This is a genomic window from Burkholderia stagnalis, from assembly GCF_039848545.1.
GTDB lineage: Bacteria > Pseudomonadota > Gammaproteobacteria > Burkholderiales > Burkholderiaceae > Burkholderia > Burkholderia stagnalis.
This window is the reverse complement of sequence record NZ_CP156687.1, coordinates 801,075-858,443: the sequence shown is the minus strand read 5'-3', so window position 1 is coordinate 858,443 and position 57,369 is coordinate 801,075. Positions and strand designations below refer to the sequence as shown.

Sequence of the window (57,369 nt, the reverse complement as noted above, 5' to 3'; positions counted from 1 at the left end):
CCCGCGTGCGCGCCGGGCGCGGCCAGCGCAGCGGCCGACGCCAGCGCAAGCACGCCGCCGATGCGGCCGATCCAGGATTTGCGACGAAACCACGATCTCATGAATGCTCTCCAGCCGGTCAGGCAACAGGGAAATCAGCAAACGGTCTCACGCCGCCGGCACGCCGGCGCCCGCGCGATAGCGCGCGCCCGGATGCGGATCGGCAAGCCGCGCGCCGCGGCCATGCAGCTTCTCGCGCAGCGTGCCGTCCGCATAGTCGGTCTTGTACACGCCGCGCCGCTGCAGCTCGGGCACGACGAGCTCGACGAAATCGGCAAAGGTCTCGTGCGTCAGCGCGTACGCGAGGTTGAAGCCGTCGACGTCCGTCTCGTCCACCCACGATTGCAGCTCGTCGGCGATCTCCTGCGGACTGCCCACCGACAGCGGCCCGAGCCCGCCAATGCCGCCCCACTTCGCGATCTCGCGCACCGTCCACACGCGGGTCGGATCGGCGCTCGACAGCGCCTCCACCGCCGATTGCACCGCGTTGCTCTCGACATGGCGCAGCGGTTCGTCGAGGTCGTAGCGGGACAGGTCGATCCCCGTCCAGCCCGACATCAGCGTCAGCGCGCCCTCGTCGCTCGCGTAGCGGCGGTAGTCCGCGTGCTTCGCGTGCGCGTCCGCCGACGTTTTCCCGGTGATCACGGTATGCAGGTTGAAGATCAGCACGTCGTGCGGATCGCGGCCGAACGCCTTCACGCGCGCCCGGATGTGTCGGCGACGAAATTCTTCAGGATCGTGCGCGACGGCGCGGCGATGAAGATGCACTCCGCGTGCTGCGCGGCGAAATCCTTGCCGCGCTTCGATGCGCCGGCCTGGTACAGCACCGGCGTGCGCTGCGGGGACGGCTCGCACAGGTGGATGCCCGGCACGTCGAAGTACGTGCCGCGATGGCCGATCGGATGCACCTTCGACGGCTCGGTGAACACGCGCCGCGCGGCGTCGCGCACGACGGCGTCGTCTTCCCACGACGCCTCCCACAGCTTGTAGCAGACCTCGAGGTATTCGTCCGCGAGCGCATAGCGCTCGTCGTGGTTCGCCTGCGCCGGCAGGCCGACGTTGCGCGCGGCGCTGTCGAGGTACGACGTGACGATGTTCCAGCCGACGCGGCCGTTCGTCAGGTGATCGAGTGTCGACATGCGCCGCGCGAACGGATACGGATGCTCGTACGACAGCGAGCACGTGACGCCGAAGCCGAGATGCTCGGTCACGTTCGCCATCGCCGACACGAGCAGGATCGGGTCGTTGACGGGCACCTGCGCGGCCTGCCGGATCGCCGCTTCCGCGTTGCCGCGGTACACGTCGTAGGTGCCCAGCACGTCCGCGATGAACAGGCCGTCGAACTTGCCGCGTTCGAGCAGCTTCGCGAGGTCCGTCCAGTAGTCGAGATGCTTGTAGCGCCATGACGTGTCGCGCGGATGCGCCCACAAGCCCGGCGACTGGTGCCCGACGCAGTTCATGTCGAATGCGTTGAGGCGAATCTGTCTTGCCATGATCGGCTCCGTTGATCGATTCAGAGCGCGCCGTGGCGCGGCGGCAGCACGTCGTTCAGGGAGTAGTTGCCGATCGCGATGTATTTCCAGCGCACCGGATCGTGCAGCGTGTGCGTGCGCGCATTGCGCCAGTGGCGATCGAGGTTGTGCTCGGCGAGCACCGCCTGCGTGCCGGCGAGTTCGAGCAGGCGCGTCGACGCCTGCAGCGCGATCTCCGTCGTCGCGGCCCGCGCCTGCGCGACCGCGATCGAGGCGGCGGCGACGGTCGCTTCGTTCGACGCGTCGGCCGCGGCGTCCACGCGACGGCCGGCGCGCTCGACCAGTGCGCTCGCCGCTTCGAGCTGCAGCGCGAGCTTGCCGAACAGTTCGAGCGTGAGCGGATCGTCGCCCGCGCGCTCGACGCCGCTGTCGACCCACGGCCGCGAACGCTCGCGCACGAAGCGCCGCGCATCGGCGAACGCCGCCCGCGCGATGCCGAGATCGACCGCCGCGTGGATGAGCTGGCCGAGCGGGCCGACGGTGGTCGGCCGCGCATCGAATGCCGCGCTGTACGGCACGACCGCCGACGCCTCGACGTACACGTTGTCGAGCGTCGTCGTGCCGCTGCCGGTGGTCCGCTGCCCGAAGCCCGACCAGTCGTCGACCACCGTCAGGCCCGGCGTGCGCGCGTCCGCGAACGCGACGTGCAGCGTATCGTCGGCCGCTTTCGCGACCACCGGAATCCATTGCGCGAACAGCGCGCCGGTCGAATAGAACTTGGTGCCGTTGATGCGGAAGCCGTCGCCGTCCGGCGTCAGCGTGGTGCGATAGTCGCGCACGGTTTTCGTGCCGCGCTCCGACAGCGCATTGCCGAACCGGTCGCCCGCCAGCGCGCGCCCGAAATAGAACGCCTGCTGCTCGCGCGTGCCGTTTACGCGCAGCACGTCGAGCATGTAGAAGTGGTTCTGCGGGATCTGCCCGAGCGCCGGATCGGCCTCGGACACGATCGCGGTGACTTCCGCGAGCGTCGCGAACGACACCTGCGCGCCGCCATGTTCGCGCGGCACCGTGATGCCCCACAGGCCGCTCGCCGAATACGCGTCGATTTCGGCGTAAGGCAGGCGGCGTTCGCGATCGCGCAGCGATGCTTCCTGCGCGAACGTGCCCGCGATGTCGCGCGCGACGCTCAGCGCCTGTTCGTCGCTGTCGATGCGCGCGGCATGCGGCGTGCCGCGCGCGAGGGTTGATGCGAGAGCGCTCATGAATTCAGTTCCATGGATGACGCGCCGGCTTCACGCCGTTCAGGTAGTAGTTGCCGACGAGGTGGTATTTCCAGCGCACCGGATCGTGCAGCGTATGCGTGCGCGCATTGCGCCAGTGACGGTCGAGGTTGTGCTCGCCGAGCGTCGCCTGCGTGCCGGCAAGTTCGAACAGCTTCTCGCTCGCGAGCAGCGCGATCTCGGTGGTCAGCACTTTCGCCTCGCCGACCGCGACGGATGCGCGCGCGACGTCGTCCTCGGTGATCGCGCCCTGCCGGGCAACCTCGTCGAGCACGCGCGCGGCGCGCTCGAGCAGCGCTTCGGCGGCATGCAACTGGATATGCAGATGACCGATCTCGCGCACCGTCAGCGGATCGTCGCGCGCGCGCTCGACGCCGCTGTCGATCCACGGCCGCGAACGCGTGCGCACGAACGTCAGCGTATCGTCGAGCGCGGCCTTCGCGATGCCGGCGTCGATCGCGGCCTGGATGATCTGCGAGATCGGGCCGTTGAGCGTCGGCTCGTCGGACACGCGATGCGCGGGGAACACATGCGAAGCCGGCACGCGCACGCTGTCCAGCACGACCGTGCCGCTCGCGGTCGTGCGCTGGCCGAAGCCCGACCAGTCGTCGATCACGGTCAGCCCCGGCGTGCCCTTCGGAATGTAGGCGAGCCAGCCCTTGCGCGCATCGTCGAGGCCGAGCACCGGCACGAAGTGCGCGAACAGCGCGCCGGTCGAGTAGAACTTGGTGCCGTCGACCACGTAGTGATCGCCGTCGCGCCGCACGCGCGTCTTCAGGTCGAGCACGTTTTTCGTGCCCTTCTCCGAGAAGCCGTTGCCGAAGCGCTTGCCGTTCAGGATCTCGGCGAAGAAGTAACGCTTCTGGTCCTCGGTTCCCGTCAGCGCGATCACGTCGACGAGGCCGAAGTGATTCTGCGGCAATTGCCCGAGCGACGGATCGGCCGCCGCGATGATCCTGACCACCTCGACCAGCGTGACGAACGACACGCCCGCGCCGCCGTAGGCCTTCGGCACCGTGATCGCCCACAGGCCCGACTGCGAGAACCATTCGATCTCGTCGTGCGGCAAGCGCCGTTCGCGGTCGCGTTCGGCCGCGCCCTGCGCGAGGCGGCCCGCCAGTTCATGCGCGACCGCGATCGCCTGCGCGTCGTCGGCGATCACGCGAACCGCCTGCCGGTTCGCGTCCGGCGCGTGCGTCGGGTGCGCCACGTCAATCTCTGCCATATGCGTCTCCGCCTGAATGACTGATCGCTCAATCTATCAGCGGGATTCGCACGTGCAAACCGAGCGATTCGGCAATGGATATTCCATCGCGCGGCAAGCGCGGCAAGCGCGGCAGGCGCGGCAGGCGGCAAGCATCGCGCTTGCGGGTGCCGTCGTTTCAGCCCCGCGCATCCGCGCGCCGCCCGACGCCGAACGTGAACGCCAGCGCGAGCACCAGCAGCGCGCCCTTGATGAAATCCTGCATGTAGTACGGCGCATTCAGCATCGTCAGGCCGTTGAGCAGCACGCCGACGAACACCGCGCCCACCACGGTGCCGAACACGTTGGGCCGTTTCGCGCCCCACACCGCATAGCCCACCAGCGCGGCGGCCACCGCGTCGAGCAGCAGCGAGTGCCCGGCGCTGACGTCGCCGCGGCCGACCCGCGCGGCGATCAGCACGCCACCCAGCGACGCGATCGCGCCCGACGCGACGTATGCCGCGATCCGGTAGCGCAGCGTCGGCGCACCCGCGAGCCGCGCGGCCGTCTCGTTGCCGCCGATCGCCTGGATCACGCGGCCCCAGCGCGTCGTCTCCATCACGATGCACGCGAGTACCGTCAGCACCGCGAGCATCAGCACCGGCAGCGGCACGACGTCGAACACGCGCATGCGGCCGAGCGCCAGGAACGCGGCGGGGAACACGCCGGTCGCGTCCGTGCCGTCGGGCAGCACCGTGCCGGTCGCGAGCGAGCGCCCGCCGGTCGGGATCAGTTGCAGGCCCGCCAGCAGGAACAGCGTGCCGAGCGTCGCGAGCTGGTCGGGCACGCGCAGCCGCGTGATCAGCACGCCGTTGAACAGGCCGGCCGCGATGCCGAGCCCGATGCACGCGGCCACGGCCGCCAACGTGCTGCCGTGCCAGACCACCAGCACGTAGCTGGCCGCCATCTGCGCCGACGCGGCCACGCTGCCGACCGACAGGTCGAAGCCGCCGGCCGCCAGCGTGATCGTCACGCCGATCCCGAGCAACGCGACGATCGATACCGACTGCAGGATGCTGAACAGGTTGTCGACGTTCAGGAACGCCGGTTCCCGGGCCGCGAACACGGCGACGAGGAGTGCGAGGACGAGCAGGATGCCGGTGCGTTCGAGCGTCTCGCGCACACGGTGCCATGCGGCGTGCGTGCGCGGGCCGGAGGCCGCGTCGCGGCCGAATGACGAGGTAGCGGGTTTCATCGAGGATGGACTGATGCCGGATCGGTGGTGAATGCGTGATCGAGCGTCGCGCGATCGAAGCGCACGACGCGATCCGCGATCTCGAACGCCTCTTCGAGATCGCTGACGAACACCAGCGTCGCGCGTGTGGGGGCCTGCCGCCGCAGCGTATCGACGATGTCGGCGCGCGCACCGGCGTCGACGCCCTGGAACGGCTCGTCGAGCAGCAGCAGCCGTGCGGGTTCCGCATGCCAGCGCGCGAGCACCACCTTCTGCTGGTTGCCGCCGGAGAGATGCGAGACGCGCGCGTCCGGGCCGGTGCAACGAATGCCGAACTGCGCGATCGCCGCGCGGGCCGCCGCGCGCTCCCGCGCCCGGTGCACCGCGCCGCGCGCGAACCAGCGCGGCAGGAACGGAAAGCTGAGCGTGCCCGCGATCGACGCGAACGGGACGTGGTCCGGAAACAGCGACGTGCGCCAGCGATCCTCGCCGGCCAGGAACACGCCCGCGCGAATCGCGTCGGCCGGCGAGCGCGGACGCCATGGCCGCCCGTCGAGCGTCATCGCGCCGCCGGCCGCATGGGCCGCGCCGAAGATCGCGCGCGCGACGCGCGATTTTCCGCCGCCCACCGGGCCCGCGAGCGCGACGATCTCGCCGCGCCGCACGTCGAGATCGAACGGCGTGCTGGCTGCGGTCAGCCGAAAATCCCGCATGCTGAAGCACGCGTCGAGCGGCGCGGCGTCCGCGGCGCGATGCGTGCGGTCCTTGCGCAGCGGCCGCCCGATCATCGTATCGACCGCGGCGTCGAAATCGATCGGCGCCGGCAGATCGGCGACGATCCGCCCGTCGCGGACGATCGCGACGCGATCGGCGATGCGGCGCAGGTCGCCGAGCCGGTGCGACACCAGCAGGATCGCGACGCCGTCCGCGCGCAGCGCATCGAGCAGCGCAAAGAGCCGCTCCGCTTCCGGCGCGGACAGGCTCGCGGTCGGTTCATCGAGAATCAGCAGCGCGGGATGCGTGGCCAGCGCACGCGCCAGCGTGACGCGCTGCTGCCCCGCGAGCGACAGCGACGCGAGCGGTGCGGACAGATCGACGTCGAGCCCGACGCGCGCGGCAAGCGGTGCCGCCGCGTCACGCCGTGCCGCGAGCGGCGCGCGCCACGGCGACGCCGGATCGCACAGCCGGTCGAGCAGCAGGTTGTCGGCGATCGACAGCGCCGGCACGACCGCATCCGTGATCGCCTGATGCACGGTGGCGACGCCGAGCTGCCTGGCCGCACGCGGCGACGCGGGCCGATACGGCGCGCCGCGCAGCGTCAGCGTCCCGCCATCGGGCGGATATACGCCGCTCAGGATCTTCACGAGCGTCGATTTGCCCGCGCCGTTCGCCCCCATCAGCGCGACGGCTTCGCCGGCGCGGATCGACAGGTCGACGGCCGACAGCGCAACGGTGGCATCGAAACGCTTCGATACGCGGGAGACGGTCAGGATCGGCGATGACATCGGGCGGAAGATCGCACACGCGGCGCGGAACGGGATGGATCATCGTAACGACCGCGATCGCGCGCGCCAACGAAGCATTCCTCATATCTTTACGCCGGCGAAGCGATACGCGCACGGCGTCTCGGCAGCGCGCGCCGCCCTAAAGTTGCCGCGCGCGCTGCCGTCAATACGACCGCAGAATGTGTGCCCCTCATCGCGAACCCGGACCCCATGGACATTACAAGCTGGAAGGAACACGCGCATCGAACCCTGTCGACGAACGGGAATGTGCAGGACACGATCGCATTGCTGGCGCGCGAGCCCGACGAGACGGACTGGGAAGCCAACATGCTGCTCGGCATCCTCCACGGGCAAGCGCGCGATCTCGACAATTCGGTCAGGTTCCTGAGCCGGTCCGCTGCCGGCAACCCGAACAATCCGGACACGATTTTCTTCCTGGGCTGCTTCCAGGCGTTGCAGACACCCGGCTTCCACAAGAGCTGGGCCGTGCGGCGCGATCACGCCCGGCAAGCGCTCAGCCTGGTCCAGGACACGCCGGATGCGGCGCCCTGGCCGCAACTCAAGCTCTGCCTCGAGATGCTGGCGCAGGCGGCCACCTACGTCGGCCCGGCCGAGGACGCGGAATTCGCGTATCGCTGGCTGATCCGGATCGACCCCGGCAATGCGGGGCATTACGCGAACCTTTCGCAACTGCGCGCGGACGACAACCTCGAAGAAGCCGCCGCGCTGCTCGACACGGCGCAGTCGATCGATCCGCGCGTCGCGAACGGAAACGATCTCGCGCTGTCGCGCGAGGTGCGTGCGGCCGGCGCACGACGCGCGCCGATCGCGCGCGCGAAATACCCGACCACGAAGGAGATGCGCGGCGACCTCAAGGCCGCGATTCGCTCCACCCTGCTCAAGGACCTGCCGCAGCAGCGCTTCATCAGCCGGGACACCCGGTTCTTCACGCTCGGCTCGTGCTTTGCGCGCGAAATCGCCACGCGCATGATCGAGCGCGGCTATCAGGCCGACTTCTTCGAGGTGGTCGAGCACATCAATTCGAGCTTCGCGAACCGGAGCATGGTCGACTGGGCGATGGGCCGCTGCGAAGGCCAGGCCCGCGAGCGGCTCGACGAGCTGTTCGCATCCCTGAACATCACGCCGGACGGGCTGCAGGCGCGCTGGGCCGCCTCGAACGTGTTCATCTACACGCTGGGCGTGGCGCCGGCCTTCTTCGACCGGCAGTCGGGCGCATTCGTGATGCCGTCGAATTCGGCGTTCGCCTCGCGCGCATTTGCGGAGATGTACGACTTCCGCACCACCACGGTCCAGGAAAACCTCGACAACCTCGAGTACATCACGTCGCACATGCGCGCGCTGAACCCGAACGTGAAGATCGTGATCACCGTGAGCCCCGTGCCGCTGAAAACCACGTTCGAGTTCAAGTCGGCGATGCAGGCGGACTGCATCTCGAAGTCGACGCTGCGCGTCGTCGCGCACGAGTTCGTCACGAAACACCCGGACGTCGTCTACTGGCCGAGCTTCGAAGTCGTGCGCTGGCTCGGCGGGCACGTCGGGCCTTACTACGGCACCGACGACGATTCCGCGCTCCATATCGGCGACGACGTGGTCAAGGCCATCACCGATCTGTTCATCGAGCATTATTCGTAACCGGGCCGGCGGCGTCGAACGCGGGCGTCGCGTCGGCGCCCCGCCCGCCGTGACGGACGCCTAGCCTTTCGGCGGCTGCTGGCAGATCACGCCGTACCAGCCGAGCCCCTTGTACGTCTCGTAGCCGGGCGTCGCCGCGAACGACACGGTCGCGCCGTCGCGCATCCGGTAGAAGCCCACGGCCCTGCCGTCGGTCTGCAGGCGGAACGGCTCGTCGAGCACGCCCTTGCCGTCCGAACTCGCGATCACGCGCGACGATGCGTCGACGATCATGCAGCGCGTGCGCGCCCGTTCGTCGTCGCTCAGCCGCACGCCGTTGACGACCGCCGCCGCCTGCGGCTCCCAGTCGAAGAAGATGACCAGCGCGCCGAGCGGGCGGCCGTGCTCCTGGCCGCCGTCGCGAATGGCCGTCGAATAGGTCGCGACCTGCGCCTGCTTCAGCCACGGCAGCCGCTCGATGTCCGACGCCGCGTAGTCCGCGCCGGACGAAGTCTTCATCGCGGCCTTGAACCAGCGCGCGTCGCCGACATGGCGCCCCTGCACGGGGTAGGTCGCCTCGCGCCCGCTCGCGACCACGACGCCGTCGGCATTCACGACCCACAGGTCCTTGTAGACCGTATAGCTGTCGAGGATCACCGACAGCCGTTCCGATGCATGCGCGCGCGTTGCCGCGCTCTCGTGCGTCACGCAGTCGACGACCGACGAATCGGTCGCCCACCAGCGCACGTCGCACGAGCGCTCGTAGAGGTTGCGATCGACGATGTCGATCATGTTCAGCGCGAGATCGGCGCAGCGCTGCCCTTCGTGCGAGCGCATCCGTTCGATCATGCTGTCGCCGAGCTCGGTCAGGCGCGTCAGCGCGCCCGCGAGCTCCTTGTTGAGGCCGTCGGTGATGTCGCCGATGCGCTTCGACACGTGCTTCACCTGGTTCGCGACGACGGCGAAGCCCTTGCCTGCATCGCCCGCGCGGGCTGCCTCGATCAGCGCGTTCAATGCGAGAAAGGTGGTCTCGCGGTTGATGTCGTTGATATCGCCGATCTTGCCGGTCGCGAGCTTCTTCACTTGATGGGTCAGGTCGACGATTGCTTGCGGATTGGCCATGCGTGGGTCTCTCTCGTTGTGGTGTGTCGATGTGTGGTCGACCGAGACGACGCAAGTATCGGGCCTGCTTTGCCGCGCGGCGATGCACGCATTTCGGCATCGCGCACCGCGCGGGCTCGCCGATGCACGCTTGTCGCACCGGCGATGCACCACGATGGGCGCGCCGCGCATACGGCGCATAAGGCGCGGCCGGCTCAGGCCGGCGGCAAGCCAAGCCGCCACGACAGGTTGCGGCGCGCGCCCGCTTCGCAGCGCGCATGGAACAGATCGGTGTGATAGATGCGCGGGCGCGCCAGCAGGTCGCCGAGGATCGCGCGGACATGGCGGTCGTATGCGCGATCGTCGAGATCCGGGCGCTCGGCGCGCAGCCGCGCGCCGTCGTCGCGAAACCGGCTGCGCGCGGCGCCCAGCACCGCGAGATCGATGTCGACCGCGAAACGCGCGGCCGGCTCGACCGGCGCGCCGCGGTGCTTGGTCGCGAGGATCATCTCGCCGATGCGCTCGCCTGCCGCGATGCATCCCGCCGCCCAGTGCCGGAACCAGTCGGCGCTGCGCTCCTCGTTGTCGCGCGCGCCGGGCCGGTAGATCACGTCGTGGCACCACAGCGCGAGCTCGACCGCGTCGGCGTCGGGCACCGCGCCGCGCGCCCAGTCGAAGTCGCGCAGGCAGCGGCGGATATGGCGCAGCGTATGGTAGTGACGCGTCGCTTCGCCATAATGCCGCGCGAGGTCCGCATAGACGGTTTCGGCGTGCTGGCCGCCGCTGCGTGACCACAGTGCGATGAAGCGCGTTTGCGTGTGGCTCATCTCCGCCCCTTTCCGTCATCCCGACGCGCGTGCCAATGCGGCGAAGCGGCATCGGGCATCGCCCTGACGGCGGCCCTCAGAAAAATTCCTTGCGGATGTCGATGCTCGAGCGCTGGCCGATGTTCCCGAAATTCTCCGCGAGCCACACGTCGGCCTCGCGCCGCCCGTTGTCGCGCAGCCCGCACAGGAACGCCCAGTCCGCGTTGTACTTGCTGGATACGCTGAGCGCGCACATCGCCTCGTCCGATCGAATCGAGTGGATCAGCATTTCCTTCATCTCCAGCCGGTCGACCTTGCCTTGCTGGATCAGCTCGGTGACGAACGCGATCGCGCGCATCTCGCGCATCAGCGACGAATTGAAGCTGATCTCGTTGATGCGGTTCAGGATGTCCGCGGCCGTCGTCGGCACGCCCGGACGCACGAGCGGGTTGATGTGCACGATCACGACGTCCTGCGTCTTGCAGTGGTAGATCAGCGGATAGATCGCCGGATTGCCCATGTAGCCGCCGTCCCAGTAGTGCTGGCCGTCGATCGTGATCGCCTGGAACAGGGTCGGCACGCAGGCCGACGCCAGCACCGCGTCGGCGCACACGTCGTCGCCCGAGAAAATACGGATCTTGCCGGTTTCGACATTGGTCGCGCACAGGTAGAGGCGGATCGGGCAATGCTTGCGCAGCGCGTCGAAATCGACGTGCCGTTCGAGCACGTCGCGCAGCGGATTCAGGTTGTGCGGATTGAACTGGTACGGCGAGAACAGGCGCAGCACCATGTCCGCGAATGCGTACAGCGGCGAGTGATCGAGCCCGAAGCTGTGCGTGCCCTTCAGCCAGGGCGTCCAGCGCAGCGGATTGTATTGCTCGGCCGACTCCGAGACCGCGTGCCAGAAGCCGTGCAGCGCCTCGCGGGCGGCGGCGTGGCCGCCTTGGCGCAGCCCGTGCGCGAGCACCGCGGCATTCATCGCGCCGGCGCTGGTGGCGCTCACGCCTTCGATCGCGAGCCTGCCGTCTTCGAGCAGACGGTCCAGCACGCCCCAGGTGAACGCGCCGTGCATGCCGCCGCCCTGCAACGCCAGCGCGATCGGCTTCGGTTCGTCGCTGCCCCGCCGCTTTGCGCTCTTCGTGGTCATCTTCCGCCTCTCCTCGTGATGCCGATGCGATGCGGGCGGCTCACCCGCCGGTCGACACCAGCGTGTCGAGCAGCGCCGCGGCTTCCCGCAGGTCCGCCGTATCGAACCCCTCCGCAAACCCGGCGTACACGTCGGACAGCATCCGCCGCGCGTCGGCCGTGCGGCCCTGGTGCTGCCGCAGGCGCGCGAGGGCCAGCACCGCGCGCAACTCGAACGCGCGGGCGCCCTGCCGGCGCGCCACGTCGATCGCCTGATGCAGGCAACCCTCGGCCTCCTCGGCGCGCGCCGGGTCGCCGCCGTCGCGATCCGACGCGCCGAGCAGCAGCACCGCCTTGAGCCGATGCAGCTCCGCGTCGTAGCAGTGCTCGCCGCAACGCGCCGCCAACGCCATCGCCTCGTCGATCGCGTCCATGGCCGCCGCCGTCTCGCCGATACGCCCGTGGCTGTCCGCGAGCAGCGCGAGGAAGTACGAGCAGGCCATCGCGGCGCCGGTCGCGCGGTAGCCGTCCACGCCCGCGCGCAACTGCGCGATGCCTTCCGGCACGCTGCCTTGCTCGCTCATTGCCCAGCCCCGCAGCATCGCGCCCCACGCGTACCAGAACGGCAGGCCCTGTTCGGTCGCGAGCGTCATCAGCGCTTCGGCGTGCCCGCGGGTGACGTCGGCTTCGCGCCGGAGCTGATGGAACTGCGCGCCATACGCGAGCGTCAGCGCCAGCGTCGGGACGTGCGCGATCTGCCGCGCACGCGCCAGCGCCGCGTCGCAGCGCTGGTTGCCCTGATCCGCGTAGCCCTGGTGCCACAGGCTCCATGCGAGAAAGCTCAGCGCGCGGATGCCCGGATCGATCGCGGCGGCGAACGCGGGCTCGTGGCGCGGCTCCGCTTCGAGCAGCGCGAGCGCGCGTTCCTGGTGAGCCCGGGCGGTATCGAGATCGCCCTGGAAGAACAGGCTGGCCGACAGCGCGAGATGCGCCTCCACGAGCAGCGCCGGCTTGTTCGCGTCGCGCGCCATGCTCAGCAGCCGCTCGCCGATCTCGCCGGCGGTCGCGTATTCCGCGCGCAGGTGGTAGTAGGTCCGCAGCCCCATCAGCACCGAGAAGCGCTGCGTGGTTTCGCCGATCCGGTCGCACAGCGCGAGCGCGCGCGTGTAGTTCGCCTCGACTTCCGGCGCGCCATAGCCGCGCACGGCCATCAGCGCCGGCCCCAGCGCGAGCCGCAGCGTCAGCTCCTGATGCGCGCGCTCGGGCGAATCGGGCAGGCGCTCGAGCAGCTCCAGCGCCGCGCCGAGATGGCGCATCGCGTCCGGTTGCGCGGAGTGCTGCAGCGCCTGCTGCCCGGTGCGGTACAGATACTCGATCGCCTTCTGCACGTTGCCGCTCAGCCGGTAGTGGTGCGCGAGTTCGCTGCTGTAGTCCGCGACGCGGGCCGGGAACAGCGCCTCGATCGCCCGCGCGGTGCGCTCGTGCAGCGCGCTGCGCCGCTCCGTGAGCAGCGAGTAGCCGGCCACTTCCTGCGTCAGCGCGTGCTTGAACGAATACTCGACCTCCGGGAAGGCCGGCCGCTCGTAGATGAATTCCGCGGCCTCGAGGCGCGCCAGCAGGCGGCGCAGGTCGTCGTCCGTCCGCGCGACCTGCCCGTCGCAGATGTGCCGCACGAGGCTGTACGGAAACTCCTTGCCGATCACCGCGAGCGTCTGTAGCAGTTCCTTCTCGTCGATCGCGAGCCGGTCGATGCGCGCGGCCAGCACGCCCTGCACGGTGGTCGGGATATGCAGCGCGGCCGGCGTCTGCTCGATCCGGTAGCGGCCCGGTTCGCCGAGCAGCGCATGCTCCTCGACGAGCGTCTGCACGACCTCCTCCATGAAGAACGGATTGCCTTCGGTCTTCTCGAGGATGCGCTGCTTGAGCGGGCCGAGCGACGCATCGTCGCCGAGCAGCGCGGTGAGCAGGCCTTGCGCCTCGGCCGGCCCGAGCGGTTCGAGCCGCAGCTGCACGCAATGCGGTGCGCTGCCCCACACCGGCGCATATTCGGGCCGGTAGTTCACGAGCAGCAGAATCCGGGTGGCCGGCACGCGTTCGATCAGGCACGCGAGGAACGCTTCCGTCTCGCGATCGAGCCATTGCAGGTCTTCGAACAGCAGTTCGACCGGCTGGTCGCGGCTCTCGCGCGCGAGCAGCTGGATGATCGCGTCGAAGGTCCGCTCGCGGCGGATTCCGGGATCCATCTCCGCCAGCACCGAATCGCGTTCGCCGATGCCGAGCAGGTACAGCAGGTAAGGCACGAGCGCCTCGAAGCCGCGTTCGAGCGTCAGCGCCTTGCCCATGACCTTCTCGCGGCAACGCCGTTCGTTGTCCTGCGCAGTGATCTGGAAGTAGTTCTTCAGCAGCTCGATCAGCGGCAGGTAGGCGAACGCCTTGCCGTGCGACACGGAGAAGGTTTCGAGCACCAGGCAGCCGTGCCGCGTGCGCGCCTTGAATTCATGGAACAGCCGTGATTTCCCGACCCCGGCCTCGCCGACCACCGCGACGAGCTGCCCGCTGCCCGCGCCGGCCCGTTCCAGCGCGCCGTGCAGGTGCTCCAGTTCCGCGTCGCGGCCGACGAAGCGGGCGAGGCCGCGATGCGCGGCGAGCTGCAGCCGCGTGCGCAACGCGCCGAGGCCCAGCACTTCGTACACCGACAGCGGGTCCGGAATGCCCTTGACCTGCGTCGCGCCGAGCGCCTTGAACTCGAAATAGCCTTCGGCGAGCTTGTGCGTCGAATCGCTGACGAGAATCGACGACGGCGCCGCGATGCCTTCCATACGAGACGCAATGTGGATCGTGTGGCCGACCGGATCGTAGTCGGTATGCAGGTCGTCGGTGCGGATCGAGCGCACGACCACTTCGCCTGTGTGCACGCCGACGCGAATCTGCAGCGGAATGCCTTTCTCCAGACGGATGCGATCGCCGTGCCGCCGCATCGCCTGCTGCATCCGCAATGCCGCGAACAGCGCACGCTGCGCATGGTCTTCATGGGCGATCGGCGCGCCGAACAGCGCGAGGATGCCGTCGCCGAGCGACTTCGCGACGTAGCCTTCGTAGTAGTGGACCGCCTCCATCATCAGCGCGACGACGGGGTCGATCAGACGATGTGCTTCCTCCGGATCGAGGTCGTGGATCAACGCGGTGGAACCCGCCATGTCCGCGAACAACGCGGTGACGGTCTTGCGTTCGCCGGCGGTTTCGCCGCGCGCTTCCATGGCCGCCTGTTCGGCGAGGATGCGTTCGGCCAGATGCTGCGGCGTGTAGTGGATCGGTGCGGGAGAAAGCTCGGTGGCCGGCTTCGGACGCGGCGGCGGTGTGCCGGAGGGCGCATCGGCGAGCGGCGCGCCGCATTCGCTGCAGAACTTCGCGGAAGGGCCCGACGCGTGGCCGCAGCGCGGACAGATGCGCGACATCGGGGATCCGCACGTCTCGCAGAAGCGGGCCGCGGCGGGATTGTCGAATCCGCAATGTGCGCAACGCATACGATCCCTTTCCTAGCCCGGAACCTGCACCTAATCATTCTAGTTCCGCACCCGGTCGCGGCAAGCGGCGAACGGGATATGGCATTCCCTCAGTCGCGGCTGGCGGATGTGCGCATTCGACGTGGATCGGAGGACGATGCGCGGCGCGCGCGGCGGATCAACCGCGCGGCTTCGGCGGCTGGAGCAGATGCAGGATCCGGCGGTCGTACGGCGCGCGTACGATCTCCGCGATGCGAATCTCGGCGGCAGCCGGATGAAGGGGGTTCAGCAGGAAGTTGTGCGCATACGGCACGACCGCGCTCGGCACGCGCAGCAACGCGCTCGGCTTCGTCTGCAGCCATTCGGTGCCCGCGCCGCGGGTCCACTCGGGGTTCGTGCGCCAATCGTCCGGCGCGTCGTCCTCGGCAATCTCGGCCACGGCGACCGAATCGGGCACGTCCACGCGCAGCAGCTGATACCCGTCCGGCAACTGCGCGACGGAACCGATCTCCAGATGGACGAGCGTCTCGAGCAGCGCGAGCGCCGGATGTTCGGCGAGATACACGACCGGTTGCCCGGCAAAGTGCCAGCGCCCGCCGGCGCGCAAGCCGCCGATGCCTTGCAGGTCGGCGTAATTGCTGATCCGCCACAGCATCGTCAAGCGAAGTACCCCTCGTCGATCTGCGTGAGCGCTTCCTCGACGAGCCGCGCGCCGTGCTCGGTGCTCGCCATGTCGAGCGAGGTGCGGCCGCCGAAGCGCTGGAGCCCGCTGCGCAGCCATGCCATTGCCTTGTCCGGATCGCCGAAGGTGGCGGTGGCCTGCGCGACGATCCGCGCAAGGCGGATCGCCTTGTCGGATTCTTCGGGAGACAGGCGCTCGTGCGCCTGGCGGCGATGGCTCAAGGTCCGGCGCGGAATGATGAACGCAAGCTCGTCGGACTTGAGGCCGCGCTCGGACAGCCGGTCGATGACCGCGACGTCGACGCGCGCGCTCGCGAGCTCGGCCAGGTCGGCGCCCGATCGGATGCGGGTGGCCAGCAGTTGTTCGAGAATCGAGAACTCGGCCTGGCGCGGATGCGCGACGCCGGACGGATGGAAAGCGATGGTTGCCATGATCTCTCCTCGGCAATTTGCCCAATCATTATAGGCGTTTTGCCGGGTCGATGGCGACATGCGGCAACGTCATGGCTTTGTCACGTAACAACTTTGAATCCGCGCTTCGGCATCGCACATTCGATGCAACGGAAACGCTGCAGCCGATCGTTCCACGAGCTTCGGCAATCATCAGACCAAACCGGGTATTCGCGTCGGATTGTTTACCGTGCTGAGATAATTTGTCACTGGAATCGGTATTTTCGGCCGGTGACGCGACCGCTACGATGCAATCAACCGCTCAGCACGACAGTGAAGCGCGAAATCAATCAAACCGGAGGTCATCATGAAATCGTTCATCTACGCCGTGGTCGCAGCCACCGCCCTGTCCGCCTCGTATGCCGCATTCGCACAGTCGACGCCGGCGCCGACGCGCGAGCAGGTGCGCGCGGAGCTGGTGCAGCTCGAGCAGGCCGGGTACAAGCCGGAGGTGTCCGATGCCCATTACCCGCAAGCGCTGCAAGCCGCCCAGGCGCGCGTGACCCATGCCGACGAAGCCGGCTACGGCGCGCAGGCAGCCGCCGGCGTCCGCTCCGGCCGTGTGACGCCGGTCAAGGAGAACGGCCGCGACTCGATCTATTTCGGTCAGTAACACGAACTGCGCTCGCTTCGCGCGGGTGCTGCCGAACACCACGCCCCTGACGATCGGGGGCGTGGTGTTTTCGCATCGGGCCTCGGCAGATGAATGCGAGGCACCGTCTCCCGGCGGCAAACGCCGCCAAGAATGATCAGTAATCCTTCCATTTTGATCGATCGACGCGCGCCATGTGCTACACGTCGGCGCCGCACCCGATTCGGACAGGCGGCACATCCGCCAGCGCCGAGACGCGAGGTCAACGCATTCGGCGATTTGCTCCGTACTTTGAAACCGCGCCCGCGGATGTCCGGTCACGTCGGCTCCGGCAGGCAGCGGCGCACGGAACGATCGGATTCGCGCGAAATCCGCACCGTGCCAGCAGACGCGGCGTGTTTGCGCATAGAATTCCCGCGTGTACGGGGCCGGCCAAAGCGGGCGCGGGATGGTTCGTGAAGACCGCCGGCCTGTTTCGATGCCGCACCCATGCTCATTTCAACAAGACAAGGAGTGGTTTCATGTCTCAAGCAACCGGATCCATGATCTCGTTTCGCCGCCCGGACGGCCAGGAACTGCAGGGCTACCTGGCGACGCCGGAGCAGACCGACGGCGCGCCCGCGGTCGTCGTCATCCAGGAATGGTGGGGCCTGAATGACCAGATCCGCGGCGTCGCGGACCGCCTGGCCCGCTGCGGCTACTTCGCGCTCGTTCCCGATTTGTATCGCGGCAAGTCGACGGTCGAGGCGGAAGAGGCGCACCACCTGATGAGCGCGCTCGATTTCGGCGACGCGGCATCGCAGGACATTCCCGGCGCAGTGCAGTACCTGAAGTCGCACGCGGAGCGTGTCGCGGTCACCGGCTTCTGCATGGGCGGTGCGCTGACCCTGCTGTCGCTGCAGAACGCCGACGTGACGGCCGGCATCGCCTGGTATGGCCTGCCGCCGCTCGACTACCTCGACGCGGCGAAGCTCAAGGCGCCCATCATGGGGCACTGGGCGACGCAGGATGCGTTCTTCGCGGCCGACCAGGTGGACGCACTCGAAGAGAAGCTGCGCGCCGCGAACGCCGACTACACGTTCCACCGCTATCTCGCGCACCACGCGTTCGCCAACGAGACGGCAGTCGGCACCGGCCGCCTGCCGGGCACGCAGTACGATCCGGTGTGGTCGCAGATCGCGTGGGACCGCACGCTGACGTTCCTCGGCCGCACGATGTGGGCGAACGCGCAGAAGTAAGCGGCTTGCAGCCCGGATGAGCGTCGCCGGGCGCGCAACGCGGCGGGCGACGCGCCGGGAATGAACGCCGCCGGCACATGCCGGCCGATGCGCGTATCGATCGCCTCGGCGTGAACGGCTATGCCAGCGCGCCGATGGGCGGCATCAGGCGTTCGGGCATCGGCCGCGAAAGCGCCTGACCGTCGATCGAGGCGTTCGCCGAACTGAAGACGGTCAATTTCAAATTCGACGCATGATCGTGCGCGGTGGCGCCGCCACCGCACGCATCACGCCTGGTGGGACGCGCACAGCGCCGCCTCGTCGGCGGCGAGCATCTCGGGCACGCATTCGCGCAGGAAATCGACGAAGGTGCGGATCTTCGCGTCGAGATACTGGCGCGACGGATACAGCGTATAGACCGTCAGCTTCTGCAGCCGGTACTCGGGCAGCACGCGCACCAGCGCGCCGCTGCTCAGCGCGGGCAACGCCGTCGACATCGGCAGCGAGCCGATGCCGAGGCCCGCACGCAGCGCGGCGCCGAGCGCATCGGCGATGTTCACCTGGAAATCGGGCAGCGGCAGTTCGAAGGTCTCGCGGCCGTCGGGCCCGTCGAGATGCCAGCGGTCGCGCGGAAACACCGGCGTGACGATCTGCAGGCACGAATGTCCCTCGAGATCCTTGACCGTCTGCGGCGTGCCGCGCGCCTGCAGATACGCGGGCGACGCGCACAGCACGCTGTGCACGGCGCCGAGCCGCTGCGACACGAGCCCGGAATCGGGCAGTTCCGTCGTGCTCAACTGCAGCGATACGTCGTAGCCTTCGTCGATGATGTCCGGCACGTGCTGCGACAGCGTCAGCTCGACCGCCACCGACGGATACCGCTGCCGATAGCGCACGACTGCCGGCACCACGTACGCCTGGCCGAAGCTCGTCGTCGCATGCACGTGCAGCCGGCCCGACGGCTTCGCCTGCGCGTCCGCCGCTTCCGCTTCGGCCTCGTCGATGTACGCGAGCACCCGCTGGCATCGGTCCAGATAACGCTGCCCCGCATCGGTCAGCGCGATGCGGCGGGTGCTGCGATTGAGCAGGCGCGTGCGCAGATGCGTTTCGAGCTGCGCGACCGAACGCGATGCGTAGGCGGTCGTGATGTCCAGGCGCTGGGCGGCGCTCGTGAAGCTGCCTTCCTCCGCCACGCGGACAAAAATGCGCATCATCTGTAGCGTGTCCATCGACAAGTCCCCGGGAATGAGATCGCCTCGCACCATGCAGGCCCGGCGCGCCGCGACGCGCGCGACCGGGTCCGTGCCGGTATCGGCGCAGCGCGCGACGCAAGATGCCGGCACCGTGTTCCGGAGGCCGGAATGATTGGTGCGGAACACTACAGCAGCGCCACGGGCGTGTCCAGTTGGGTATGCCCCCGAACTGTCTACGCCGCCGCTCGGCCGGACTCCTCACGGTTCGGCCGTCGCGGTCGAACGCCGCCGTATACCTGCTACGCGCGCACGGACGAATCGAACGGGTTGCGCAGCACGATGGTGTCGTCGCGCTCCGGCCCGGTCGTCAGCAGCGAAACCGGCACGCCCGCGATCGCCTCGACGCGTTCGACGAAACGGCGCGCCGCGTGCGGCAGGTCGCCGAGCCGACGCGTGCCGCCAACCGTTCCGGCCCAGCCGTCGAACTGCTCGTAGACGGGCTTCGCACGGGCCTGCGCGGCAAGGCTCGCCGGCAGATGATCGATGCGCTCGCCGTCGAGTTCGTATCCGACGCACAGCCGGATCGTGTCGAAGCCGTCGAGCACGTCGAGCTTGGTCAGCGCGAGCGAATCGATGCCGGACACTTTGGCCGCCTGGCGCAGCTGGGCCGCGTCGAGCCATCCGCAGCGCCGCGGCCGGCCGGTGTTGACGCCGAACTCGCGCCCGCGTTCGCGCAACCGCGCGCCGACGCCGTCGGCGAGTTCCGTGAGGAACGGCCCGCCGCCGACGCGGGTCGCATAGGCCTTGGTCACGCCCAGCACATGGCCGAGCTTCGACGCGCCGAGACCGGTGCCGGCGGCAGCCGCCGACGCCACCGTGCCCGACGAGGTCACGAACGGATACGTGCCCCAGTCGATATCCAGCATCACGGCTTGCGAGCCTTCGAACAGGATTTTCCGGCCTTGGTCGTATGCATCGTTGAGGTCCGCCCACACGGGCCGCACGAACGGCAGCACCTTGGGCGCGAGGTCGACGAGCATCGGCAGCATCGCGTCCCGCGTCCACGGGTCGAGGCCGAGCCCGCGGAACCACGCGTTGTGATGGTCGAGCAGCACGTCGAGCTTGCTCGCGAGCGCGTCGGGATCGGCCAGGTCGCCGACCCGCAGCCCGCGGCGGCCGACCTTGTCCTCGTAGGCGGGGCCGATGCCGCGCAGCGTGGTGCCGATCGGTTCGCGGCGCAGCGTCTCCTGCGCGGCGTCGATCGCCCGATGAATCGGCAGGACCAGCGTCGCGTTTTCGGCGATCGCCAGGTTATCGGGCGTGACCGCGACGCCGAGTTCCGCGACGCGCGCGATCTCGGCGAGCAGCGCCTCCGGGTCGAGCGCCACGCCGTTGCCGATCACGCCGGGCTTGCCGCGCACTACCCCGCTCGGCAGCAGCGCGAGCTTGTAGGTCTTGCCGTCGACGACCAGCGTGTGGCCCGCGTTGTGCCCGCCGTTGTAGCGCGCGACGATGTCGGCCTGCCCCGCGAGCCAGTCCACCACGCGGCCTTTGCCTTCATCGCCCCATTGGGCGCCCACCACCACGACATTCTGCATGCTCCACTCTCCACGTGAGGAAACTCGACACTTGGCGGACTCGGCGAGCCGCAGGTATGGCATATTGGCGCAGCAGCACTGGGCGATCAAACGATTAATCTTGAGCATCGCGTGAAAAAAATTCACGCGAATGGGTGTGATGGGCAGAAAGCTTCCTCCGTTGAATTCGTTGCGGGCGTTCGAGGCCGCCGCCCGCCTGGGCAGCTTCACACTGGCCGCCGACGAGCTGTGCGTCACGCACGGCGCGATCAGCCGGCATGTGCAGCAGCTCGAGGCCTGGCTCGGCCGGGCGCTGTTCGAGCGCCACAACCGGCGGGTCGAACTGACCGAGGCCGGGCGGACCTACCTTGCGGAAGTCGGCGCGTCGTTCGACCGCATCGCACTTGCCACCGCCCAGCAGCTCGAACGCGGGCAACAGCGGGTGCTGCGCGTCAGCGCGCCGGCAACGTTCTCGCTGCGCTGGCTCGTGCCAAGGCTGTCGTCGTTCCAGGTCGCGCATCCGCATATCGAGGTGCGGTTGTCCACGTCGAACGAACCGATCGAGAAGCTCCGCGACGTCGTCGACCTGATCATTCGCGGCGGCCCGCAGGCGATCGATGGCTATGTCGCCGACGAGTTCCTGTCCGAAGTGCGCCTGCCGGTGTGTGCGCCGCGGCTCCTCGAAGGCAGGAAGCTGCGCAAGCCTGCCGATCTCGCGCATTTCACGCTGCTGCATGCGGCGACCTATCCCGGCATGTGGCCCGAGTGGCTGGCGGCAGCCGGCGAGCCGCACCTCGTGCCGCGGCAGTCGCTCACGCTCGAGCATTTCTACCTGACGCTGCAGGGCGCGCTCGACGGGCTCGGCGTCGCGATGGGGCCGATCGCGCTCGTCGCGGACGATATCGCCGAAGGCCGGCTCGTGCAGCCGTTCAAGGCGCCGGTGATGCCGCCGTGGCGGTACTTCACCTATGTTGCAGCATCACGCGCGGAAGACGGTGCGGTTCGCGCGTTCAAGGACTGGTTGACGCGCGCGGCCGGGGCATCGCGTTCGAGCGGCGGGTGACGGATGGCAGGCCGCCCCGGCTTGCTCGGGGTTGCCCGCGAAGTCAGCCGCGCCGAGGGCGGTGTTACGCCGCTGCCGCCCGGATGTCGTCGAGCCCCGGACGCTCGACCAGCACGTTGACGTTCGTGCGCGGCGATATCGTTGGCGTTCAAGGCGATCAAACGTGAAGCCGCGAATCGCGCCTGATCATTGCATTGTGCGTCCGTCCTGAGCGGCGAACGGCGAGCCGTCAACGCGAGGGCCGCATGTGTTCGGGGAAATGGTTTGCGGAACGCCGAACGCCGCCCAACTCGATGCATTACACGGTTGGTTTTACGTGGTGTAAACCGTTCAGTCGAGACGTTCCGTGCAGTGAAATCGACGGTGCTTTGTCTCGAGCAGCAGGAGGCGGGATTCAAGCGAAACTGGTGATCGCCCGAACGAAATGATCTTCCAGGAAAGCATGCGGCAGGGTCAAGCCGCACACATCATCAGCATGACGAACCAAATATTCGATTGCTGCTTCACAAACTCGGGCACGTCATTCGCGAACGATGCGACGTGCCCCATCACAGCGTGATGGCTGGCAGGGCGTCACGCGGGCCTCGCGCGACGTCCCGGCCGTCACAGCGCTTACTGGCTTGCGCCGGCCGCGGCGCCCGCCTTCTTCTGCGCATCCTGCAGCTTCTGCGGATAGTTCGGATCATTGGCCGCCGGCTTGTAGCCCGCGTCCTCGAGCTTCTTCAGCTCGGCGTTTTTCTTCGCGCGAGCCGCCTTGCGCTCGGCCTTGTGTTGCGCACGGGCTTGCTTGCGTGCCTCGGCTTTCGCGGCTTTTGCGTCTTGCGCCGCGGGCGCGCTGGCCGTTTCCTGCGCAAACGCAGGCGCTGTCCCGCCGATCAGGAAAGCTGCGGTCGCAGCAACGAGCGTGAACGTTCTGATTTGGATTCGCATCGCTGAACTCTCTATTCGGATTGGTCACGGATGAAGAACTGCGAGATACCACCCCTGCCCCGACGTGTGAGCACGTCGATCGAGGCCTCTGCATCATAACCGTGTTGCCTCGCGTGTGGCGACATGGAATTTGCTCGTCGAGGATCGAGTCGTGCGCTCCCATAAACGACAACCCCGGCCACGGCGACGAGGGCGCCTGACGCGCCGATTCCCATGGATGTATACCGTCGGGCACGCGTGCTGTGCTCGACGATGCCGACGTCTCACATACGCTTCTCCCTGTGCACCGTTCATGTCACATACAACTGCGCGCGCATCAGCGACATAACGCGTGAGTCAGGTGTGATCGGTTCCTGGTGATCGAAAGGCGTCGCATTCGGCTCACCGATCCTTCAGCGCGCGACGATCACATCAGGTCGCCATGTGGAAGTGGTGATCTTGGCAAAGGACTGACCGGGATGGATGTCGGAAGCCTTCGCGCGCCTTTCCGGCATCGCAATCCGACTGCCCTGTAATTCAGGACACGGTGATCGTGAGCCTTTACGGGATCAGGTGTGTGTCAACGGTGAGCATTTTCGGGAGATGTGTGCCGAATCGCTCCAGGTGAGTGCCAGGAATGTTGGTGTTCTCACGTGAGGCCCGAAACGGTGCTGGAAGCATGGGTACTTCACACACAGGCGGTGAGGCGATTCAAAGGTAGAAACTTGCTGGGGTGGTCCGACCGACATAAGGTAGCCATCGCTTGCACAGATGGTGCCGTAGCGGCCGCATTCGAGGAAAGGTACCCCACAGGCATTCGACTGCTGTTTGAGCCGCTCTGTGGGGCTTCTAGGCGGCTCGACGCGTTCCGGTGCCACTGCGTGTGGGAATTCGGCTGGCAAGCGTAGTGCGGAGCAACAAAGCGACCTGTCCATATCATGCCGGCTTTCGGGGCCTGTGACTGGCGATATCCTCGTCGCTGCCCGCTGTGGATCCCCCATAGACGGGAACCTATGTGCGGGAAAAGACGGTTTCTAAGAGATTTGTTCCCATAGCCTTATACGTTTCGATGCTTGTGAGTACGTGCTCACGTCCGGATCGGCCAGGCAGCGTCAGGAAGCTTGACAGACGGGGCACAGCGCTGTGACGAATCAGGAAGGTTCTCCACAGGAAGACGCGCGACACCCAGTGCGGAACCCTTCTGGTAGCGGTTTATGGGGTGTGCTTTTTCCGGAGACACACAGTGTGTTTACTTCTTTAGAAAGCAACGTTTACTTCTTTAACTACTTTTAGATGCCTCACAGGCTTGTGGAACAAGGCTGTGGCCGGTGTTCGGTACCCATTTATGGGAGCATAGGTAGAAGTGTCTGGGGCGTTAGGTCTGTGGATTTGGGGTTTGGGGTAGCCCGGGATGGGGAATCGGGGGTGTGGATATGGTGCAAGCGTAGCCGTTTATGGGGATTCGGCAGCGAAACGCCGATGGTAGCGGTTTATGGGGGATCTTTAAGGTACCCGGTTATGGGGGATTTCTGCGAATCGATCGAGCCATTCTCGTGAGGAGGGCGATCTCGGGTAGCCAGTTATGGGAAGCTCTGAAGGTACCCGTTTATGGGGTTGCTCCGTGTATGCTGGCTCGAGTTCATGCACAGCCCGAGGCTGTGACTCCCGCGCGTATACAGGATTGGTCCGTGGGAAAGGTAGTCATCCGTGGGATTCGCGTAAGGTAGCCTGTTATGGGATCGATTTGACGATGCGGCGACCCAAGGCGCGCGATTCGCAAAACACGACGGCTTCGAAAGGTCCCCTTCTATGGGAAATTTCGAAGGTAGCGTGTTATGGGAGAAAAAGGACCGTGTGCTGCACGGCACCACAGATTCCGCGTCCGATCGCGGTTCTGGCCATTTGCTTCCCATAAAAAGGTACCTTCAGCAGGGCGATGGCCCGGCCGGATCAGGGCATCTCGCGCGAAAGGTAGCGACCTTTGGGAGGAGAGTTTGCGGAAAGGTAGATGGTTATGGGGCCTTTCGAACATTCGCACGCGGAAAAAATTCCTTTGTGTGCCATAAGTTAGCTGCGACAGTGCAAGTGACGTGCGAACAGGGGCGTTGCCCTCGGCGGTGAAGAGGTATAAAGTCCGCTCTCAACAAGGTAACCTTATCCGGACACCACGATGCCGCGAAAGCCCGCAAGCAAAGGCTCCGACAAACAGGTCTCGCTGTTCCAGACGCCCGAGCCTCCCGACTTGCTGCGCAAGGCGGTTCAAGCGATTCACATCGCCCCCAAATCGGGAAAGATCGGTCTGCAGCAGCGCAAGATGTTCAGCTCGCTGATCAAGAACGCGCTCAGGCAGGAAGCATTCGAGCCGGGGCGCACGAGCTTCTCGATCTCGATCGCCTCGCTCTCGCACGAGAGCGGGTTGAACAGCAACAACACGAAATACGTGAAGGACACGGTGAACTCGCTGATCAGCACCGTCGTCAACTGGGACTATCTTGCAGCGGATCGCTCGACCGTCTGGAAGGCATCGGGTCTGCTGGCCGGCGCCGAGCTCGAGCAGTCGGTGCTGAAGTACAGCTTCTCGGACCAGATTCGCAGCGAGCTGCTCAACCCCGAGATCTACGCGTTGATCGATATGCGGATCGCGCGCGAGTTTCGGCGCTCGCACTCGCTCGCGCTGTGGGAAAACACGGTGCGCTACGAAGGTATCGGCATCACCGCGAAGATCCCGCTGCCGAAGTTCCGGGATCTGATCCTGGGCCAGGACAAGGCATCGCAGTCGTACAAGGAGTACAAGCTGTTCAAGAGCAAGGTGCTGGTGCCGTGCATTCAAGAGGTCAACGAAGTATCGGACCACACGCTCGAACTGATCGAGCACAAGTCCGGGCGCAGTGTCGAAGCGGTCCAGTTCAAGGTGATGCGCAAGCCGAGTGCGGATACCGTGGAAGAAGGCGACGTCAAGAACGAAGCACTCGTCGAGGAAGTCGCCAAGTTCGGCATCCCGCGCTCGGAGGCGCGGCGGCTGATTACGCAGTACGGTGTTCAGCGCATCAAGGCTGCGATTGCGTACACGCTCAACCGGACCACGAAAAAGAATGCGGCGCCGGTCGATAACATCGGGGCTTATTTCCGCAAGGCGTTGACGCACGGCTATACGCTGTCCGACGGGCCGACGCCGGAGACGGCCCCGTCGGCGAAGGAAACGGCGCAGAGCAAGCAGGAGCAGATCCGAGACAAGTACCTCGCCGCCAAGATCGACGAGGCCGGTGCCTACTTCCGCGAACTGGAAATCGACGACCAGACCAAGCTCATCGATCGGTACAACGAGACGGTGGTCGGCTCGAAGGACCTGGTGCTGTCGCCGAAGAAGAAGGCCAGCAAGCTCGCGCAAACCAGTTTCTTCAGATGGCTCGCGCTGGATACCTGGGGCGAACCGACCTCGGACGACTTGCTGGAGTTCCTGCTGAAGAGCAGCCTGGCCACGAACTGAAACTGAAAAACAGACCTCGCAACGCGAGGTCTGTTCATTTGGGCACCTTACTTTTGCGCGGCGGCCAGCTCGGCGACGTACGCGTCGATGACTTCCTTGAGCCGGTCGGCGAGCGTTTCCTGGTGGGCTGCGTCCACGCCCTTGAGCTGCAGGTCGAGACGTCCGTCGGGATAGGTCTTCAACTGGCCGATCGTCTGTGATTCAAGCGCGAAGTCGTGGCGGACGCTGTAGCGTGTCCGCCCTGCCTTCTTGTCCCCGTCGTTCTGCGCGCGCAGGAAATTCTCGAGATCGCGGACCGACTTCTTCCGGTCGATCACGGCCGACAGCAGGCGGTCGGCCGTCGGTTCGCCCAGCCGCTCGAAGATCAGCTTGAGGAAATAGGCAGCCTGCAGGCCGACCACGTCGCTCGCCGTGGCCATCCGCTCGAGGAGCGTGTTCGGCAATGCGTTGAGCGAGAGCGTTTTGCTGATCGATGCCTTGTCCTTGCCGATCTTCTCCGCCAGCGTGTTCTGGTCGGCGAACACCTTTTCGTCGAGGAGCCGCTTCCATGCGACCGCATCGTCGAAGATCGTTTGGCGTTCGTGATCGTGGTTGGCGCGATAGGCGATCGTATAGAGCTGCTCGGGCGTGTGATCCGACCGGAAGGTGGCGGTGATGGTTTCGTCACCGTTGATGCTGGTGGCGCGCAACCGGCGCTGCCCGTCGATCACGACGAGCTTGCCGGGAAATTCCGGCAGACGGGTCACCTTGATCGGTTCGATCTGCCCTTCCCGCTTCAATGTCAGCGCGAGTTCATGCAGGCTCGATTCCGAATAGAAAACCCGGGGGTTGAACGGGTTCGGGATGCAGTCCTTCACGGCGACCTTCTGCGGGGCGTCGAGATCCGTCGTGTCGGCGGGCTGCGCCGTCGCCAGCTTGATCGCGGGCGCAGCGGCAGTCGGCAGCACCGTCACGGACGGTTCGGGCAGCCGCGTCTCCAGCGCCGCGTTTTCCTGTGCGAGCCCGCGCAGAAGCCCGGCCGCGAGATGGAGATTGCCCGTTGCCTTCTTTTCCTTCGATGTGTCTTTAGCCATGAGCTGCGGCTCCGGTAGCGCGTGTCGACGCAATGTATTGGGCCATTTCGGTGACCAGCTTCTCGATCTCCGCGCGAGCCTCCTTGAGGCCCTTCAGGTAGCGATTGTGGTGGTGGATGGTGGTGCCGAGCGCGAAGGTCTGCCGATAGACCTCGCGTTGGGCGATCTGGCTGTCCAGCAGATGTTCCCCTATTTCTTCTGCTCTTAGAATTTTTAAAATCTCTTCACGCATTTTAGTTTTTCCATTGACGCTATTGAGCATCAGTGCGGAAGACAGGTTCGGGTTACGTACTGCTCGCATGGATTCGATCATGCGGATCATTGCGACGGTGCTGTAGAGGTCTGCAGGCGATGGCGACAGTGGTACGAGACAGAAGTCTGCGACTTCGAGTACCGACGCGATGCGCGGATCCTCCAGGTTGCCGGGGCAGTCGATGACGATCACATCGAAATGCGCATCCTGCTTCTTGATCTCGCCACCGATCCCGCGGCCGGCCGGGGCCAGGGAGAGCACGGTCATCGGCAGGGTGTTCTCGCCACTCGTGACCCACCGGACGGACGTGCCCTGCGGGTCGGCGTCGATGAGTGCCACTTTGTTCCCGCCGGCCTCGAAGGCGGCGGCGATGTTGACGGAGATGGTGGTCTTTCCAGTACCACCCTTTTGATTGCTGACGGCGATCTTGAAAGCCATTAAATCCCTCCAAGGAGTTTTGCGTAATATATGCATTTGTTGGAGAAAAGTCCAGACAAGATGCTCTGATCGCGAGATTTTGAGCGAGGCGGTGCAGTTGTTACGTGACAAGTAGCCGGATGGCTAACGCGTGCGGAAACGATGGGAGTGAGATTATGGGAATCAATAAAAATCTGATGGCTTGCAGTTGAGATGACGCGTGCGATCGACGAATTGGCTTTCCCTTGATACTGGATTAGTTCTTGGCCGCGACGGTATGCACTAAGCTGCTGCAAACACATTGCATCGTGCCGATTGGCCGAGTATCAACATACGAGCAGTTGTTACGTGACAAGCCGCCAAGCTGATGAGCCGATCATGCGATCGGATGGTTGCATAGCCGAACGTCACGCGATCGACAGGTATAGCGATTAACAGTAATGAAGTAATGACTCGACCAAATGACAGGTTGTCACGTGACAACATGGGCAGGTGTCGACGAACGTGGCTACGGGGTATTAGTTTGCTAAATGGAAACGGGCTTCTAGCAGTCGGCACTGGTGTTAGATTTCGTTCGAGGAAGTGGATGTGTATCCGAGCTCTGCCCACTGTTGATCGGTTGTCACGTGACAACGGATGATCGAGCCGGGGCGTACGCCAGAGATGGTGTGGAAGTGCTGGTTAGATTTCAGAGATCGGCGCGATCGGTAGACGAATGGTTTTGGATGTGACGGAATGCGGAAATGAGCGAGTTCGTTAGGCGGCTTGACCCGCGAGATCCCAGGTCTTTTGCCGTGGGTGAAGCTCGATCTGGCGATCTGGTCTGGTATCGCACACTGATTGTCAGGCCCGCGTGGCGCATCAGAAGGCAAGAGGGCAGGCAACATCCTTGATATGGCCCCATTAATTCGCTCCCTGACGTAGTGCACCCATTAGCTCGTTTACTTGATAGCGACCTGTCGCCAAGCAGAGGCTGTCTCCCGCCCAGCGGGGCACACCGTGGAAACCTGCGCGAGGATCGACAACACCCGATTCCCAGGGCGCCGGCAGCGCACACGATTCGTATCGTGAAACATTCACACAAAGTAGGGTGCGGCCGCGGAAGCTTTATCTTATAAGGACTTCCGGGCGATTCTTCATGTTGTTTCACGCACGGAAGGCGCGCGCATCCCAAAAACAGGGGTCAAACAACTACACTTAAGACGGCCACGCTTCTTCAGCCATGCGCAAGCATCAAATGTGTTGATTGATACGTGTTGTGTCGTAAATGAAATGATTTCGGCGTGAGCCGAGCGCAATTCGGGGTAATGCGATCCCCGCAGAGTGGTGAGTTGTCACGTGACAACGCGGCATCACGGAGTGGGCCTCCTGCCAAAGCATGGTGTTTCACTTGGCACCGTTACGAAATGAGCGATATGAACGGAAGTGAAGTCAATAACGATGCTGGGGTAGGGCCGCCCCAGGTTCATTCTGAATTAATTGGCTGGATCGGCAGGCATCACCACAATCCACGCGATAAATAGCCGAAGCAAAGAGCGATATCTGACCGCCTCCGAAACCCTGAGCCACGATAAGCCCGCATCCGCCCATTCAATAGTTCGCGACGCAAATCGTCTTTGCGATCCCACTTCCTGTCATTCGCGCGCGCCGGATCCATCACCTTGCCGTCCTCAATTCAATGCGCTCGATTGCATCAAACCTGCGGCATTGTCATCGCACATCGTCGTGGGCAGCCGGAGGTTCAGGGAAGCATACGCCGATCGACTTATTCAAATTGCATCTTCCCAGGAGAAAATGCCAAACCATCGAGCCCTCGTCCGGTCGATACGCGACCCGGGCCGCGACACGCGATCTCCGCACACAGCGAAAGAGATTCGAATCTCTCGCAGATATCGTCGGCCAGACTGAGGAGCGCTGGTAGTGAGGCTGCCCTGCAGCGTTTCAGGGCAACCCCGAGGAGCGGAATAGCCCTTCACCGCCGCATCGCCGATCGCGAAAGTCCCGGGGAGCGTTTCGTAACGCGCAGCATCAGGCAAACACGAACATGAATGCGAGGCGCTCGGCGTCAGCCGCCGGAATGACAACGATCATCTACTTGGTTGCTCGCGCCGGACAGATTGCAAACCGCAACGACTTCGGCGCCTCGACCTTCTCGACGACATTGCGCCACCACCGCTCGCCGCGATGCGGCGCAACCAGGTCCAGCCGCTCACCCATCCGCGGCGTCGCAAGATCGACTCCGCGCGCCACGGCCAGCGCCGTCACGCGCTCGAACGGCTCCTGCCAGCGATGCATCGCCAGATCGAACGTGCCGTTATGAATCGGCGCCAGCCAGCGGCCACGCAGATCCACATGCGCCTGCACGGTTTCTTCCGGCTGCATGTGGACGTACGGCCATTGCGCGTCGTACGCGCCCGTCTCGATCAGCGTCACGTCGAACGGCCCGAGACGTTCGCCGATGGTCCTGAAACCGTCGAAGTAGCCGGTGTCGCCGCTGAAGAACACGCGCAGGTCGCCGTCGACGATCACCCATGACGCCCACAGCGTGCTGTTGCCGTCGAGCAGGCTGCGGCCGGAGAAATGCTGCGCAGGCGTCGCGGTCAGCGTCACGCCGTCGATCTCCGCGCTTTGCCACCAGTCGAACTGGCGCACCTTGGCCGCGTCGATGCCCCATTCGATCAGGCGATCGCCGACACCGAGCGGCGTCAGGAAACGCTCCGTCTTCGCGGCCAGCGCAAGCACGGTGTCGCGGTCCAGGTGATCGTAGTGATCGTGTGACAGGATCACGCCGCGCAGCGGCGGCAAGTCGCCGAGCGCGATCGGCGGCGCATGGAAGCGCTTCGGGCCGACACGCCGGAACGGCGACGCGCGCTCGGCGAACACGGGATCGGTCAGCCAGAACTGGCCGCGCAGCTTGAGCAGCAGCGTCGAATGCCCGAGCCGGTAGAGGCTGCGGTCGGGCGCCGCGTCGAGCTGCGCGCGGGTGAGTGTATCGACGGGCAGGGCGCCGGCCGGCACCGCGCCGCGCGGCTTGTGGAACATCATGTTCCACATGATGCCCAGCATCTTGCCGAGCCCTTCGGCGGGCCGCGGCGCGACGTTGCGAAAGCGTTCGCCGTCGTGTTGCGGCGAATGGGCGGACAACGCGCGGCCGCGCTTTGCAGCGGTCAGGCCGAGCGTACGTTGAATGAAATCGGGGAGCGATGCCATGAGTATCCATCCGGATGAAAGTACACTAAACAGTGTAGTTTATTTCCGAGGAAAGTAAACTGCCGGGTGTAAAATTTGAGGATGGATACGAGCACCACTCATCAACGTCTGACCGATCGAAAGCGGGCGGCCATCGTCAGCGCCGCGATCGAGGAGTTTCTCGCGGCAGGCTACGACGCGACCAGCATGGACCGCATTGCCGCGCGCGCGGATGTCTCCAAGCGCACGGTGTACAACCATTTCCCGAGCAAGGACGCGCTGTTCGCCGCGATCCTGCACCAGCTCTGGGACGCGAGCCACTCGGGCGCCACTCCGGCTTTTCGCAGCGACGTTCCGTTGCGCACGCAGCTGCTCGACCTGTTGACGCGCAAGCTGCGCCTGCTCAACGACGACGCGTTTCTCGCGCTCGCGCGGGTCGCGATCGCGGCGGCCATTCATTCGCCGGAACGCGCGCGCGACATGGTCGAGCGTCTCGGCGAGCGCGAGGAAGACGTGACGGTGTGGATCCGCGCGGCCGCGGCCGCGGGCCGGCTCGCGGCGCCGGATCCGGCATTCGCGTCGCATCAGTTGCAGGGCATCGTGAAGGCGTTCGCGTTCTGGCCGCAAGTGACGATGGGACAGCCACCGCTAAGCGACGAGGCGCAGAAGCAGGTCGCGGAATCTGCGGCCGACCTGTTTCTCGCGTACTACGAGCGAAAGCAGGGCGGCGACGGTCACGACGAAAGCGGACGCTGAGGCGTCGGCGCACCAGGGCGCACTGCTTCGACACCCCGACGTTTGATCTACATTGGAAGCACATCCATGCCGCTCCCGCACATGCAGCGCATGGGCCGACACGTGAGCAAACCCGAATGAAGACGCTGCTGATCGTCTACCACACGATGACCGGAGGCACGCGACAGATGGCCGAGGCGGCCGCCGGCGCGGCGCGCGAACAGGCCGGCGTGTCGGTCCGGCTGCAGCGCGCGGACGAGACGGGCCCGGACGACGTGCTGTCGGCCGATGCATATCTGTTCGCGACGCCGGAGAATCTCGCCGCGATGTCCGGCCTGATGAAGGACTTTTTCGATCGCTGTTATTACGCGGCGCTCGATCGCGTGAATGGCCGCCCGTACGCAACGATGATCTGCGCCGGCAGCGACGGACAGAATGCGTTGCGCCAGATCGATCGCATCGCGACGGGCTGGCGCCTGAAGAGCGTGGCGCCGGGCCTGATCGTGTGCACGCATGCGCAGACGACCGAGCGCATCCTCGCACCGAAGACGATCGACGCCGACGATCTCGCGCGCTGCGCCGAACTCGGCGAGGGCCTCGCGGCCGGTCTTGCGCTCGGCGTGTTCTGAACCGAATGAAGTGCCGCACGGCGCGGGATTTCCCATAAACGACTACCACGCAACAGGAAGCCACGCACCGCCACCGCATCGCACCAGCGATCCCGGCCGACACGCCGAACGTCATTCGGACACGCACTGCGCGCGCACCTGTTCGGCCGTCACCGTTCCCTGCTTCGAGCCGAAATGGCTCAGCACGAAATTGGCGAGCTCCGTGACATACGAATCCGAATAGGCGCTGCCGCCCCCAGTATCTGCTGCGTCCGTCCGCCGACCGTCAGCCCCGTGCCGTGCGGCAACACCTGCATGAGCACGGCGCCGGATGGGGCGTTGACCGCATGGCTGCCGACGAGCGACGCGTACCCGGTCCGGCGTTCCGCACCGTGATTCGTACTGTGAAATCGCGCAGCGGGCGGGCCGTGTTTGCGCTTCGCCGATGCGCAGCGTATGTTACGTGCGGGGCGCAACGGAGTAGACGGCATGGACGGAACAACACAATCCCATGCGCGGCAATACTGGCCTGCGCAAGCACGCACGTCCGCCTGCGGATCACCGCCGATGTTTCGAACTACGGAACACCTGATCGGGATGCATTGCGCAACGCCTGCGTTGCGCGCGGTAATGTCTGAGGCGCGTTTGATCGATCGACATCCCGAATGCAGCCCACGGAGCCGGCCGGCTGCCCGCTCGATTGCGCAGTTCAGCGTTGCAAGCGGGCTTCCACTTTTGAAACGAACGGCCAAGCGGGCGCCGTGCCGTTCGCTTGCCAAATCAGGCACGTAGACGTGCCGGCCTCGACTGGCCCGCCGCTTGCTTGCATCGATCCAGATTCGCGCCAGACCGTCACACGCCGCATGGGCTGGTTCCGTTCGACGACCGTTGATCCTTGCATAACATGACGCCTACCTCCATCCAGTCCATCCTGATCGCCAATCGCTCGGAAATCTCGATTCGCGTGATGCGTGCCGCCGCCGAACTGAACATGCGTACGGTAGCGATCTATTCGAAGGAAGACCGCCTCGCGCTGCATCGCTTCAAGGCCGACGAGAGCTACCTGATCGGCGAGGGCAAGAAGCCGCTTGCGGCGTATCTCGACATCGACGACATCCTGCGCGTCGCGCGGCAGGCGAAGGTCGACGCGATTCACCCCGGTTACGGCTTCCTGTCCGAGAACCCCGATTTCGCGCAGGCCGTGATCGACGCCGGCATTCGCTGGATCGGCCCCGCCCCCGACGTGATGCGCACGCTCGGCAACAAGGTGGCCGCGCGCAATGCCGCGATCGCGGCCGGCGTGCCGGTGATGCCGGCCACCGCGCCGCTGCCGGACGACCTCGACGCGTGCAAGGCGCTGGCCGCGGAAGTCGGCTATCCGTTGATGCTCAAGGCGAGCTGGGGCGGCGGTGGCCGTGGAATGCGCGTACTGGAAAACGCTCAGGACCTTGAAACCCTGCTGCCTGTCGCGCGCCGCGAGGCGCTGGCTGCATTCGGCAACGACGAGGTGTACGTCGAGAAGCTCGTGCGCAACGCACGGCACGTCGAGGTGCAGGTGCTCGGCGACCTGCACGGCACGGTCGTGCATTTGTACGAGCGCGACTGCACGGTGCAGCGGCGCAACCAGAAAGTGGTCGAACGCGCGCCCGCGCCGTACCTCGATCGCGACGGCCGTCACGCGCTGTGCGAATCGGCGCTGCGCCTGATGCGCGCAGTCGGCTATACGCATGCGGGCACCGTCGAATTCCTGATGGATGCCGATACCGGCCAGTTCTATTTCATCGAGGTGAACCCGCGCATCCAGGTCGAGCACACGGTGACCGAAATGATCACCGGAATCGACATCGTCAAGGCGCAGATCCGCATCACGGAAGGCGGCTGCATCGGCCTGGCAGAGGACGCAACGGATGGCGACGGCGCGCTCGTCGCGCGCGCGGCCGGCGTGCCGGAACAACAGGCGATTCCGCTGAACGGCCACGCGCTGCAATGCCGGATCACGACCGAGGACCCGGAGAACGACTTCCTGCCCGATTACGGGCGTCTCACGGCGTACCGCAGCGCAGCCGGCTTCGGCGTGCGGCTCGATGCCGGCACCGCCTATGGCGGCGCGGTGATCACGCCGTACTACGACTCGCTGCTCGTGAAGGTGACGACGTGGGCGCCGACGGCGGCCGAATCGATTCATCGGATGGATCGCGCGCTGCGCGAGTTCCGGATTCGCGGCGTCACGTCGAACCTGCAGTTTCTCGAAAACGTGATCAACCATCCGGCGTTCATCGCCGGCGACGTGACGACCCGCTTCATCGACAAGACACCGGAACTGCTCGAATTCGCGAAGCGCGGCGACCGCGCGACGAAGTTGCTGCGCTATCTCGGCGAACTGAACGTGAACGGCAACGCGGAGATGAACGGCCGCACGTTGCCGGCCCTGCCGTTGCCGAAACCGGTGCTGCCAAAGACCGATACGGCGGCGGCGATTCCGGCCGGCACGCGCGATCGCCTGCGCGAACTCGGCCCGGCGAAATTCGCGAACTGGATGCTCGACCAGAAGCAGGTGCTGCTGACCGATACGACGATGCGCGACGCGCACCAGTCGCTGTTCGCGACGCGCATGCGCACCGCGGACATGCTGCCGATCGCGCCGTTCTACGCGCGCGAGCTGTCGCAGCTGTTCTCGCTCGAATGCTGGGGCGGCGCGACCTTCGACGTCGCGCTGCGCTTCCTGAAGGAAGACCCGTGGGAACGCCTTGCGCTGCTGCGCGAGCGCGTGCCGAACATCCTGTTCCAGATGCTGCTGCGCGGCTCGAATGCGGTCGGTTACACGAACTACGCGGACAACGTCGTGCGCTTCTTCGTGAAGCAGGCCGCGAGCGCCGGCGTCGACGTATTCCGCGTGTTCGATTCGCTGAACTGGGTGCGCAACATGCGCGTGGCGATCGATGCGGTGGGCGACAGCGGAATGTTGTGCGAAGGCGCGATCTGCTATACCGGCGACCTGTTCGACACGTCGCGCGCGAAGTACGACCTCAAGTATTACGTCGGCATCGCGCGCGAGCTGCAGCAGGCCGGCGTGCACGTGCTCGGCATCAAGGACATGGCCGGCATCTGCCGTCCGCGGGCGGCCGCGACGCTCGTGAAGGCGCTCAAGGATGAAACGGGGCTGCCGGTGCATTTCCACACGCACGACACGAGCGGCATTGCCGCGGCATCCGTGCTCGCGGCAGTCGAAGCAGGCTGTGACGCGGTGGACGGCGCGCTCGATGCGATGAGCGGCCTCACGTCGCAGCCGAACCTGTCGAGCATCGCGGCCGCGCTGGCCGGCAGCGAACGCGATCCGGGGCTGAACGCGGACCGCTTGCACGAGGCGTCGATGTACTGGGAGGGCGTGCGCCGCTATTACGCGCCGTTCGAATCGGAGATCCGCGCGGGCACGGCCGACGTGTACCGCCACGAGATGCCCGGCGGCCAGTACACGAACCTGCGCGAGCAGGCGCGTTCGCTCGGCATCGATCATCGCTGGACCGAGGTGTCGCGCGCGTATGCGGACGTGAACCGGCTGTTCGGCGATATCGTCAAGGTGACGCCGACGTCGAAGGTGGTCGGCGACATGGCGCTGATGATGGTCGCGAACGACCTGAGCGTGGACGACGTGCGCAATCCCAACAAGGACATCGCGTTTCCGGAGTCGGTCGTGTCGCTGTTCAAGGGCGAGCTGGGTTTCCCGCCGGACGGTTTTCCGGCCGAGCTGTCGCGCAAGGTGCTCAAGTGCGAACCTCCCGCGCCGTATCGCCCCGGGGACCAGATTCCGCCGGTCGACCTCGACGCGGTGCGCACGCAGGCCGAGGCCGCGTGCGAGCAGCCGCTCGACGATCGGCAACTGGCGTCCTACCTGATGTATCCGAAGCAGACGGTCGACTACTACGCGCACGTGCGTGCCTACAGCGATACGTCGGTGGTGCCGACGCCTGCATTCCTGTACGGGCTGCAGCCGCAGGAAGAAGCGGCGATCGACATCTCGCCGGGCAAGACGCTGCTCGTGTCGCTGCAGGGGCAGCATGCCGATGCGCAGGACGGCATCGTGAAGGTGCTGTTCGAGCTGAACGGCCAGTCGCGTTCTGCACTCGTCGAGCAGAAGACCACCGTGCATGCGGGCAAGGAGCGCCACGGCCTGCAGCGTGCCGATCCGGCCAACCCGCTGCATGTGGCCGCGCCGATGCCGGGTTCGGTCGTGACGGTGGCGGTGCAGCCGGGACAGCGCGTGACGGCCGGCACGACGCTGATCGCGCTCGAGGCGATGAAGATGGAAACGCACATCGCCGCCGAGCGCGACTGCGAGATTGCCGCCGTGCACGTGAAGGTCGGCGAACGGGTGGCGGCGAAGGATCTGCTGATCGAGCTGAAGGGCGCGGCCTGAGGATGACGCCGCGCGTCCGCCGTCGGGCGGGCGCGCGGATACGTTGCGCGATCAGCGCTCGTCGACCGGCTGCACCGGCCGGTGATGATCGGGCCACAGCGTCTTCACGAGATCGCGCCTGTCTTTTTGTCGGTGATCGCGTGTGGGCGCGATGACGATGCATGTCGGCCCGCGACGCTGTCGTCGCGAACATACTACGCATTTTCCGAAGAACCGTTACGGTATGCCGTCGTCGGTCCCGCTTGCCGCGGACACAGCCGGTCGTGGACGACGATCGATGCGAACGCAACGATCATGCGGACGGCAATCCGGCGAGACGAGCCAAGCGGAGCGCCCCATCACCCTTGAAACCTGGCGACCGGCGCCGCGCAATCGTTCCGGAATGCTTGTTTCATACTGTGGAACCTGAGTGAAGGGGAGCGAAACCCGGCCAGCGAACGCGGGGGCGGAGAGCGCGTGCGGGAAACCGGATTCGACGTACGGAGCGGCGGCCCCGCGGCGCGACAAGGCGACCTCTGTCACGACCCGTTGACCTGCGAGTCAACCGACAGCCGCGCGTATCGGTATACTTCCACTCCTGCGTACCATCCGGCAGCGCGGCGCGATGCCCGACACGGGGTGCGCTCCGCTGCTCATGCGGTATCTTCCACGTCGGTGACGGACGTGCCGAACGCCGTCATCCCGAGCCGCCGCGTCAAACCTGGCGCGGCCTCGCGTGCGTTTCGCCGTGGAAGCGACGCTCTCTAATTCCTGGTGGATTGAATTTATGGGTTTTGAACAACTTGCCGAATTGCGCGACCAGCTCGCAGCGAAGGCCAAGCAGGATCGGAATGCCAAGCGCGCGAAGGCGCAGCCGCAATCCGGAACCAAGCCGTCGTCCGGGGGCAAACCGGTTTCGGGGGCCAAGGCGCCTGCCGGCGCGAAGGCGTCGGCTGACGCGAAGGCACCCGCCGGCGCCCGGCAGGGGCCCCGGGCGCGTCCGTCCGCCGGCGGCAAGCCGTCGGCGCCGGTCGATCCGGTCATCGTCGCGATCGGCAAACTGCAAAAGCGCTTCCCGCTGGCGTTCCCGCGCAACCCGGCGCCCAAGGTGCCGCTGAAGGTCGGCATCTGGGCGGATCTCGCCGCCGACGCGCAGGCGATCGGCCTGAGCGAAGCCGAGCTGCGCGACGCGATGTCGACCTGGTGCCGCGGTAACCGTTACTGGTCGTGCCTCGTCGAGGACGCGGTGCGTATCGATCTGCAAGGCAACGAGGCAGGGCGCGTGACGCGCGACGACGCGGCGCGTGCCCGGCGGCTGAAGGCGCGCGGCCCGCGCAAGGGCCCTGCGCAGGCAGCCAAGGCCGGCACGCAACCGGAGAAGGTCGAGGCCGAGGCCGACGCCCCGGTTCCGGTTCCGGAGCAGGCCGATGCCGCGGCACCGCAAGTCGAACAGGCCGAGCCGCAAGCGGCGCCGGTCGAGCAGCCGGCAACGAAAGCCGAGTAACGCATCGGCGCGACGCCATGCTGCCGGCAATTCAATGCGTTGCCGGCAGCATGAATCTGGATTCGTCCCCACAAGGCGGGCGTCGCGCGGATCGCGTCGGCCAACGCGCCCGGACGCCGAGCGCACGATGAATTTTCCGTGACAGGCAGCCCGCCTGCCTGTCGCATTCCTGCATTCCTGCATTCCTGCATTCCTGCATTCCTGCATTCCTGCATTCCTGCATTCCTGCATTCCTGCATTCCTGCATTCCTGCATTCCTGCATTCCTGCATTCCCGCATCCCCGCATCCCCGCATCCCCGCATCCCCGCATCCCCGCATCCCCGTATCCCGCTTTCCGCTTTCCGCTTTCCATCCCCGATCCCCGATCCCCGATCCCCGAGGCAGTTTTCATCGCCATTGATGGGCGAGCCGCTTGAATGCGCCCGTCGCCCGATCAGTTCGGGCGCGCCGATCACGTTCGCCCAGCGCTTGAACGGCGACTGGCCGATGACCCGCGCGATCGGGAAACAATCAGTTATCCGGAAGATATCCGGTGGCCCGTAGCTCGCTGCGGTTGCCGGTGGCCGGCCGGTTCAGGCTGAGCACGGATTCCTTCCAGTACTTTCTGCATCGGGTTTCGTTCCACTCCGGAATGTGGATCGGCGCGGAGGCCGACACGCCGTGCCATACCCCCACCCCCTATATTGGTTCGGCCTTGAGATATACTCCCCCACCCTATCTGGAGGCCCTCGATGAGTCACACCGTCCGCGAAAAACAGAAGCTGCTCAACCGGGTCCGCCGCATCAAGGGGCAGGTGGAAGCGATCGAGCGCGCGCTCATGGAAGAGCGGGGCTGCAACGAGGTCCTGCAACAGATCACGAGCTGCCGCGGCGCGATGAACGGGCTGCTGGCCGTCGTGCTCGAGGATCACATCCGCACCCACCTGGTCGATGCCGAGCACGACGGCGGCCATGAAGAAGGCAGCGCGACCGAGCAGTTGATCGACGTCGTGCACAGCTACTTCAAGTGAGACACGACATGAACGACTTCAGGGAAGCGGCGTTCGGCGCGGGGCACGACCACATCTTCCTCGGCGCGGCGCACGCGCAGAACGAACGCAGGACATGGGCGGTGATCGCGCTGTGCAGCGCGATGATGGTCGCGGAAATCGTCGGCGGGAGCCTGTTCGGCTCGCTGGCGCTCGTTGCCGACGGGCTGCACATGTCGACGCATGCGGGCGCGATGCTGATCGCGGCGTTGGCCTATACGTATGCACGCAAGCACGCAGGCGATGCGCGCTTCGTGTTCGGCACCGGCAAGCTCGGCGACCTGGCGGGATTCACCAGCGCGATCGTGCTGGCGATGATCGCGCTGCTGATCGGCTACGAGGCCGTGTCGCGCTTCCTGTCGCCGGTGCCCATTCACTTCGGCGAAGCGATTCCGATCGCGGTGCTCGGCCTGCTCGTCAACCTCGCGAGCGTGTGGCTGCTGAGCGGCGATCATCACGGGCATGGGCATCATCACCATCGCGCGCATGACCATGACGGTAACGACCACGACCACGACCACGGCGACAAGCACGCGCACGCCGTCGCGACGCGCGACCACAACATTCGCTCCGCCTACATTCACGTGATCGCGGACGCAGCCGTGTCGCTGCTCGCGATCATCGGTCTCGTGCTGGCGCGCGCGTTCGGCTGGGTGTGGATGGATCCGCTCGCGGGCATCGTCGGTGCGCTGGTGATTGCGAACTGGTCATACGGGTTGATGCGCGACACGGGCGGCATCCTGCTCGACATGCAATCCGACCCGCGGATGGCGCAGCGCGTGCGCGCGCTGATCGAAGGCGGCGGCGACCGCGTCGCGGACCTGCACGTATGGCGTCTCGGGCCGGGCCACATGAGCGCGGTCGTGTCGGTGGCGACTGGCGACGGCAGCCGCGACGCACGCTTCTATCACGGCCTGCTCGACCGCGTGGACGGGCTGTCGCACGTGACCGTCGAGGTCGTGAGACCGCAGCGGGCGGCCTGAGCGATGGCCGTCAAGTCACCCTGCATCGACATCTGCTCGTTCGACGGAAGAACGGGATTCTGCATCGGCTGCCTCCGCACGCTGGAAGAGGCGCGGACCTGGAAGAAGCTGACCGACCATCGGCGGCACCAGATCGTCAACGACCGTGCGCGGCGGCAAGCGAAGCTCGACCGCGGCGCGCCGCCGGACGGGCAATAGCGCCGCGTCGGCCACGCACGCGCCGGCCGCGCGCGTGTCACGCGCGGCGCGAATCGCCGCACGGGAATCGCAGCGTGAAGATCGTCCGCTGCGCGTCGCTCGTCACGGCGACGCTGCCGCGGTGCAGCGCCATGATCGATTTCACGATGGCAAGGCCGAGCCCCGCGTTGCGGGCCGAGCCGTGGCGCGATGCATCGACGCGGTAGAAGCGCTCGAAGATCCGGTCGAGCTGGTCCGGCGCAATGACGGCGCCCTGGTTCGCGACCGACACGGCCGCATGGTCGGCACCGACCGACACCGCAAGCTCGATGGTCGAGCCGCGATGCGCATGCTGGAGCGCATTCGACACGAGATTGCTCACCGCGCGCCTGAACAGCGGCGCATCGGCGTGCACGTTCCCGCGCCCGTGCACCACGATGCGCACGCCGGCGTCTTCCGCGAGCCCCTGGAAATACGAGGCCAGCCGTTGCAGCTCGTCGGCCGCGTCGAGCGCGGCGAGCGTCAGGTGCTGCTGCGCGTTGTCGGTGCGCGCGAGGAACAGCATGCTGTCGATCATCCGCTGCAGGCGCTCGCATTCTTCGATGTTCGAATCGATCAGCGCCTCGTATTCTTCCGCCGACCGTGCGCGTGACAGCGTGATTTGCGACGCGCTGATGATGTTCGCCAGCGGTGTGCGCATGTCGTGCGCGAGATCCGACGAGAACCGCGACAGCCGCTCGAACGAGCGCTCGAGCCGGTCGAGCATGCGGTTCACCGACAGCGCGAGCTCGTGCAGCTCGACCGGGCCGCCGCGGATGTCGAGGCGTTCGTCGAGGTTGTGCGCTTCGATCCGGGACGCCTGGCGGCCGATGTCCCGCACCGGCAGCAGCCCGCGCCGCGTGACCGCATGGCCGAGCGCGCACACCAGCAGGGCGCCGGCCGCGATCGCGAACCAGATGTGATCCCGGTAGCTGTCGAGCAGTGACTGACGGTCATCTGCGGCGCGCACGAGCAGCATCCGGATCGCTTCGCCGGACGGCAGTACGACCTTCGAGAAGATGCAGCGCGCCTGCCCGATCGCCTTGGGCGCGCAGGTGAACGGCTGGCTGTCCGGGTGCGGGCCGTCGGCGAGCGGTTTCAGCGCGGGGTCCGGCCCGTCCGCGTGCTCGACCAGCGGCGTGCCGCGCGCATCGTAGATGCCGAGATATACGCCCGGGTGCGACAGCAGCACGTCGTGAAACACGCCCGGGTTCGTGCGGATGGCTTGCGCCGAACCGCGCGCGCGGGACAACTGCGCGAACTGGTTCAGCTTGCCGCTGATCTCGATGTCGTCGCGGCGTTGCAGCTCGGCGGACAGCGACCGGTACAGGTACGCGCCCGTCAGCGAGAACACGAGCCCCGCGACGGCGGCGAACGCGAACGTCAGCCGCTTGAGCAGCGAGTAGGGCGAGGGCGCCGCGCTCACGCGCGATCCTCGAGCACGTAGCCCATGCCGCGGATCGTGTGGATCAGCTTGTGCTCGTACGCATTGTCGATCTTCGCGCGCAGGCGCTTGATCGCGGCATCCACGACGTTGGTGTCGCTGTCGAAGTTCATGTCCCAGATCTGCGACGTGATGAAGGTGCGCGTGAGCACTTCACCCTCGCGTTCTGCCAGCAGTTGCAGCAGCGCGAATTCCTGCGCGGTCAGGTCGATGCGCGTGTCGCCGCGCCGCACGCGGCGCCGGATCAGGTCGACCTCGAGATCGGCGATTTGCAGCGTGTCGCGCACGCTGCGCGGCGCGCGCCGCAGCAGCGAACGGATGCGCGCGAGAAATTCCGCATACGCGAACGGCTTCGGAAGATAGTCGTCGGCGCCCAGTTCGAGGCCGGCGACCTTGTCGTCGACCGTGTCCCGGGCCGTGAGCAGCAGCACCGGCGTCGACTTCTGCTCGCGCAGGCGCCGCAGCACCTCGAAGCCGTCGAGCTCGGGCAGCATGACGTCCAGCACGACGAGGTCGAAAGCTTCGTGCAGCGCGAGAAACAGGCCGTCGCGCCCGTTCGTGGCGATGTCGACGGTATAGCTCGCTTCCGTCAGCCCCTGACGGAGATACGACGCCATCTTGGCTTCGTCTTCGACGATGAGTATCCGCATGGTGTGATGGTGGTTGATGAAGCAGGGCGGCGCAACGCGAGGCCGCGCCCGACAGGCAGGAGGGTACGCTACTGCCGCACGTCTTTCATGAAAATCCGGTCATGTTGCGGCCACGGCGTCGTCACCCGTGCGCCGATAAGCTGGGCGTTCCTGATTGCCGCGTGCCCGCTTCCGCTTCCATGTCGTACTGGCGCAAATTCCTCATCGTCGTGTTGCTGGCCCTGAGCGTGCCGGTTCAGTCGTTCGCGGCCGCGGCGATGTCATGTGCGTTGGCCGGCGACATGCGGGCCCGGCATGCGGAAGCGGCCGGCGGCGCGCAGCTCCACGACATGCGGGATGATCACGGTCACACCCGCCATGCGGCGCCCGGCGATGCGGGCCACGCGCACGCGTGCCAGGCCTGTGCGTCGTGCTGTGTCGGCACGGGGCCGGCGCTGCCGGACGTCGCGGCAGCCGCCCATACGGCCCGCATCCACGGATTCATTCCACCGCCCACGGCCGCCGCGTCGTTCCTGACCGGCGGCATCGAACGGCCGCCTCGCGGCGCACTCGTCTAGTACCCGGGATCGCGGCCGATGCGCCGCGACGTGCAATCCGAACCGGCGGCCGCATGGCGGCCCGCGCGGTGACTCATGACGAGGCAACTCATGCAACTGATTCTTGCGGCGCTGCTCGGCGCGGCGGCCATTCTGCCGCCGCTCGCGCACGCCACGACGACGCTGTCCGATCCGGCCGATGCCGCGGCGCCGGTGCCCGCGCACGCGGTTCCGTCGGCATTCGACGGTTATCGGCCTTATCGCGACGGCGACGGCCCGGGCTGGCAACACCTGAATCGCGCGGTGACCGAACCCGCCAGGCGCGCGGCCACGCCGGGCAAGCCGGCCGATTCTAGCCACGCGAACCATGCAACGCACGAGGGCCCGGCCAGATGATCGAACGATGGGTTTCCCTGCGGGTCGCGGCGAGTGCTGCCGCGATCGCATGGCTCGCGGGCTGCACGACGTTTTCGCGAGACGGCGGGTTCGACGCGGTGTCCACCGCCGCGCGCGAGCGGCTCGGCAAGGACGCGGTGATCGTCCGCAGCGACGCGGATCGCGAGACGGTCGCGGCGCGCACCCGCGAGCTGCTCGCGAAGCCGCTCGGCATCGACGATGCCGTGCAGGTCGCGTTGCTGAATCACCGCGGGCTGCAGGCATCGTATGCGCAGCTCGGCCTGTCGGAAGCCGATCTGGTGCAGGCCGGGCGGCTGCCGAATCCCGGCTTCAGCTTCAGCCGCACGCGTTCGAGCAACGACCTGAGCATCGGCCGGACGTTCTCGGCGAACGTGCTCGGCATCCTGGCGCTGCCGTTTGCCGCGCGCATCGAAGGGCGCCGGTTCGAGCAGACGAAGCTGGAAACCGCCGACGCGATGCTGAAAGTCGCGGCTGATGCGCGCCGCGCATACGTGAACGCGGTCGCGGCCGAGCAGTCGGCGCGCTACGCGGAGCAGGTGAACGATGCGGCAGGTGCGGCCGCCGAACTCGCGCAGCGCATGCGCCAGGCTGGCCACTTCAGCCGGCTCGAGCATGCGCGCGAACAGGCGTTCCACGCGGACGCCACCGCGCAGTTCGCGAAGGCGCGGCAGCAGGCCGTCGCCACGCGCGAGCGGCTGACGCGCGCGATGGGCCTGTGGGGCGCGGGCACGCAGTACACGCTGCCCGATCGCCTGCCGGCGTTGCCGAAGGATCGCCCCGCGCTTGCGGACCTCGAAGCGTTCGCGATGCGCAATCGCATCGACATCCAGGCGGCGCAGTTGCAGACGCAGGGCGTCGCGTCGTCGCTGGGCCTGAGCAAGGCCACGCGTTTCGTCAACGCGCTCGACGTCGGCTACGTGAACAACTACGAAACCGACAAGGGGCATGAGCACGGCTACGAGATCAGCGTGGAGATTCCGCTGTTCGACTGGGGCGGCGCGAAGGTCGCGCGGGCGGAAGCGCTCTACATGCAGTCGGCCAACCGGCTCGCGCAGACGGCGATCGACGCGCGCTCCGAGGTGCGCGAATCGTACGCGGCATACGTGACCAGCTATGACGTCGCGAAGCATTACCGCGACGAGGTCGTGCCGCTGCGCAAGACCATCTCGGACGAAGTGCTGCTGCGCTACAACGGCATGCTCGCGAGCGTGTTCGAACTGCTCGTCGATGCGCGCGAACAGGTCGGTGCGGTCAACGGCGCCATCGACGCGCTGAAAGATTACTGGCTTGCGGAGACCGACCTCCAGCAGGCGGTCGGCGGCCGCCTGCCGGCACCGGACGCCGCGCAGCGCGACACGCCGCCAGCACCCGCGGCCGCACCGCCTGCAGCGCCCGCAGCGCCCGCAGCTCCCGCAGCTCCCGCAGCTTCCGCAGCTTCCGCCGCTCCCGTAGCGCCCGTAGCGCCCGTAGCGCCCGTAGCGCCCGCCGCCGAGCCGTCTCCCACGATTCCCGCGGCGCTTTCCGCGCCGGCAACGCATTCGGAAGGTCATTGACATGGTGTCCCGTCGACAATTTCTCAGCGGCTCGGGCGCCGCGCTCCTCGGTGCCGCGATGGTCAGCAAGGCCGGCGCGGCCACGCTGCCGGAGGCGCCGACGATGGCGCAGGCCGTCACGCAGCCGCCGCTCGCGCCGCCCGACGGCCGCCCGTACACGCCCGTCGCGACGCTGAACGGCTGGACGCTGCCGTGGCGGATGAAGAACGGCTGGAAGGAATTCCACCTGATCGCCGAGCCGGTGGTGCGCGAGATGGCGCCCGGGATGAAGGCGAACCTGTGGGGCTACAACGGGCAGTCGCCCGGCCCGACGATCGAGGCGGTCGAAGGCGACAAGGTGCGCATCTTCGTGACGAACCGGCTGCCGGAGCACACGACGATCCACTGGCACGGGATGCTGCTGCCGAACGGGATGGACGGCGTGGGCGGCCTCACGCAGCCGCACATTCCGCCCGGCAAGACCTACGTGTACGAGTTCCGCCTCGAGAAGCACGGCACGTTCATGTATCACCCGCACGCCGACGAGATGGTGCAGATGGCGATGGGGATGATGGGGATGTTCATCGTGCACCCGAAGGATCGCGGCGTGATGCCGGTCGACCGCGACTTCGTGTTCCTGCTCGCCGCCTACGACATCGACCCCGGCAGCTACACGCCGCGCGTCAACGAGATGACGGATTTCAACATGTGGACGTGGAATTCGCGCGTGTTCCCGGGCATCGATTCGCTGCCGGTGCGTGCGGGCGATCGCGTGCGCATTCGCTTCGGAAACCTGACGATGACGAATCACCCGATGCACCTGCACGGCTACACGTTCGAGGTGACCGGCACCGATGGCGGCTGGATTCCGCCGAGTGCGCGCTGGCCTGAAGTGACCGCCGACGTCGCGGTGGGCCAGATGCGCGCGATCGAGTTCACCGCTGACCGGCCGGGCGACTGGGCGTTCCATTGCCACAAGTCGCATCACACGATGAATGCGATGGGGCACCAGGTGCCGAACCTGATCGGCGTGCCGCAGAAGGATCTCGCGAAGCGCATCGGCAAGCTCGTGCCCGACTACATGGCGATGGGCAGCACCGGCGGCGCGATGGGCGAGATGGAGATGCCGCTGCCCGACAACACGCTGCCGATGATGACGGGCACCGGGCCGTTCGGCCCGCTGGAGATGGGCGGCATGTTCACCGTCGTGAAGGTGCGGCAGGGGCTCGGCCGCAACGATTACCGCGACCCGGGCTGGTTCAAACACCCGAAGGGCACGGTCGCCTACGAATACGCCGGCGAGCTGCCGGCGCGCTGATTCACACGATCACACGATGCGGCCGGCACGACGCCGGCCGCCGATTGCCTCACCCCAACCCTGGAGAACGACGATGAAAAAAGCACTTGCCGCGATCGCAGCGGGCTGCGCGCTGGCCTTGTCCACCCTGCCTGCCGTGTCGCACGCGGCCGGCGACACCGATGCAACGGACGTGCGCAACGGCATGTCGCACGGCGAGATTCGCAAGGTCGATGCGGCCGCCGGCAAGCTGACGATCAAGCACGGCCCGCTCGAGAACCTCGGCATGGATGCGATGACGATGGTGTTCAAGGTGAAGGACCCGGCGATGCTGTCGCAGGTGAAAGTGGGCGACACGATCGACTTCGTCGCCGAGGACGTGAACGGCGCGCTGACCGTCACGAAGCTGCAGCGGAAGTGACGGCAATGAAGACGTCAACGCTCACACATCTGGCCGCGCTGGCCACGGGCGCGCTGCTCGCGCTCGCGCCGCTCGCGGCATCCGCGCACGGCAAGCTCGAACGCGCGTCGCCTGCAGCGGGCAGCACCGTCGAGGCGGCGCCGGACACGCTCCGGCTCACGTTCAACGAGGACCTCGAAGCGGCCTTCAGCACGATCGTCGTGGCGGACGCGAACGGCACGGCCGTCACGCAGGACAAGGCGCGGGTCGACGCGTCCGCGCCGCGCGTGATGACCGTCGCGGTGCCGAAGCTCGCGGCGGGCACGTACACGGTCCGGTGGGCCGTGATGACCGCCGATGCGCACAAGACGCGGGGCACCTACACGTTCACGGTGAAGTGATGAACGAAGGATTCCTGGGCATCCTGCGCCTCGCGGCGGTGGCGATCCAGAACCTCGGCTTCGCCGTCGTCGTCGGGGCACTGTTCGGCAGCCGCTGGCTCGCGCGCGGCGACGCCGCATGGCAGGCGGCGGCCGGCCGGCGCATGGTCGTCGCGCTGCGTGCGGCCGCGGCCGGTGCGTTGCTGGCGAGCGTCGTCGCGTTCCTGGCGCACTGCGCGTTGATGAGCGATGCGACGCTGCTGACGGTGTGGCCCGCGGTGTGGCCGATGCTGACGGGCACCGGCTTCGGCCATGCGTGGTTCGCGGGCGCGCTCGGCATGGGTGCGATCGTCGTGCTGTCGTTCCGGTGGCGGGGGCACGGCGATCGCGAGCCGGTCGCGCTGTGGCTCGCGATCGCCGCCGTCGCGCTGGCGCGCAGCCACGGCGGCCATCCGGTGGAGGCAGGGTGGTTCAGCCTGCCGGTGTGGATCGACTGGCTGCATCTGCTCGCGATCAGCACGTGGGTCGGCATCGTGTTCGTGACGGCCGGCGTGGTGATGCCGCGCCTGCTCGCCGCGCCGCGCGGCGAAGCGCCGGCCGGCGCGGCGTTCGTGCAGTCGCTGTCGGATGCGGCGACGGCCGCGCTGGTCGTGTTGTTCGTTACCGGCGCCTACAACGGCTGGCGCGGCGTGAACACGTCCGCCAACCTGTTCGACTCGGCGTACGGGCAGGTGCTGCTCGCGAAGCTCGCGCTCGTGCTGCTGGCCGCCGCGCTCGGTGGACACAACCGGTTCTTCGGGATGCCGAAGCTGTTGGCGGCGCTGTCGCATGCATCCGGCAACGCGCCCGGCGGCCCGTTGCGCCATTTCAACGTGGTGCTACGCGTCGAGTCCGTCGTGCTGGCCGGCGTGCTGGCGGCTGCCGCCGTGCTTGCGTCGAGCCCGTTGCCCGGCACGATGTAACCGGCATCACGCCGATATCGAAAGCCATTCGTCAGGAATGGCGATTGTTTGGAATATGAAAGGTAGACGGCAAGCGTGTTGCAGGCAGGCGACACGCGTGGCGATTGATTAAAAATACGAATCATTATCGTTTAATATTTCGAGATATTACGAGCCGCGACCCGGACGTCGCGGCTTTTTCATGTCGTCGACCGATTTTTTCCGCTTCCGTCCACCTTCAACGATGAAACTCAACCAGAACGCCTGCCGCGCGCTCCTGATCGCCACGTCGCTCGCCGGCGCCAAGACCTCGTTCGCGCAGGCGAGCGATGCGGCGGCCACGCTGCCGACCATTTCCGTGCAGGCTGCCGCCGAGCGCGCGACCTACGATGCGAGCCGCTCGCGCGCGGCCACCAAGACCGACATGTCGCTGATGGACGTGCCGCAGACGGTGAGCGTGGTGCCGCACGCGGTGATCGAGGACCAGAACGCGACGTCGATGCAGGACGCGCTGCGCAACGTGCCGGGCGTCGGCTTCTCGGTGGGCGACGGCCAGCGCGACCAGATCACGATCCGCGGCTTCAACAGCATCACCGACCAGTACGTCGACGGCATTCGCGACGACGCGCTCTACTACCGCGACCTGTCGAACGTCGAGCGCGTCGAGGTGCTGAAGGGGCCGGCGGCAGTGCTGTACGGCCGCGGCTCGGCCGGCGGCATCGTCAACCGCGTGCTGAAGCGGCCGCAGGCGAACCCGGTGCGCGACGTGGGCGTGACGCTCGGCACGCGCGGCGAGCGGCGTGGCGAATTCGACCTCGGCTGGAACGCGAACGATGCGGCGCGCTTCCGCATCACGGGCGCGGCCGAGAATTCGAACAGCTTCCGCGACCAGTTCCAGCTGAATCGCCAGGCGATCGCGCCGTCCGCGCAGTTCAAGCTGAGCCCGGACACGGTGCTCAATGTCGAGTTCGACTACCTGCACGACCGGCGCACCGCCGACCAGGGGATTCCCGCGTATCTCGGCCGGCCGGTCGACGTGCCGATCAACACGTACTATGGTTCGGCCGATGCGGCGAACAGCTCGTACAACTCGGTGTCCGCGAAGAGCGCGACGGCGTCGCTCGATCACCGCTTCAGCGATTCGCTGTCGTTCCATGGCGCGATCCGCGCGTATGACTTCTCGCTCGAACGGAAGAACTACGTGACGTTCCAGCCGATCAAGACCGCCGCGCGCCCGAGCGTCACGCTCGACCAGTCGACGCGGCAGCGCACCGATCACGGCGTCGACGGCGTGTTCGAGCTGACGCAGAAGACGACGCTGTTCGGCATGCGCCACGAACTGCTGTACGGACTGGAACTGTCGCAGCAGCAGAAGTTCGACACGGTCTACAACGTGACGAAGGTCGCGACCTACGATCTCTACAACCCGCAGCTCGTGAACCTGCCCGGCGTGCCGGCCGGCACGCGCCCGCGCACGAACGCGTCGACCGTTACCGGGCTCGCCGGCGTCTACGCGCAGGACCTGATCTCGCTGTCCGAGCACTGGAAGGTGCTCGCCGGCCTGCGCTTCGACTACCTGAACCAGATCCGCCACGACTACACGTCGGCGAACCTCAACCTCGAGCGCACCGATCGCGCATGGAGCCCGCGCGTCGGGCTGATCTACGAGCCGCTCGACTGGCTCACGCTGTATGCGTCGTTCAGCCAGTCGTTCTCGCCGCTCGCCGACACGCTGATCAGTTCCGGCGCGTTCGCGAACGGCGCGGCGCTGGCGCCGCAGAAAACCACCGCGTACGAGATCGGCTCGAAGTTCGATCTCGGCGGCAAGGCGATGGCGAGCGTCGCGCTGTTCGACATGCGCCAGACGAACCAGCAGATCGGCGATCCCGCGCATCCCGGCTATGCGCTGCCGATCGGCACGCAGCACGTGCGCGGCATGGAGCTGGGCTTCTCCGGCGAGATCGCGCCGAAATGGTCGGTGCTGGCCGGCTATGCGTACCTGAACGGCACGGTGGACGGCTCGCCGCAATCGACGGCGGCCGGGCTCACGCTGTCCAGCAACACGCCGGGGCTGATGCCGCGCCATAGCGCGAGCCTGTGGCTCAAGCGCGAACTGCCGTACGGCTTCTACGCGGCGGCCGGCGCGCAGTTCCAGTCGGCGCGCTATGCCTCCGCGAGCGATCTCGTCACGCTGCCGTCGTTCACGGTGTTCAATCTCGGCGCCGGCTACCGCAGCAAGAAGTTCGACGTGACGCTCACGCTCGACAACGTGTTCGACCGCCGCTACTTCATCTCCGCGCACGGCAACGCGGACCTGTACAACATGCCGGGCGAGCCGCGCACGCTGACCGCCACGATGAAGTGGCACATGTAATGCAAGGGAAGCGCCGCGAGCCCGTCATGCGGGCTCGCGGGCAGGCAGCGCGGCGCCGGCCGCGGTCACGATTCGGGTGACGCCATCCCCGACTGCAGGTAGTTCTGGATGCCGACCTTCTTGACCAGGTCGAGCTGCGTTTCGAGCCAGTCGATATGTTCCTCGGTGTCCTCGAGGATACGCTCGAAGATCTCGCGCGAGATGTAGTCCTGTGCCGATTCGCAGTACGCGATCGCTTCCTTGCAGGTGGACTGCGCGCCGCGTTCGAGCTTCAGGTCGCACTCGAGGATTTCTTCCGTGTGCTCGCCGACGAGCAGCTTGTGCAGATCCTGCAGGTTCGGCAGGCCGTCGAGCATGAAGATGCGTTCGATCAGCGCGTCCGCATGCTTCATCTCGCCGATCGATTCGTCATATTCGTGCTTGCCGAGCTTGTCGAGACCCCAGTGCTTGTACATGCGCGCATGCAGGAAGTACTGGTTGATCGCCGTCAGCTCGTTCTTCAGCTGCGCGTTCAGATAGCCGATGACCTTCTTGTCGCCTTTCATCGCGGATCTCCCACCGTCATGGCGTCGTGCCGCTTCAACGATAGTCAGTCGCGCGCCGAATCTCAATCCGACATTTGCGATTTGCCGAGGTACCCGGAAGGCGAATCAGTTGCATTAGCATGTGCACCGCACCGCACCGCACCGCACCGCACCGCACCGCACCGCACCGCACCGCACCGCACCGCATTGCACCGCACCGCATTGCATCGCGCATCGCGCATCGCGCATCGCGCATCACGCATCACGCATCACGCATCACGCATCACGCGAGCAGGTCCTCGTAGAACGCGCCGAACGGGCGCGTCGGATGCGCGAGCTGGATCTCCAGGATCCACAGGCCCGCGTCGGGGCGTGCGTCGAAATCGCCGAGGTCGCCGGCCTTGTAGATCGCATGCGGGAAATCCGACACGCGATGGCCCTTGATGTCCAGGTTCAGGCGCCAGCCGAGTTCCGTCGCGCGGCGCTCGGCGTACGCGTAAAGCGCGGTGCCACCCGCGCCGCTCGTCTGCCAGTGATGCTTCACGTCGTCGAACAGCGTGCGGGCGGCGTCCGCACAGGCCCGCATGTCCGCATCGTCGCCGACGACGAAGGTTGCGCCCGCATCGCCTTCGTGTGCGTCCCACACCACGCCGAGGTCGATGAAGAAGATGTCGTGCTCGCGCAGGCAGGGATCGTCGTCGGAGCGCTGCTTGAAAGTCTTCAGCGTGTTCTCGCCGAAGCGCACGATCACCGGATGCCAGATGCGGTCCATCCCGAGTTCCGTCATCACGGCCTTGCACAGCGCGGCGGCTTCCGATTCGCGCATGCCCGGCTTGATTCGCGCGGCGACGGCGTCGACCACTTCCCATGTCCGGTCGCGCGCCGTCAGCATCTGCTCCAGCACGTACTTGCTTCCCACTGCCTGCTTCATGTCCTGCTTCATGTCGGTGTTCACGCGTGTTGCTCCGTCTCCGTTATAACTGACGAAATATAACGATGGACGCACGCGCTGTCCACGTCGCGGGCCTGCGGCGTTTCCGAGCATGCCGCTACGACCGGCTGTCGGCGTCGGGGCGGACGTGCCGGAACGCGGCCAGCAGCGTGAGGTCGTACGCGATCTTCAGCACGCCGCAGGCGACGAGCGGCGCGCCGAGCCAGCCGAGGCCGAACAGGCCGCCGGCAAGCGTCGGCGCGAGCGCGGCCGCGAGGCTGCGCGGCACCGACGTGACGCTGGCCGCAGCCGCCCGTTCCGGCGGCGTGACGACCGCCATCACGTAGGCGGTGCGGGTCGGCACGTCCATTTGCGACAGTGCGCTGCGTACCAGCAGCAGTGAGAGCGCGGCCGGCAGCGAGGTGGCGATGGCGGCGCCGATCAGGCACACGCTCGACGGGATGTGCGTAAACACCATCGTGTTCAGCAGGCCGATGCGGCGCGACAGCGGCGCGGCGGCGAGCTGCGAGCCCGCGCTGAGCAGCCCGGCCCAGAAGAAGAACCGGCCGGCCGCGCCGACCGACAGGCCGAAGCGCTGCATCAGCCACAGCGACAGCAGCGAGTTGACGACGAGCCCGCCCGCGAACGCGTCGACGCTGAACAGCAGTGCGAGCCGCATGACGATGCGCCGCGACGGCCCGAGCGGGGCCGCCGGGGCCGGCGTGCGCTGCGCGGTGCGCGGCAGCTTGCGATACAGCGCGCACACCGCGATGCCGGCCAGCGCATACAGCACGAACATCGCGCGCATCGCGGCGAGCGGCGCGAACCCGGCATGCGCGGCCAGCCACGTCGGCACGCCCGCCGCGAGCGCGCCGAGCGCGGCGGACACGGCGCCGACCAGGCTGTAGCGCGCGAACAGCGCGGTGCGCGCGTCGCCGCCGGCCGCCGCCGCGAGCCGGGCCTGCTCGAGCGGCAGGAACAGGCTCACATCGCCGGCGCTCGGATTGAGCGTGCCGACGAACGCGACGACGAGCAGCGGCCACCAGCCGGACAGGCTCGCGAAGCCGATGCCGGTAGCGGTCATCAGCACGGCCGCGAGCGTCAGCAGGCGGCGATGCGCGATGCGGCCCGCGAGCGCGCCGACGGCCACGGTCGCGATGGCCGAGCCCAGCAGCGTCGCGGTGCCGAGCAGCCCCACATGAAGTTGCGTGAGGCCGAGCGCGAGCAGATAGGCGGGCAGCAGCACCGCGATGAAGCCGTCGGTAAAGCCGCGCAGGCCGCGGCTCGCGAGCAGGATCCACGCGGTGGCGTCGACGCCGTCCGGCAGCAGGCGGCGTGCGACGCGGGTCGCGGCAAGGGCGGCGGTGCGGCCGCGCGGAACGTGCATGGCGCAGGCGCCGCGCGAGCGGCGCGTCAGTGATGAAGAAACGGATAGGCCGCGAGCCCGATCAGCGCCGCGGCCGTGACGATCACGGGCTCCTGCAGCTTCTTGAAGCGCCACAGCAGCAGCACGGTCGCGACGGCCAGCGCGGCCGTCGGCAGATCGACGATCGAGCGTTTCGCGATGACGAGCACGGAACCGGTGATCGCGCCGACGGCCGCCGCCGTGATGCCGTCGACGAACGCCTTGACGTCCGCGCGGTGGCCGTACTTCTTCACGTACGGCGCGGGAATCACCGTGAACAGGTAGCACGGCAGGAAGGTGCCGAGCGCGGCGACGCACGCGCCGGGCAGGCCTGCCACGAGGTAGCCGATGAAGCCGACGGTGATCACCACCGGCCCCGGCGTGATCATCGCGACCGCCACCGCATCGACGAACTGCTTGTCGTTGAGCCAGTGGTGCTCGGTGACGACGCCGCCGTACAGGAACGGCACGATCGCGAGCCCCGAGCCGAACACGAACGTGCCGGCTTTCGCGAAGAACACGCCGATCTGCGTGAGCACGGAAACGTCGATGCCGCTCAGGAAACCGCTCGTAGCCGGCAGATTGGCCGCGGCGAGCGCGTTCAGCCCGCCTTTGTCGAGCCATTTCGGCGGCGCGCGCCAGAACAGGCCGATCAGCCCGGCGACGATGAACAGCCACGCGATTTCCGATTCGGTGACGAAGGTCACGGCAGCCAGCGTCAGGAAGATCGCCCAGAGCAGCTTGTCGTTGCCGATGGTCTTCGTGGTCAGCTTGTACGCGCTCATCGCGATGATGCCGACCACCGCGGCGCCAACGCCATAGAACACCGCCTGCATCCACGACAGCCCGCCGAAGTGCGCGTACGCGAAGCCGAGCGCGACGACCATCAGGAACGACGGCAGCACGAACGCGAGCCCGACGAGCGTCGCGCCGAGGATCCGGTAGTGCACGTAGCCGAGGTAGATCGCGAGCTGCGCGGCCATCGGCCCCGGTGCGAGCTGGGCCAGCGTGAGTCCTTCCTTGTAATCGGCCTCGGTGATCCAGCCGTGCTTCTCGACGAGATCGCGGCGCATGTAGCCGGCGAGCGCAACCGGCCCGCCGAAACCGAGCGTGCCGAGGCGCAGCATGTAGCCGACCAGCTGGCCAAGCGAGTAGGTCGGCGTGTTTGTGGCAATCGTCGTGGTCATGACCGTCCCCGGCTTTCGATTTTTCCATTCGACGCAAAGTGCGCGTACAGCGCGTCGAGCACCGCGCCCATCTGTTCCAGCAACTGATCGTCGTTCTCGGCGCGTTGTCGCGTGCCGGCCATCACGGCCTCGAATCCGACGGCTTCGGGCACGGCCGTACCCCCGACGTCGAGCGCATGCACGATTTCGCCGAGCCGCATCAACGCCGCATCGTTGTCGAGCCCGAAGCTTGCGAGCAGCACCTCGAACGTCACGCGCTCGTCGACGTGCGTGAACGCCGCGCCGTCGAAGTCGAAGCCGAGCGCACCGGGCGGGCAGTCCTGCGGCGACGCGAGCCACCGGAAGCGCGCGCGCGGGTCGATGAAGCGGCGGATCAGCCACGCGCTCGCGACGCGGTCGACCCACAGGTGGCGGCGCGTCGCCCAGGTGCGCCCCTGGTAGTCGCCGAGCGGCAGCAGCGGGATTGCGCGCGACGCCGCGTGCGGCTCGCCCGGCGACAGCACCGTCTCGACGACGGCGACGAAATCGCGCCAGGCGGCCTCGGCGCGGGCGGCCGCGTCGCCCGGGAACCAGTCGGTCGCGCGCAGCGCGTCGTAGTCCTTTTGCAGGCGGCGCAGCCCGCGCGCCAGCTCCGCCGGCGATTGCGCGGACAGCGTCTTGCGCGCGTCCGACAGCGTGCGGATGAAGGCCGCGTATTCGTCGTCGCGGGCGAACAGCGCGCGGAATTCCGCGTCCTGCGACGCGTCGAGGCTCGGTGCGCGCAGCAGATGCGCGGTGCCGCCGCTGCCGGCGATCGCGCCAGCGAGTTCGCGCAGCATGCTTTCGCGTTCCTCCGAGTACGGCAGCAGGTAGATGCCGTCGCGCAGCACCGCGCAGCCCTTCGCCTTCAGCGCGCGCCAGAAGCGCATCCGCGCCGTCGCGTTTTCGGTCGGCAGCGTCAGCACGAGGAGCGACCAGGTCGAGATCGTATTCATGTAGATAATGCTACTCGTGCGTTATGATCGCTACAAGTTTAATTGTCGACCGGGGCCGGCGACATGCCGTCATGCCGGCGGGATAATCTGGCGGCGTCGCGCAGGCCCTGCGCAATCCTTACGTTTTCCGACCTATGCACACGAGATTCAATGCGATCGCCGTCGCGCTGACCGCCGCGCTGTTCGGCGCGGCCACGCCGCTCGCCAAGGCGCTGCTCGGCGCGATGTCCCCGTTCATGGTGGCGGGCCTGTTCTACCTGGGAAGCGGGCTCGGCCTCGGCGTGGGGATCCTGATCCGCCGTCTGCGGCGGCCCGCCGCCGCGCCCGCCGGCGACGGCCATGCGCTGAAAAAATCCGAGCTTCCGTGGCTGGCCGGCGCGATTGCGGCGGGCGGGGTCGCCGGGCCCGCGCTGCTGATGCTCGGGCTCGCGAGCACGCCGGCCGCCACGAGCGCGCTGCTGCTGAACCTGGAGGGTGTGCTGACCGCGGTGATCGCGTGGGTGGTGTTCCGCGAGAACGTCGACCTGCAGGTGTTTCTCGGCATGGTGGCGATCGTCGCCGGCGGCGTGCTGCTGTCGTGGAAGCCGGCGGCGGCGGGCGTGCCGGTCGGCGCGCTGCTGATCGTCGGCGCATGCCTGTGCTGGGCGATCGACAACAACCTCACGCGCAAGGTGTCGGCGAACGACGCGATGGTGATCGCGTGCCTGAAGGGCTTGTTCGCGGGGCCGGTGAACATCGCGATCGCCGTCGCGACGGGCGCCGCGCTGCCGGCCGTGTCGACCGCGGCGGCCGCGATGCTGACGGGGCTCGCCGGCTATGGCATCAGCCTCGTGCTGTTCGTCGTCGCGCTGCGCGATCTCGGCACCGCGCGCACGGGCGCGTATTTCTCGGTCGCGCCGCTGTTCGGCGTCGCGCTTTCACTGCTGATCTGGCCGGAAATGCCGTCGATTGCGTTCTGGGCCGCGGCCGCGCTGATGGCGTTCGGCATCTGGCTGCACGTGCGCGAACGGCACGAGCACGAGCATGCGCACGAACGGCTGGAGCATACGCATCGGCATCGCCACGATGCGCATCACCAGCACACGCACGATTTTCCGTACGACGGCGACGAGCCGCACACGCATCCGCACGTGCACTTGCCGATCACGCATTCACATGCGCATTTCCCGGATATCCATCACCGGCATCGGCATTGATCCGGCGTTGATCCCGCATTGACCCGACAGCCGGCGGACGGCGCGTGGTGTCGCGCGCCGTCCGCCTCGAACGTCAGCGCGTGACGACCAGCGCCGCATGCATGCCGGCCGCATAGTGGCCGGGCTTGTTGCAGATCAGCGCGTAGCGGCCGGGCGCAAGCGTGAGCGCCAGATGCTTGTGCCGGCCGGGCGCGATGTCCTCGACCTCGCCGATCTTGTGCAGCCGCGCTTCCTGTACCAGCCCCTTGCGAACCGGCAGCGCGCCGTCGGCGAGATCCGTCTTCAGCACGACGAGTTCGTGCGCCATGTCGCTGCCGGCCGAATTCACGACGTCGAACGTCACCCTGCCCGCCTTCACGTCATGCGGCTCGAGCTGAATCGCGTCCGACCGCAGTGTCGCCTTGACGGTCTGCTGCGCGCGGGCCGCCTGCGACGCGATGCCGAGCGCGGCCACGCTTGCGACGAGCGCAGTACGCCAAGCCATGTTCATGGTTGCCCTCCCTTGATCGATGAAACGGGGTGCCTGTCGAAACTGGTGCGAACGCCGCGCGGCATACGTGCGGTAAACGTTCGGCTCTCACGGCTTATTCCGGGGACGGGCGGTGTTTCTCGACGGGGCAGGGCAGTCACTTGACGGCAGCGTACGGCAGCACAGCCGTGGGCGACGCCGGCGCTCGCTATGTTCTGCTGTATATTACGAGGCCATGAAGATGCGACGCGCGGTCGGACGGT

46 protein-coding genes and 1 pseudogene (1 of these 47 cut by a window edge) are annotated in these 57,369 nt (G+C 66.8%); 21 read left to right on the top strand and 26 right to left on the bottom strand.

Going from position 1 to position 57,369, the window contains the following annotated elements:
* From ABFO07_RS34590 to ABFO07_RS34565, 6 genes and pseudogenes are all read right to left on the bottom strand, one after another.
* Positions 1 to 101, bottom strand: the 5' portion of a protein-coding gene (locus ABFO07_RS34590; RefSeq protein WP_347469836.1) for a substrate-binding domain-containing protein. It extends 970 nt beyond the left edge of the window; the window shows 101 of its 1,071 coding nt (coding positions 1-101); it begins with the start codon at positions 99 to 101; its stop codon lies off the left edge, out of view.
* Positions 102 to 147: 46 nt separating this feature from the next.
* Positions 148 to 1,532: pseudogene (locus ABFO07_RS34585) on the bottom strand (LLM class flavin-dependent oxidoreductase).
* 20 nt (positions 1,533 to 1,552) lie between these two features.
* The gene (locus ABFO07_RS34580; protein WP_347469835.1) at positions 1,553 to 2,773 is read right to left on the bottom strand and encodes an SfnB family sulfur acquisition oxidoreductase; all 1,221 of its coding nucleotides are present in this window, start codon (positions 2,771 to 2,773) and stop codon (positions 1,553 to 1,555) included.
* Between the two features lie 4 nt (positions 2,774 to 2,777).
* Positions 2,778 to 4,016, bottom strand: coding sequence for an SfnB family sulfur acquisition oxidoreductase (locus ABFO07_RS34575; protein WP_347469834.1), 1,239 nt, complete (start codon positions 4,014 to 4,016; stop codon positions 2,778 to 2,780).
* 157 nt (positions 4,017 to 4,173) lie between these two features.
* Complete coding sequence (locus ABFO07_RS34570; RefSeq protein ID WP_060270207.1) at positions 4,174 to 5,229, bottom strand: ABC transporter permease; 1,056 nt, start codon at positions 5,227 to 5,229, stop codon at positions 4,174 to 4,176.
* A complete protein-coding gene (locus ABFO07_RS34565) occupies positions 5,226 to 6,713 on the bottom strand; it encodes a sugar ABC transporter ATP-binding protein (protein ID WP_347469832.1) in 1,488 nt (495 codons plus the stop codon). Before ABFO07_RS34565 ends, ABFO07_RS34570 begins: the two co-directional genes overlap by 4 nt.
* Before the next feature lie 210 nt (positions 6,714 to 6,923).
* Here ABFO07_RS34565 and ABFO07_RS34560 point away from each other — a divergent pair, with 210 nt between their 5' ends.
* A complete protein-coding gene (locus ABFO07_RS34560; RefSeq protein WP_347469830.1) occupies positions 6,924 to 8,366 on the top strand; it encodes a GSCFA domain-containing protein in 1,443 nt (480 codons plus the stop codon).
* A gap of 60 nt (positions 8,367 to 8,426) precedes the next feature.
* Here the strand turns inward: ABFO07_RS34560 and ABFO07_RS34555 are convergent, their stop codons facing one another.
* From ABFO07_RS34555 to parS, 6 genes are all read right to left on the bottom strand, one after another.
* The gene (locus tag ABFO07_RS34555; protein ID WP_060148510.1) at positions 8,427 to 9,467 is read right to left on the bottom strand and encodes a methyl-accepting chemotaxis protein; all 1,041 of its coding nucleotides are present in this window, start codon (positions 9,465 to 9,467) and stop codon (positions 8,427 to 8,429) included.
* A gap of 194 nt (positions 9,468 to 9,661) precedes the next feature.
* On the bottom strand, positions 9,662 to 10,273 hold the full coding sequence (locus tag ABFO07_RS34550) for an HD domain-containing protein (RefSeq protein ID WP_059803844.1): 612 nt from the start codon (positions 10,271 to 10,273) through the stop codon (positions 9,662 to 9,664).
* 76 nt (positions 10,274 to 10,349) lie between these two features.
* Positions 10,350 to 11,399 (bottom strand): patatin-like phospholipase family protein, encoded by a 1,050-nt coding sequence (locus tag ABFO07_RS34545; protein ID WP_059558122.1) that lies wholly within the window; start codon positions 11,397 to 11,399, stop codon positions 10,350 to 10,352.
* Positions 11,400 to 11,439: 40 nt separating this feature from the next.
* Positions 11,440 to 14,901 (bottom strand): adenylate/guanylate cyclase domain-containing protein, encoded by a 3,462-nt coding sequence (locus ABFO07_RS34540; protein WP_347469829.1) that lies wholly within the window; start codon positions 14,899 to 14,901, stop codon positions 11,440 to 11,442.
* 157 nt (positions 14,902 to 15,058) lie between these two features.
* Positions 15,059 to 15,541 (bottom strand): RES family NAD+ phosphorylase, encoded by a 483-nt coding sequence (locus tag ABFO07_RS34535; RefSeq protein ID WP_059558117.1) that lies wholly within the window; start codon positions 15,539 to 15,541, stop codon positions 15,059 to 15,061.
* Positions 15,538 to 15,993, bottom strand: coding sequence for a type II RES/Xre toxin-antitoxin system antitoxin (parS, locus tag ABFO07_RS34530; protein ID WP_059558116.1), 456 nt, complete (start codon positions 15,991 to 15,993; stop codon positions 15,538 to 15,540). The genes ABFO07_RS34535 and parS overlap by 4 nt, the downstream gene beginning before the upstream one ends.
* A gap of 325 nt (positions 15,994 to 16,318) precedes the next feature.
* On the opposite strand from parS, the gene ABFO07_RS34525 reads away from it, so the two are divergent.
* A complete protein-coding gene (locus ABFO07_RS34525; protein WP_059881233.1) occupies positions 16,319 to 16,624 on the top strand; it encodes a DUF4148 domain-containing protein in 306 nt (101 codons plus the stop codon).
* A gap of 500 nt (positions 16,625 to 17,124) precedes the next feature.
* Positions 17,125 to 17,841, top strand: a complete 717-nt coding sequence (locus ABFO07_RS34520; protein WP_347469828.1) for a dienelactone hydrolase family protein — start codon at positions 17,125 to 17,127, stop codon at positions 17,839 to 17,841.
* Positions 17,842 to 18,107: 266 nt separating this feature from the next.
* Here the strand turns inward: ABFO07_RS34520 and ABFO07_RS34515 are convergent, their stop codons facing one another.
* Both ABFO07_RS34515 and ABFO07_RS34510 read right to left on the bottom strand, forming a co-directional pair.
* Positions 18,108 to 19,049: a LysR family transcriptional regulator gene (locus tag ABFO07_RS34515; protein ID WP_059803874.1), complete on the bottom strand. Its 942-nt coding sequence runs from the start codon at positions 19,047 to 19,049 to the stop codon at positions 18,108 to 18,110.
* Positions 19,050 to 19,312: 263 nt separating this feature from the next.
* Positions 19,313 to 20,611, bottom strand: a complete 1,299-nt coding sequence (locus tag ABFO07_RS34510; RefSeq protein ID WP_059881239.1) for an adenylosuccinate synthase — start codon at positions 20,609 to 20,611, stop codon at positions 19,313 to 19,315.
* Positions 20,612 to 20,750: 139 nt separating this feature from the next.
* Between ABFO07_RS34510 and gcvA the strand changes: the two genes are divergently transcribed.
* Positions 20,751 to 21,653: a transcriptional regulator GcvA gene (gcvA, locus tag ABFO07_RS34505; RefSeq protein WP_059881600.1), complete on the top strand. Its 903-nt coding sequence runs from the start codon at positions 20,751 to 20,753 to the stop codon at positions 21,651 to 21,653.
* A gap of 612 nt (positions 21,654 to 22,265) precedes the next feature.
* Here the strand turns inward: gcvA and ABFO07_RS34500 are convergent.
* On the bottom strand, positions 22,266 to 22,583 hold the full coding sequence (locus ABFO07_RS34500; protein WP_059558105.1) for a hypothetical protein: 318 nt from the start codon (positions 22,581 to 22,583) through the stop codon (positions 22,266 to 22,268).
* A gap of 2,149 nt (positions 22,584 to 24,732) precedes the next feature.
* Here ABFO07_RS34500 and ABFO07_RS34495 point away from each other — a divergent pair.
* Positions 24,733 to 26,049 carry a replication initiation protein gene (locus ABFO07_RS34495; protein ID WP_059881241.1) on the top strand — a complete coding sequence of 439 codons (1,317 nt, stop codon included), beginning with the start codon at positions 24,733 to 24,735 and terminating at the stop codon, positions 26,047 to 26,049.
* Positions 26,050 to 26,096: 47 nt separating this feature from the next.
* On the opposite strand, the gene ABFO07_RS34490 is transcribed toward ABFO07_RS34495, so the two are convergent.
* The 3 genes from ABFO07_RS34490 to ABFO07_RS34480 form a co-directional block, all read right to left on the bottom strand.
* Entirely contained in the window at positions 26,097 to 27,122 is a 1,026-nt protein-coding gene (locus ABFO07_RS34490; protein WP_059558101.1) for a ParB/RepB/Spo0J family partition protein, read from the bottom strand.
* Positions 27,115 to 27,813: a ParA family protein gene (locus tag ABFO07_RS34485; protein ID WP_059881243.1), complete on the bottom strand. Its 699-nt coding sequence runs from the start codon at positions 27,811 to 27,813 to the stop codon at positions 27,115 to 27,117. Before ABFO07_RS34485 ends, ABFO07_RS34490 begins: the two co-directional genes overlap by 8 nt.
* A gap of 2,070 nt (positions 27,814 to 29,883) precedes the next feature.
* A complete protein-coding gene (locus ABFO07_RS34480; protein ID WP_060028383.1) occupies positions 29,884 to 31,002 on the bottom strand; it encodes an MBL fold metallo-hydrolase in 1,119 nt (372 codons plus the stop codon).
* An 81-nt stretch (positions 31,003 to 31,083) separates the two neighbouring features.
* Here ABFO07_RS34480 and ABFO07_RS34475 point away from each other — a divergent pair, with 81 nt between their 5' ends.
* The 7 genes from ABFO07_RS34475 (at position 31,084) to ABFO07_RS34445 (ending at position 40,431) form a co-directional block, all read left to right on the top strand.
* On the top strand, positions 31,084 to 31,737 hold the full coding sequence (locus ABFO07_RS34475) for a TetR/AcrR family transcriptional regulator (RefSeq protein ID WP_059558096.1): 654 nt from the start codon (positions 31,084 to 31,086) through the stop codon (positions 31,735 to 31,737).
* A gap of 116 nt (positions 31,738 to 31,853) precedes the next feature.
* On the top strand, positions 31,854 to 32,345 hold the full coding sequence (locus ABFO07_RS34470) for an NAD(P)H-dependent oxidoreductase (protein ID WP_059961109.1): 492 nt from the start codon (positions 31,854 to 31,856) through the stop codon (positions 32,343 to 32,345).
* 883 nt (positions 32,346 to 33,228) lie between these two features.
* Complete coding sequence (locus ABFO07_RS34465) at positions 33,229 to 36,738, top strand: pyruvate carboxylase (protein ID WP_347469827.1); 3,510 nt, start codon at positions 33,229 to 33,231, stop codon at positions 36,736 to 36,738.
* A gap of 766 nt (positions 36,739 to 37,504) precedes the next feature.
* Positions 37,505 to 38,221 (top strand): ProQ/FinO family protein, encoded by a 717-nt coding sequence (locus ABFO07_RS34460; RefSeq protein ID WP_059993583.1) that lies wholly within the window; start codon positions 37,505 to 37,507, stop codon positions 38,219 to 38,221.
* A 732-nt stretch (positions 38,222 to 38,953) separates the two neighbouring features.
* Positions 38,954 to 39,232, top strand: a complete 279-nt coding sequence (locus ABFO07_RS34455; protein WP_059881255.1) for a metal/formaldehyde-sensitive transcriptional repressor — start codon at positions 38,954 to 38,956, stop codon at positions 39,230 to 39,232.
* 8 nt (positions 39,233 to 39,240) lie between these two features.
* Positions 39,241 to 40,233: a CDF family Co(II)/Ni(II) efflux transporter DmeF gene (gene dmeF / locus ABFO07_RS34450; protein WP_347469826.1), complete on the top strand. Its 993-nt coding sequence runs from the start codon at positions 39,241 to 39,243 to the stop codon at positions 40,231 to 40,233.
* Positions 40,234 to 40,236: 3 nt separating this feature from the next.
* Positions 40,237 to 40,431 (top strand): DUF1289 domain-containing protein, encoded by a 195-nt coding sequence (locus ABFO07_RS34445; RefSeq protein WP_059558083.1) that lies wholly within the window; start codon positions 40,237 to 40,239, stop codon positions 40,429 to 40,431.
* 37 nt (positions 40,432 to 40,468) lie between these two features.
* Here ABFO07_RS34445 and ABFO07_RS34440 read toward each other — a convergent pair whose 3' ends face one another.
* Entirely contained in the window at positions 40,469 to 41,875 is a 1,407-nt protein-coding gene (locus tag ABFO07_RS34440; RefSeq protein WP_347469825.1) for a heavy metal sensor histidine kinase, read from the bottom strand.
* A complete protein-coding gene (locus tag ABFO07_RS34435; protein WP_059558078.1) occupies positions 41,872 to 42,543 on the bottom strand; it encodes a heavy metal response regulator transcription factor in 672 nt (223 codons plus the stop codon). Before ABFO07_RS34435 ends, ABFO07_RS34440 begins: the two co-directional genes overlap by 4 nt.
* Before the next feature lie 101 nt (positions 42,544 to 42,644).
* Between ABFO07_RS34435 and ABFO07_RS34430 the strand changes: the two genes are divergently transcribed.
* The 8 genes from ABFO07_RS34430 to ABFO07_RS34395 all read left to right on the top strand — a co-directional run bounded on the left by ABFO07_RS34430 (position 42,645) and on the right by ABFO07_RS34395 (position 50,420).
* Entirely contained in the window at positions 42,645 to 43,100 is a 456-nt protein-coding gene (locus tag ABFO07_RS34430) for a hypothetical protein (protein ID WP_347469824.1), read from the top strand.
* A gap of 90 nt (positions 43,101 to 43,190) precedes the next feature.
* Positions 43,191 to 43,475: a hypothetical protein gene (locus ABFO07_RS34425; protein WP_060148519.1), complete on the top strand. Its 285-nt coding sequence runs from the start codon at positions 43,191 to 43,193 to the stop codon at positions 43,473 to 43,475.
* Positions 43,472 to 45,049, top strand: a complete 1,578-nt coding sequence (locus ABFO07_RS34420) for a TolC family protein (RefSeq protein WP_347469823.1) — start codon at positions 43,472 to 43,474, stop codon at positions 45,047 to 45,049. Before ABFO07_RS34425 ends, ABFO07_RS34420 begins: the two co-directional genes overlap by 4 nt.
* A gap of 1 nt (position 45,050) precedes the next feature.
* Positions 45,051 to 46,346: a multicopper oxidase family protein gene (locus ABFO07_RS34415; protein WP_059803899.1), complete on the top strand. Its 1,296-nt coding sequence runs from the start codon at positions 45,051 to 45,053 to the stop codon at positions 46,344 to 46,346.
* A 73-nt stretch (positions 46,347 to 46,419) separates the two neighbouring features.
* Entirely contained in the window at positions 46,420 to 46,746 is a 327-nt protein-coding gene (locus ABFO07_RS34410; protein WP_059924017.1) for a copper-binding protein, read from the top strand.
* A 5-nt stretch (positions 46,747 to 46,751) separates the two neighbouring features.
* A complete protein-coding gene (copC, locus tag ABFO07_RS34405) occupies positions 46,752 to 47,126 on the top strand; it encodes a copper homeostasis periplasmic binding protein CopC (protein WP_059961092.1) in 375 nt (124 codons plus the stop codon).
* Positions 47,126 to 48,067 (top strand): CopD family protein, encoded by a 942-nt coding sequence (locus ABFO07_RS34400; protein WP_060015276.1) that lies wholly within the window; start codon positions 47,126 to 47,128, stop codon positions 48,065 to 48,067. Before copC ends, ABFO07_RS34400 begins: the two co-directional genes overlap by 1 nt.
* A gap of 223 nt (positions 48,068 to 48,290) precedes the next feature.
* A complete protein-coding gene (locus tag ABFO07_RS34395; RefSeq protein ID WP_059881275.1) occupies positions 48,291 to 50,420 on the top strand; it encodes a TonB-dependent receptor in 2,130 nt (709 codons plus the stop codon).
* Between the two features lie 65 nt (positions 50,421 to 50,485).
* On the opposite strand, the gene bfr is transcribed toward ABFO07_RS34395, so the two are convergent.
* From bfr to ABFO07_RS34370, 5 genes are all read right to left on the bottom strand, one after another.
* On the bottom strand, positions 50,486 to 50,965 hold the full coding sequence (bfr, locus tag ABFO07_RS34390; protein ID WP_059558060.1) for a bacterioferritin: 480 nt from the start codon (positions 50,963 to 50,965) through the stop codon (positions 50,486 to 50,488).
* Between the two features lie 262 nt (positions 50,966 to 51,227).
* Positions 51,228 to 51,887: a M24 family metallopeptidase gene (locus tag ABFO07_RS34385; RefSeq protein WP_347469960.1), complete on the bottom strand. Its 660-nt coding sequence runs from the start codon at positions 51,885 to 51,887 to the stop codon at positions 51,228 to 51,230.
* 106 nt (positions 51,888 to 51,993) lie between these two features.
* Positions 51,994 to 53,262 carry an MFS transporter gene (locus tag ABFO07_RS34380; RefSeq protein ID WP_060015279.1) on the bottom strand — a complete coding sequence of 423 codons (1,269 nt, stop codon included), beginning with the start codon at positions 53,260 to 53,262 and terminating at the stop codon, positions 51,994 to 51,996.
* Between the two features lie 26 nt (positions 53,263 to 53,288).
* The gene (locus tag ABFO07_RS34375; protein WP_347469822.1) at positions 53,289 to 54,467 is read right to left on the bottom strand and encodes a chromate transporter; all 1,179 of its coding nucleotides are present in this window, start codon (positions 54,465 to 54,467) and stop codon (positions 53,289 to 53,291) included.
* Positions 54,464 to 55,441 (bottom strand): chromate resistance protein ChrB domain-containing protein, encoded by a 978-nt coding sequence (locus ABFO07_RS34370; protein WP_060289482.1) that lies wholly within the window; start codon positions 55,439 to 55,441, stop codon positions 54,464 to 54,466. The genes ABFO07_RS34375 and ABFO07_RS34370 overlap by 4 nt, the downstream gene beginning before the upstream one ends.
* A gap of 134 nt (positions 55,442 to 55,575) precedes the next feature.
* On the opposite strand from ABFO07_RS34370, the gene ABFO07_RS34365 reads away from it, so the two are divergent.
* Complete coding sequence (locus ABFO07_RS34365) at positions 55,576 to 56,637, top strand: DMT family transporter (protein WP_347469821.1); 1,062 nt, start codon at positions 55,576 to 55,578, stop codon at positions 56,635 to 56,637.
* A 73-nt stretch (positions 56,638 to 56,710) separates the two neighbouring features.
* Here ABFO07_RS34365 and ABFO07_RS34360 read toward each other — a convergent pair whose 3' ends face one another.
* The gene (locus tag ABFO07_RS34360) at positions 56,711 to 57,127 is read right to left on the bottom strand and encodes a plastocyanin/azurin family copper-binding protein (protein WP_124490989.1); all 417 of its coding nucleotides are present in this window, start codon (positions 57,125 to 57,127) and stop codon (positions 56,711 to 56,713) included.
* Positions 57,128 to 57,369: the final 242 nt, after the last annotated feature.

What these genes read in the sequence shown, in the direction of transcription:
- ABFO07_RS34555 (WP_060148510.1), bottom strand. Translation starts at nt 9,467, where the DNA reads ATGGCCAATCCGCAAGCAATCGTCGACCTGACCCATCAAGTGAAGAAG.
- ABFO07_RS34430 (WP_347469824.1), top strand. Translation starts at nt 42,645, where the DNA reads ATGTTGCGGCCACGGCGTCGTCACCCGTGCGCCGATAAGCTGGGCGTT.
- bfr (WP_059558060.1), bottom strand. Translation starts at nt 50,965, where the DNA reads ATGAAAGGCGACAAGAAGGTCATCGGCTATCTGAACGCGCAGCTGAAG.
- ABFO07_RS34515 (WP_059803874.1), bottom strand. Translation starts at nt 19,049, where the DNA reads ATGGACACGCTACAGATGATGCGCATTTTTGTCCGCGTGGCGGAGGAA.
- ABFO07_RS34365 (WP_347469821.1), top strand. Translation starts at nt 55,576, where the DNA reads ATGCACACGAGATTCAATGCGATCGCCGTCGCGCTGACCGCCGCGCTG.
- ABFO07_RS34485 (WP_059881243.1), bottom strand. Translation starts at nt 27,813, where the DNA reads ATGGCTTTCAAGATCGCCGTCAGCAATCAAAAGGGTGGTACTGGAAAG.
- ABFO07_RS34360 (WP_124490989.1), bottom strand. Translation starts at nt 57,127, where the DNA reads ATGAACATGGCTTGGCGTACTGCGCTCGTCGCAAGCGTGGCCGCGCTC.
- parS (WP_059558116.1), bottom strand. Translation starts at nt 15,993, where the DNA reads ATGGCAACCATCGCTTTCCATCCGTCCGGCGTCGCGCATCCGCGCCAG.
- ABFO07_RS34385 (WP_347469960.1), bottom strand. Translation starts at nt 51,887, where the DNA reads ATGAAGCAGGACATGAAGCAGGCAGTGGGAAGCAAGTACGTGCTGGAG.
- ABFO07_RS34540 (WP_347469829.1), bottom strand. Translation starts at nt 14,901, where the DNA reads ATGCGTTGCGCACATTGCGGATTCGACAATCCCGCCGCGGCCCGCTTC.
- ABFO07_RS34370 (WP_060289482.1), bottom strand. Translation starts at nt 55,441, where the DNA reads ATGAATACGATCTCGACCTGGTCGCTCCTCGTGCTGACGCTGCCGACC.
- ABFO07_RS34455 (WP_059881255.1), top strand. Translation starts at nt 38,954, where the DNA reads ATGAGTCACACCGTCCGCGAAAAACAGAAGCTGCTCAACCGGGTCCGC.
- ABFO07_RS34465 (WP_347469827.1), top strand. Translation starts at nt 33,229, where the DNA reads ATGACGCCTACCTCCATCCAGTCCATCCTGATCGCCAATCGCTCGGAA.
- ABFO07_RS34560 (WP_347469830.1), top strand. Translation starts at nt 6,924, where the DNA reads ATGGACATTACAAGCTGGAAGGAACACGCGCATCGAACCCTGTCGACG.
- ABFO07_RS34480 (WP_060028383.1), bottom strand. Translation starts at nt 31,002, where the DNA reads ATGGCATCGCTCCCCGATTTCATTCAACGTACGCTCGGCCTGACCGCT.
- ABFO07_RS34570 (WP_060270207.1), bottom strand. Translation starts at nt 5,229, where the DNA reads ATGAAACCCGCTACCTCGTCATTCGGCCGCGACGCGGCCTCCGGCCCG.
- ABFO07_RS34410 (WP_059924017.1), top strand. Translation starts at nt 46,420, where the DNA reads ATGAAAAAAGCACTTGCCGCGATCGCAGCGGGCTGCGCGCTGGCCTTG.
- ABFO07_RS34460 (WP_059993583.1), top strand. Translation starts at nt 37,505, where the DNA reads ATGGGTTTTGAACAACTTGCCGAATTGCGCGACCAGCTCGCAGCGAAG.
- ABFO07_RS34425 (WP_060148519.1), top strand. Translation starts at nt 43,191, where the DNA reads ATGCAACTGATTCTTGCGGCGCTGCTCGGCGCGGCGGCCATTCTGCCG.
- ABFO07_RS34415 (WP_059803899.1), top strand. Translation starts at nt 45,051, where the DNA reads ATGGTGTCCCGTCGACAATTTCTCAGCGGCTCGGGCGCCGCGCTCCTC.
- ABFO07_RS34380 (WP_060015279.1), bottom strand. Translation starts at nt 53,262, where the DNA reads ATGCACGTTCCGCGCGGCCGCACCGCCGCCCTTGCCGCGACCCGCGTC.
- dmeF (WP_347469826.1), top strand. Translation starts at nt 39,241, where the DNA reads ATGAACGACTTCAGGGAAGCGGCGTTCGGCGCGGGGCACGACCACATC.
- ABFO07_RS34445 (WP_059558083.1), top strand. Translation starts at nt 40,237, where the DNA reads ATGGCCGTCAAGTCACCCTGCATCGACATCTGCTCGTTCGACGGAAGA.
- copC (WP_059961092.1), top strand. Translation starts at nt 46,752, where the DNA reads ATGAAGACGTCAACGCTCACACATCTGGCCGCGCTGGCCACGGGCGCG.
- ABFO07_RS34580 (WP_347469835.1), bottom strand. Translation starts at nt 2,773, where the DNA reads ATGAGCGCTCTCGCATCAACCCTCGCGCGCGGCACGCCGCATGCCGCG.
- ABFO07_RS34400 (WP_060015276.1), top strand. Translation starts at nt 47,126, where the DNA reads ATGAACGAAGGATTCCTGGGCATCCTGCGCCTCGCGGCGGTGGCGATC.
- ABFO07_RS34550 (WP_059803844.1), bottom strand. Translation starts at nt 10,273, where the DNA reads ATGAGCCACACGCAAACGCGCTTCATCGCACTGTGGTCACGCAGCGGC.
- ABFO07_RS34500 (WP_059558105.1), bottom strand. Translation starts at nt 22,583, where the DNA reads ATGCGAATCCAAATCAGAACGTTCACGCTCGTTGCTGCGACCGCAGCT.
- gcvA (WP_059881600.1), top strand. Translation starts at nt 20,751, where the DNA reads ATGGGCAGAAAGCTTCCTCCGTTGAATTCGTTGCGGGCGTTCGAGGCC.
- ABFO07_RS34490 (WP_059558101.1), bottom strand. Translation starts at nt 27,122, where the DNA reads ATGGCTAAAGACACATCGAAGGAAAAGAAGGCAACGGGCAATCTCCAT.
- ABFO07_RS34495 (WP_059881241.1), top strand. Translation starts at nt 24,733, where the DNA reads ATGCCGCGAAAGCCCGCAAGCAAAGGCTCCGACAAACAGGTCTCGCTG.
- ABFO07_RS34420 (WP_347469823.1), top strand. Translation starts at nt 43,472, where the DNA reads ATGATCGAACGATGGGTTTCCCTGCGGGTCGCGGCGAGTGCTGCCGCG.
- ABFO07_RS34565 (WP_347469832.1), bottom strand. Translation starts at nt 6,713, where the DNA reads ATGTCATCGCCGATCCTGACCGTCTCCCGCGTATCGAAGCGTTTCGAT.
- ABFO07_RS34575 (WP_347469834.1), bottom strand. Translation starts at nt 4,016, where the DNA reads ATGGCAGAGATTGACGTGGCGCACCCGACGCACGCGCCGGACGCGAAC.
- ABFO07_RS34545 (WP_059558122.1), bottom strand. Translation starts at nt 11,399, where the DNA reads ATGACCACGAAGAGCGCAAAGCGGCGGGGCAGCGACGAACCGAAGCCG.
- ABFO07_RS34395 (WP_059881275.1), top strand. Translation starts at nt 48,291, where the DNA reads ATGAAACTCAACCAGAACGCCTGCCGCGCGCTCCTGATCGCCACGTCG.
- ABFO07_RS34470 (WP_059961109.1), top strand. Translation starts at nt 31,854, where the DNA reads ATGAAGACGCTGCTGATCGTCTACCACACGATGACCGGAGGCACGCGA.
- ABFO07_RS34435 (WP_059558078.1), bottom strand. Translation starts at nt 42,543, where the DNA reads ATGCGGATACTCATCGTCGAAGACGAAGCCAAGATGGCGTCGTATCTC.
- ABFO07_RS34375 (WP_347469822.1), bottom strand. Translation starts at nt 54,467, where the DNA reads ATGACCACGACGATTGCCACAAACACGCCGACCTACTCGCTTGGCCAG.
- ABFO07_RS34475 (WP_059558096.1), top strand. Translation starts at nt 31,084, where the DNA reads ATGGATACGAGCACCACTCATCAACGTCTGACCGATCGAAAGCGGGCG.
- ABFO07_RS34520 (WP_347469828.1), top strand. Translation starts at nt 17,125, where the DNA reads ATGTCTCAAGCAACCGGATCCATGATCTCGTTTCGCCGCCCGGACGGC.
- ABFO07_RS34525 (WP_059881233.1), top strand. Translation starts at nt 16,319, where the DNA reads ATGAAATCGTTCATCTACGCCGTGGTCGCAGCCACCGCCCTGTCCGCC.
- ABFO07_RS34510 (WP_059881239.1), bottom strand. Translation starts at nt 20,611, where the DNA reads ATGCAGAATGTCGTGGTGGTGGGCGCCCAATGGGGCGATGAAGGCAAA.